The 56294-nt window shown below is 72.8% G+C and carries 50 protein-coding genes and 1 pseudogene (2 of these 51 running past the window's edge); 22 read left to right on the forward strand and 29 right to left on the reverse strand.

What is annotated here, in order from left to right; translation table 11 throughout:
- A protein-coding gene (locus ACZ6CL_RS19275; protein WP_468937313.1) for an amino acid ABC transporter permease crosses the window boundary here: on the forward strand, nt 1-425 show its final stretch. Its footprint begins 442 nt before the window's first position; 425 of the gene's 867 nt are visible here — the last part of the coding sequence; its start codon lies beyond the left edge, outside the window; its stop codon occupies nt 423-425.
- On the opposite strand, the gene ACZ6CL_RS19280 is transcribed toward ACZ6CL_RS19275, so the two are convergent.
- Both ACZ6CL_RS19280 and ACZ6CL_RS19285 read right to left on the reverse strand, forming a co-directional pair.
- Complete coding sequence (locus ACZ6CL_RS19280) at nt 422-2017, reverse strand: alpha/beta fold hydrolase (RefSeq protein ID WP_468937314.1); 1596 nt, start codon at nt 2015-2017, stop codon at nt 422-424. The genes ACZ6CL_RS19275 and ACZ6CL_RS19280 overlap by 4 nt on opposite strands.
- Nucleotides 2018-2218: 201 nt before the next feature.
- Entirely contained in the window at nt 2219-2971 is a 753-nt protein-coding gene (locus ACZ6CL_RS19285; protein WP_468937315.1) for a hypothetical protein, read from the reverse strand.
- A 203-nt stretch (nt 2972-3174) separates the two neighbouring features.
- On the opposite strand from ACZ6CL_RS19285, the gene ggt reads away from it, so the two are divergent.
- From ggt to ACZ6CL_RS19320, 7 genes are all read left to right on the forward strand, one after another.
- Nucleotides 3175-5043, forward strand: coding sequence for a gamma-glutamyltransferase (gene ggt, locus ACZ6CL_RS19290; protein ID WP_468937316.1), 1869 nt, complete (start codon nt 3175-3177; stop codon nt 5041-5043).
- 166 nt (nt 5044-5209) lie between these two features.
- Nucleotides 5210-7102 carry a hypothetical protein gene (locus tag ACZ6CL_RS19295; protein WP_468937317.1) on the forward strand — a complete coding sequence of 631 codons (1893 nt, stop codon included), beginning with the start codon at nt 5210-5212 and terminating at the stop codon, nt 7100-7102.
- 179 nt (nt 7103-7281) lie between these two features.
- Complete coding sequence (locus ACZ6CL_RS19300; protein WP_468937318.1) at nt 7282-8124, forward strand: nitrilase-related carbon-nitrogen hydrolase; 843 nt, start codon at nt 7282-7284, stop codon at nt 8122-8124.
- Nucleotides 8121-9467 (forward strand): aspartate aminotransferase family protein, encoded by a 1347-nt coding sequence (locus tag ACZ6CL_RS19305; RefSeq protein ID WP_468937319.1) that lies wholly within the window; start codon nt 8121-8123, stop codon nt 9465-9467. Before ACZ6CL_RS19300 ends, ACZ6CL_RS19305 begins: the two co-directional genes overlap by 4 nt.
- Nucleotides 9467-10864 carry a dihydropyrimidinase gene (gene hydA, locus ACZ6CL_RS19310; protein ID WP_468937320.1) on the forward strand — a complete coding sequence of 466 codons (1398 nt, stop codon included), beginning with the start codon at nt 9467-9469 and terminating at the stop codon, nt 10862-10864. Before ACZ6CL_RS19305 ends, hydA begins: the two co-directional genes overlap by 1 nt.
- Nucleotides 10865-10875: 11 nt before the next feature.
- Complete coding sequence (locus ACZ6CL_RS19315; protein WP_468937321.1) at nt 10876-11877, forward strand: TIGR03842 family LLM class F420-dependent oxidoreductase; 1002 nt, start codon at nt 10876-10878, stop codon at nt 11875-11877.
- Nucleotides 11878-11932: 55 nt separating this feature from the next.
- Nucleotides 11933-12796 (forward strand): putative RNA methyltransferase, encoded by an 864-nt coding sequence (locus ACZ6CL_RS19320; RefSeq protein WP_468937322.1) that lies wholly within the window; start codon nt 11933-11935, stop codon nt 12794-12796.
- Nucleotides 12797-12809: 13 nt separating this feature from the next.
- Here the strand turns inward: ACZ6CL_RS19320 and ACZ6CL_RS19325 are convergent, their stop codons facing one another.
- From ACZ6CL_RS19325 to ACZ6CL_RS19335, 3 genes are all read right to left on the reverse strand, one after another.
- Nucleotides 12810-14162 (reverse strand): MFS transporter, encoded by a 1353-nt coding sequence (locus tag ACZ6CL_RS19325; protein ID WP_468937323.1) that lies wholly within the window; start codon nt 14160-14162, stop codon nt 12810-12812.
- 54 nt (nt 14163-14216) lie between these two features.
- Nucleotides 14217-15344, reverse strand: coding sequence for a Gfo/Idh/MocA family protein (locus ACZ6CL_RS19330; protein WP_468937324.1), 1128 nt, complete (start codon nt 15342-15344; stop codon nt 14217-14219).
- Nucleotides 15345-15507: 163 nt separating this feature from the next.
- On the reverse strand, nt 15508-16779 hold the full coding sequence (locus ACZ6CL_RS19335) for an ROK family protein (RefSeq protein WP_468937325.1): 1272 nt from the start codon (nt 16777-16779) through the stop codon (nt 15508-15510).
- Nucleotides 16780-16961: 182 nt separating this feature from the next.
- Between ACZ6CL_RS19335 and ACZ6CL_RS19340 the strand changes: the two genes are divergently transcribed.
- Genes ACZ6CL_RS19340 through ACZ6CL_RS19350 form a run of 3 tightly spaced genes read left to right on the forward strand, consistent with a single transcriptional unit; the run spans nt 16962 to nt 19850 of the window.
- The gene (locus ACZ6CL_RS19340) at nt 16962-18077 is read left to right on the forward strand and encodes a Gfo/Idh/MocA family protein (RefSeq protein ID WP_468937394.1); all 1116 of its coding nucleotides are present in this window, start codon (nt 16962-16964) and stop codon (nt 18075-18077) included.
- Between the two features lie 4 nt (nt 18078-18081).
- Nucleotides 18082-19002, forward strand: coding sequence for a sugar phosphate isomerase/epimerase family protein (locus ACZ6CL_RS19345; RefSeq protein WP_468937326.1), 921 nt, complete (start codon nt 18082-18084; stop codon nt 19000-19002).
- Nucleotides 19003-19046: 44 nt separating this feature from the next.
- Nucleotides 19047-19850, forward strand: coding sequence for a sugar phosphate isomerase/epimerase family protein (locus ACZ6CL_RS19350; protein ID WP_468937327.1), 804 nt, complete (start codon nt 19047-19049; stop codon nt 19848-19850).
- Between the two features lie 157 nt (nt 19851-20007).
- On the opposite strand, the gene ACZ6CL_RS19355 is transcribed toward ACZ6CL_RS19350, so the two are convergent.
- The 11 genes from ACZ6CL_RS19355 to ACZ6CL_RS19405 form a co-directional block, all read right to left on the reverse strand.
- Nucleotides 20008-20268, reverse strand: coding sequence for a hypothetical protein (locus tag ACZ6CL_RS19355; protein WP_468937328.1), 261 nt, complete (start codon nt 20266-20268; stop codon nt 20008-20010).
- 264 nt (nt 20269-20532) lie between these two features.
- On the reverse strand, nt 20533-20703 hold the full coding sequence (locus tag ACZ6CL_RS19360) for a hypothetical protein (RefSeq protein ID WP_468937329.1): 171 nt from the start codon (nt 20701-20703) through the stop codon (nt 20533-20535).
- A complete protein-coding gene (locus tag ACZ6CL_RS19365) occupies nt 20663-21430 on the reverse strand; it encodes an SDR family oxidoreductase (RefSeq protein ID WP_468937330.1) in 768 nt (255 codons plus the stop codon). The genes ACZ6CL_RS19360 and ACZ6CL_RS19365 overlap by 41 nt, the downstream gene beginning before the upstream one ends.
- Nucleotides 21431-21465: 35 nt before the next feature.
- Nucleotides 21466-22467, reverse strand: coding sequence for a sugar-binding transcriptional regulator (locus tag ACZ6CL_RS19370; RefSeq protein ID WP_468937331.1), 1002 nt, complete (start codon nt 22465-22467; stop codon nt 21466-21468).
- A 37-nt stretch (nt 22468-22504) separates the two neighbouring features.
- Nucleotides 22505-24010 carry a sugar ABC transporter ATP-binding protein gene (locus ACZ6CL_RS19375; RefSeq protein WP_468937332.1) on the reverse strand — a complete coding sequence of 502 codons (1506 nt, stop codon included), beginning with the start codon at nt 24008-24010 and terminating at the stop codon, nt 22505-22507.
- A 43-nt stretch (nt 24011-24053) separates the two neighbouring features.
- Nucleotides 24054-25031 carry a substrate-binding domain-containing protein gene (locus ACZ6CL_RS19380; RefSeq protein WP_468937333.1) on the reverse strand — a complete coding sequence of 326 codons (978 nt, stop codon included), beginning with the start codon at nt 25029-25031 and terminating at the stop codon, nt 24054-24056.
- 81 nt (nt 25032-25112) lie between these two features.
- On the reverse strand, nt 25113-26138 hold the full coding sequence (locus ACZ6CL_RS19385) for an ABC transporter permease (protein ID WP_468937334.1): 1026 nt from the start codon (nt 26136-26138) through the stop codon (nt 25113-25115).
- A gap of 34 nt (nt 26139-26172) precedes the next feature.
- Nucleotides 26173-26961: an SDR family oxidoreductase gene (locus ACZ6CL_RS19390; protein WP_468937335.1), complete on the reverse strand. Its 789-nt coding sequence runs from the start codon at nt 26959-26961 to the stop codon at nt 26173-26175.
- Nucleotides 26958-28553 carry an FGGY family carbohydrate kinase gene (locus ACZ6CL_RS19395; RefSeq protein WP_468937336.1) on the reverse strand — a complete coding sequence of 532 codons (1596 nt, stop codon included), beginning with the start codon at nt 28551-28553 and terminating at the stop codon, nt 26958-26960. The genes ACZ6CL_RS19390 and ACZ6CL_RS19395 overlap by 4 nt, the downstream gene beginning before the upstream one ends.
- Nucleotides 28540-29511 carry a transketolase family protein gene (locus tag ACZ6CL_RS19400; RefSeq protein ID WP_468937337.1) on the reverse strand — a complete coding sequence of 324 codons (972 nt, stop codon included), beginning with the start codon at nt 29509-29511 and terminating at the stop codon, nt 28540-28542. Before ACZ6CL_RS19400 ends, ACZ6CL_RS19395 begins: the two co-directional genes overlap by 14 nt.
- Nucleotides 29508-30389, reverse strand: a complete 882-nt coding sequence (locus ACZ6CL_RS19405; RefSeq protein ID WP_468937338.1) for a transketolase — start codon at nt 30387-30389, stop codon at nt 29508-29510. The genes ACZ6CL_RS19400 and ACZ6CL_RS19405 overlap by 4 nt, the downstream gene beginning before the upstream one ends.
- 176 nt (nt 30390-30565) lie before the next feature.
- Here ACZ6CL_RS19405 and ACZ6CL_RS19410 point away from each other — a divergent pair, with 176 nt between their 5' ends.
- A complete protein-coding gene (locus tag ACZ6CL_RS19410; protein WP_468937339.1) occupies nt 30566-31393 on the forward strand; it encodes an inositol monophosphatase family protein in 828 nt (275 codons plus the stop codon).
- A 79-nt stretch (nt 31394-31472) separates the two neighbouring features.
- Nucleotides 31473-32879, forward strand: coding sequence for a phytoene desaturase family protein (locus ACZ6CL_RS19415; RefSeq protein ID WP_468937395.1), 1407 nt, complete (start codon nt 31473-31475; stop codon nt 32877-32879).
- Nucleotides 32880-32927: 48 nt separating this feature from the next.
- On the opposite strand, the gene ACZ6CL_RS19420 is transcribed toward ACZ6CL_RS19415, so the two are convergent.
- The 6 genes from ACZ6CL_RS19420 to ACZ6CL_RS19445 form a co-directional block, all read right to left on the reverse strand.
- Nucleotides 32928-33428, reverse strand: coding sequence for a hypothetical protein (locus ACZ6CL_RS19420; RefSeq protein ID WP_468937340.1), 501 nt, complete (start codon nt 33426-33428; stop codon nt 32928-32930).
- Nucleotides 33429-33602: 174 nt separating this feature from the next.
- Nucleotides 33603-34538, reverse strand: a complete 936-nt coding sequence (hemC, locus tag ACZ6CL_RS19425; protein WP_468937341.1) for a hydroxymethylbilane synthase — start codon at nt 34536-34538, stop codon at nt 33603-33605.
- Nucleotides 34539-34568: 30 nt separating this feature from the next.
- Nucleotides 34569-38795: an SAV_2336 N-terminal domain-related protein gene (locus ACZ6CL_RS19430; RefSeq protein ID WP_468937342.1), complete on the reverse strand. Its 4227-nt coding sequence runs from the start codon at nt 38793-38795 to the stop codon at nt 34569-34571.
- Nucleotides 38796-38798: 3 nt separating this feature from the next.
- Entirely contained in the window at nt 38799-39782 is a 984-nt protein-coding gene (locus tag ACZ6CL_RS19435) for an AAA family ATPase (RefSeq protein ID WP_468937343.1), read from the reverse strand.
- 41 nt (nt 39783-39823) lie between these two features.
- Nucleotides 39824-42019 carry a VMAP-C domain-containing protein gene (locus ACZ6CL_RS19440; RefSeq protein WP_468937344.1) on the reverse strand — a complete coding sequence of 732 codons (2196 nt, stop codon included), beginning with the start codon at nt 42017-42019 and terminating at the stop codon, nt 39824-39826.
- 46 nt (nt 42020-42065) lie between these two features.
- Nucleotides 42066-42518, reverse strand: coding sequence for a CU044_2847 family protein (locus tag ACZ6CL_RS19445; protein ID WP_468937345.1), 453 nt, complete (start codon nt 42516-42518; stop codon nt 42066-42068).
- Between the two features lie 151 nt (nt 42519-42669).
- On the opposite strand from ACZ6CL_RS19445, the gene ACZ6CL_RS19450 reads away from it, so the two are divergent.
- Together ACZ6CL_RS19450 and ACZ6CL_RS19455 are read left to right on the forward strand one after the other, a co-directional pair.
- The gene (locus ACZ6CL_RS19450; protein ID WP_468937346.1) at nt 42670-44142 is read left to right on the forward strand and encodes an AlkA N-terminal domain-containing protein; all 1473 of its coding nucleotides are present in this window, start codon (nt 42670-42672) and stop codon (nt 44140-44142) included.
- Between the two features lie 41 nt (nt 44143-44183).
- A complete protein-coding gene (locus ACZ6CL_RS19455; RefSeq protein WP_468937347.1) occupies nt 44184-44690 on the forward strand; it encodes a methylated-DNA--[protein]-cysteine S-methyltransferase in 507 nt (168 codons plus the stop codon).
- Nucleotides 44691-44867: 177 nt separating this feature from the next.
- Here the strand turns inward: ACZ6CL_RS19455 and ACZ6CL_RS19460 are convergent, their stop codons facing one another.
- Both ACZ6CL_RS19460 and ACZ6CL_RS19465 read right to left on the reverse strand, forming a co-directional pair.
- Nucleotides 44868-45617 carry an SIR2 family NAD-dependent protein deacylase gene (locus ACZ6CL_RS19460; protein ID WP_468937348.1) on the reverse strand — a complete coding sequence of 250 codons (750 nt, stop codon included), beginning with the start codon at nt 45615-45617 and terminating at the stop codon, nt 44868-44870.
- Nucleotides 45618-45626: 9 nt separating this feature from the next.
- On the reverse strand, nt 45627-46154 hold the full coding sequence (locus ACZ6CL_RS19465; RefSeq protein WP_468937349.1) for an amidohydrolase family protein: 528 nt from the start codon (nt 46152-46154) through the stop codon (nt 45627-45629).
- Between ACZ6CL_RS19465 and ACZ6CL_RS19470 the strand changes: the two genes are divergently transcribed.
- The 4 genes from ACZ6CL_RS19470 (at nt 46153) to ACZ6CL_RS19485 (ending at nt 49376) form a co-directional block, all read left to right on the forward strand.
- Entirely contained in the window at nt 46153-46557 is a 405-nt protein-coding gene (locus ACZ6CL_RS19470; protein WP_468937396.1) for a GntT/GntP/DsdX family permease, read from the forward strand. The genes ACZ6CL_RS19465 and ACZ6CL_RS19470 overlap by 2 nt on opposite strands.
- Nucleotides 46558-46638: 81 nt before the next feature.
- Nucleotides 46639-47343, forward strand: coding sequence for a hypothetical protein (locus ACZ6CL_RS19475; RefSeq protein WP_468937350.1), 705 nt, complete (start codon nt 46639-46641; stop codon nt 47341-47343).
- Between the two features lie 123 nt (nt 47344-47466).
- Nucleotides 47467-48174, forward strand: coding sequence for a hypothetical protein (locus ACZ6CL_RS19480; protein WP_468937351.1), 708 nt, complete (start codon nt 47467-47469; stop codon nt 48172-48174).
- A 464-nt stretch (nt 48175-48638) separates the two neighbouring features.
- Nucleotides 48639-49376, forward strand: a complete 738-nt coding sequence (locus tag ACZ6CL_RS19485; RefSeq protein ID WP_468937352.1) for an SAM-dependent methyltransferase — start codon at nt 48639-48641, stop codon at nt 49374-49376.
- Here ACZ6CL_RS19485 and ACZ6CL_RS19490 read toward each other — a convergent pair.
- Nucleotides 49322-50353, reverse strand: coding sequence for an SDR family NAD(P)-dependent oxidoreductase (locus tag ACZ6CL_RS19490; RefSeq protein WP_468937353.1), 1032 nt, complete (start codon nt 50351-50353; stop codon nt 49322-49324). The genes ACZ6CL_RS19485 and ACZ6CL_RS19490 overlap by 55 nt on opposite strands.
- A 104-nt stretch (nt 50354-50457) precedes the next feature.
- Between ACZ6CL_RS19490 and ACZ6CL_RS19495 the strand changes: the two genes are divergently transcribed.
- Nucleotides 50458-51360, forward strand: a complete 903-nt coding sequence (locus ACZ6CL_RS19495) for a helix-turn-helix transcriptional regulator (protein WP_468937354.1) — start codon at nt 50458-50460, stop codon at nt 51358-51360.
- A gap of 145 nt (nt 51361-51505) precedes the next feature.
- Here the strand turns inward: ACZ6CL_RS19495 and ACZ6CL_RS19500 are convergent, their stop codons facing one another.
- Nucleotides 51506-51778 (reverse strand): hypothetical protein, encoded by a 273-nt coding sequence (locus ACZ6CL_RS19500; protein ID WP_468937355.1) that lies wholly within the window; start codon nt 51776-51778, stop codon nt 51506-51508.
- An 11-nt stretch (nt 51779-51789) separates the two neighbouring features.
- Between ACZ6CL_RS19500 and ACZ6CL_RS19505 the strand changes: the two are divergent.
- Nucleotides 51790-52251, forward strand: a pseudogene (locus tag ACZ6CL_RS19505) (helix-turn-helix transcriptional regulator); the annotation flags it as partial.
- A 45-nt stretch (nt 52252-52296) separates the two neighbouring features.
- Here ACZ6CL_RS19505 and ACZ6CL_RS19510 read toward each other — a convergent pair.
- Nucleotides 52297-53397, reverse strand: coding sequence for an ADP-ribosylglycohydrolase family protein (locus tag ACZ6CL_RS19510; RefSeq protein WP_468937356.1), 1101 nt, complete (start codon nt 53395-53397; stop codon nt 52297-52299).
- 180 nt (nt 53398-53577) lie between these two features.
- Here ACZ6CL_RS19510 and ACZ6CL_RS19515 point away from each other — a divergent pair, with 180 nt between their 5' ends.
- Nucleotides 53578-54711 (forward strand): glycerate kinase, encoded by a 1134-nt coding sequence (locus ACZ6CL_RS19515; protein WP_468937397.1) that lies wholly within the window; start codon nt 53578-53580, stop codon nt 54709-54711.
- Between the two features lie 609 nt (nt 54712-55320).
- On the opposite strand, the gene pssA is transcribed toward ACZ6CL_RS19515, so the two are convergent.
- Nucleotides 55321-56175: a CDP-diacylglycerol--serine O-phosphatidyltransferase gene (gene pssA, locus ACZ6CL_RS19520; protein WP_385448828.1), complete on the reverse strand. Its 855-nt coding sequence runs from the start codon at nt 56173-56175 to the stop codon at nt 55321-55323.
- Nucleotides 56162-56294, reverse strand: the 3' end of a protein-coding gene (locus tag ACZ6CL_RS19525; protein ID WP_468937357.1) for a phosphatidylserine decarboxylase. It continues 515 nt past the right edge of the window; 133 of the gene's 648 nt are visible here — the last part of the coding sequence; the start codon falls outside the window, past its right edge; it ends in the stop codon at nt 56162-56164. Before ACZ6CL_RS19525 ends, pssA begins: the two co-directional genes overlap by 14 nt.

The following is a 56294-nucleotide window of genomic DNA, read 5'->3' on the forward strand; positions in this document are numbered from 1 at the left end:
CCGAGGTGTTCCGCGCGGGCGTGGCGGCGGTGGACCGCGGGCAGCGGGAGGCGGCGTACTCGCTGGGCCTGCTCAAGACGCAGGTCATGGCGTACGTCCTGGTGCCACAGGGGGTCCGGGCGATGCTGCCCGCGATCATCAGCCAGCTGGTGGTGGCCCTGAAGGACACCTCGCTCGGCTTCCTCATCACCTACGAGGAGTTCCTGCACGCGGGCAAGCTCATCGCGTCCAACCTCGACTACGACCTGCCGTTCATCCCCGTCGTGATGGTCATCTCGCCGGTCTACATCGGGATGTGCATGCTGCTGTCGTGGTGCGCGAACTGGGTGGCGAAGCGGCAGCGGCGCAGCGTGAAGACGGAGAAGGTGCGCGTGGCGCCGCCCGGCCCGGCCGCGCCGCTGCCGGGCGACACCCGCGGTGCCTAGTCGCGCACCGGAACCGACAGGTACGAGGGGTCGGCCGGCGGGGAGGAGAAGGTGAGGTGGGCGCCGTCCGGGTTGTGCTCGATGTAGAGCGGGTCGACGGTGTCGACCACCAGCGCGAGCCGGTGCCCGGCCGGGACGTCGTACGCCGTCGAGAACAGGTCCAGGTCGACCGGGAACGGCTTGCCGGGGGTGCGGTCGTGGAAGGTGACGGGCGCGTTGGTGATGAGCTTGCCGACGCCGAGCGGGCCCACGTCGTAGAGGTAGGCGACCGCGGTGCCGTCGGCCTTGTCGCTGGTGAGGGTGGTGTGCAGGGACACCGTGCCGCGGACGCGCTGCTCGGTGGCGTACGCCCCGGTCTGCCAGACGGCGGCGTACGAGCGCGGCAGCAGTGGGATCGAGGCGAGCGGCGGGAGCTTCAGGAACTGGTCCAGCGCGCCGCTCAGCATGACGGTCCCGGCGTTGGCGCCCGAGTCGTGGTTCGCGATGACGCTCTCGGTCCGCTGGAGCGCGACCCGGCGCCGCTCCGAGGGCACGGCGGACCAGCTGGAGTAGCCCTCGTAGCCGCCGCCGGTGCGGGACATGAGCTGCACCGGCTTCTCGCCGTCGATGCCGTTGCGCTCGCCCTTGAGGTAGCGGTCCAGCCAGCGCTTGCTGTGCTCCCAGGTGTCGTTCGGCAGCCCGAAGAGCCCGCCGAACTCGGCGGTCGCGTGGTCGCCCGGCCGGAACTCCAGCCGCTTGGGGCCGGTGAGCTTGTCGTAGAAGTCGGCGTAGCTGTTGGGCGGGAAGATGGAGTCGCCCCAGGCGTTGCCCAGCATGACGGCCGCGCCATTGGCGTTGATCTTGTCGAGGTAGGTGGCCGCCGAGCGCTTGCGGCCCCACTCGATCATGTCCGGTTCCTTGGCCAGGTTGGAGCCGAGGAAGTCCTTCATGATCTGCTGGAATTCGTCGCTGGGACGGCCGGTGAGCGCCCCGGCGCCGCCGAGCAGCCCGGCGGCCTGGGCGTGCTGGGTGCGGCCGCTGTAGATGGACGCGATCAGATCCGCCCAGCCGCTCATCGAGACGACCGCCTTGACGCGCTTGTCGAAACCGGCGGCGAGCAGGCTGATCCCGGCGCCGTACGACACGCCCGCCATGCCGATGTGGTCGGGGTCGGCGGCGGTGTTGGCCAGCGCCCAGTCGATGACTTTCGAGGCGTCGGCGACGTCGGGCGGCCCGGCCGTCTCGATCCGGCCGCCGGACTGCCAGAAGCCGCGGGTGTTGTAACTGACCACGACATAGCCGGAGTCGGCGAGCTTCTTGGCCTGCGCGAGGTATTCGATCTGCGGCATGGACCAGCTGGTGGGCAGCACGACGAGGGGGTGGCGGCGCGAGGTGTCCGCCGGGGCGACGACGTTGGCGGCCAGCGTGACGCCGCCGTCGCCCGGGATGTCGACGAACCGTACGGAGGTGTCGGCGGCCGTGGCGGTCGTGGACGCGGGGGCGGCGGGGGCGGCCGTGGCGGCGGGGGCGAGGACGAAGGTCGCACCGGCCAGGACGGTCGCCGAAAGGGAGGCGGCGGTGGTGGTACGCAGCGCTCGGCGGGCAGAGGTCACTGTCGCTCCAGACGTGGGGGTGCCGTGGGGGCGGAGGGAGCACCGGTGCGGGCCCGTGGGGAGGGCCTAAGTGACCTGACGGTAACCCGGCGCCTTACCGCTGGTAATGGTGCGGTAAGTTACGCCTGGGTAACGATGCGGGTGTAGCGGACCCGTGTGCCCCGTGATGCGATAACTCACGGTGGCTCAGGGGGCCTTGGCTCACCCCTCCTTGAGGGCCGCCTTGGCCGACGCCCGGCCACCCGCCGTGGTGGCCGCCTTGGTGACGTCCGCGACCAGCTCGACCACATCCGGGCCGTACGCCTGCGAGTTGACCACCTTCAGCAGCAGACAGAACGAGCCCTGCGCACCGTATTTGCGGGCCAGCTTGGCACGGTTGCGCACCAGGTGGCGTACGGCGGCGCGGTGGGTGACCGGGCGCTGCCCGGAGGCCAGGAAGACGGGGCGGCCGCCGTCGCCCGCCGTCAGCCGTGCCACCAGGACGTGTTCCAGTGCGCCGGGCTCCGGGCGGTACTCGGTGCCGCCGATGGTGAAGGCGCCCCGGTTCGCGCCGGACTCGTCGCCCGGGTCCACGGTCACGCCCGGCAGCAGGTTCGTCATGTGCGCGGCCAGGCGGCGGTGCGCGATCGGGTCGCCGACGCAGAACTCGGTGCGCGCCCCGAAGCCCTGCAGTCCGGTGTCATGCGGGGCCACCTCGGCGTGCGCCCCGCAGTTTTCCACCACGGAGGCGAGCCCGAGCAGCGCGAGGGCGTCATGGCGCGGGATGGACCAGTGGGCCGAGGTGCTGTCCCGGTGGGTGACCAGCACACATTCCGAGCCGTCCGGCAGGCCGAAGAAGCGCTGCTCGCGGGCGCGCCCCCGGCGCCGGGCCGCCGCGTGCACGGCCCAGCCGAGGGCCAGCCCCACGATCAGGGCCGCTCCGGAAGCGATCAGGTCCTGCACGGTGTCTGTCATGGCCGCGCATCGTAGCTGCCCTACGGGTGGGTGTTCGAGCGATTCCCGAAGGGGCACTCAAGGGGCGCGCAAGGTGCCGCTCCAGGGGCACTCCAGGGGCACCGCAGAAGCACTCCAGGGGCACGACAGAGGCACTCGCCCTCTGTCGTGAGCATGAGCGTCGCCGGTAGGCTCCGCTCTCTGCCGTTCGCCAGGAGGTCCGGATGGGGCACGCCGCACGACCAGCCGCAGCAACCAGCAGCGCCACGGCCCGGGCGGCCGTCCGGCACCGGCTGCCCGCGCTCGCCGCCGCGGCCGGGATGGTCGCCGTGCTCGGCGTCGCCCCGGCCGGTGCGCACGCCGCCCCCCGCGGTGCCGAGACGCCCGCCAAGGCGCCGGTGGCCACCGGCTACGGCGGCGCGGTCTCCAGCGTCGACCCGGACGCCTCGGCGGCCGGGATCGACGTGCTGCGGCGCGGCGGCAACGCGGTCGACGCGGCGGTGGCGACGGCGGCCGCGCTCGGGGTCACCGAGCCGTACTCGGCGGGCGTCGGCGGTGGCGGGTACTTCGTCTACTACAACGCCAAACGGCACACCGTCTCCACGCTCGACGGCCGCGAGACCGCCCCGCTCAGCGCCGACAAGGACCTCTTCCTGGACGGTGACGGCAAGCCGCTGCCGTTCGCCGACGCCGTCACCAGCGGGCTCAGCGTCGGCACCCCCGGTACCCCGGCCACGTGGCGGGACGCGCTCCGCGCCTGGGGCACCGAATCGCTCGCCCAGGTGCTGAAGCCCGCCGAGCGGCTGGCCCGCGACGGCTTCACCGTCGACAAGACCTTCCGCCAGCAGACCGCCGACAACGAGGACCGCTTCAAGGACTTTCCGGCCTCCGCCAAGCTGTTCCTGCCCGGCGGGAAGCTCCCGGCCGTCGGTTCGACGTTCCGTAACCCCGATCTCGCCCGCACCTACGCCCTGCTCGCCAAGAAGGGCGTCGGCGCGATCTACAAGGGTGAGCTGGGCCGCGACATCGTCGGGACGGTGCGCAAGCCCCCCGTCGATCCGAAAGCGCAGCGCACCGTGCACCCCGGCGATCTGCGGGCCGAGGACCTGCGGCAGTACGACACGAAGCGGCAGGCCCCGACCCGTACGTCCTACCGGGGCCTGGACGTGTACGGCATGGCGCCCTCGTCCTCCGGCGGTACCAGCGTCGCCGAGGCGCTGAACATCCTGGAGCGCACGGACCTCTCCAAGCTCGGCGAGCGCGACTATCTGCACCGCTTCATCGAGGCCTCCCGCATAGCGTTCGCCGACCGCGGCCGCTGGGTCGGTGACCCGGCCGCCGAGGACGTACCGACCAAGGCGCTCACCTCCCAGCGGTACGCCGACTCCCGGGCCTGCCTCATCAAGCCCGACGCGGTGCTGAAGAGCCCGCTCGCCCCCGGCGACCCGACCGACCCGGGCGCCCCCGGCTCCTGCGACACGCGTGGCCACGCCGCCCCGACGACGTACGAGGGCGAGAGCACCACGCATCTGACGACCGCCGACAAGTGGGGCAACGTCGTCGCGTACACCCTCACCATCGAGCAGACCGGCGGCAGCGGCATCACCGTGCCCGGCCGGGGCTTCCTGCTCAACAACGAGCTGACCGACTTCTCCTTCGCGCCCGCCGACCCCGCCGTCCACGACCCGAACCTGCCGGGTCCGGGCAAGCGGCCGCGCTCGTCCATGTCGCCGACCATCGTCCTCGACGGCCACAAGCCGGTGCTGGCGCTCGGCTCGCCCGGCGGCGCCACGATCATCACCACCGTGCTGCAGACCCTGCTGAACCACGTCGACCGGGGCATGCCGCTGGTCGACGCGATCGCCGCACCGCGCGCCAGCCAGCGCAACGCCGCCCAGACCGAGCTGGAGCCCGGGCTGTGGAACAGCCCGGAGCGGGCTCGCCTGGAGAAGCTGGGCCATGCCTTCAAGCAGAACCCCGAGATCGGGGCCGCGACCGGCGTCCAGCGGCTCGGCGGCGGCCGGTGGCTGGCCGCGGCCGAGACGGAGCGGCGGGGCGGCGGCGCGGCGATGGTGGTGAGGCCCGCGCGCTGACCGCCGACCGCCGACCGCCGGCCGCCGACCCGCTGATCGTGCCCCTCGCCACCCCTCCCACAGGAACCTCACAAGGTTGCCTGTCGTGTACGAATCCGGAAATCTACTCGTAGCTCATCAGTATCCAGGTCCGTAACATGCGGGGCGTCGAATGCGGGGGGTGGCGATGGCGGGTAGGCAACTCCCGGCGGCGATCGAGGAGTTCGCGAGCTATCTGCGTGCGCTGACACGGCGGATCGACCCGGACAAGGGCTGGTACGCCGTCTTCGCGCAACGCGACCCCGACGGGCTGCGCGCCTGTCTGGACGGCGAGGAGATCCCGCCGTGGGACGTCGTCCAGGCCCTCCTCCAGGACCTCTCGGCCCAGCGTGGCGCCCAGACGGCCAACGTGGCGGCGGCCCGCGCGGCCACCCTGTACCGCGCCTCGATCACCGTCCACGACGCGGCCCCCGGCACCCGCGAGGCGCTCCGCGCCCGCCTGGCCGCGATGCACCGCGAACGGACCGCCGCGGCCGACCGCGAACGCGAGCTGCAGGCGGCCCAGCGCGCCGGAGCCGACACCACCCCGGACGGCGACCCCCTGGACGCGGCCCTGGCCTGGGCCCAGGACGACCACCACCGCGCGACGGCCCGCTGCGAAGAACTCACCGCCCGCCTGGAAGCCCTCCCCGCGGGCCCAGCTGCGGCGCCCGCGGGCGCCCCCTCCGGCCCGGCACCGTGGCCGGTAGTGGGTGCGGACCCCGCCGCGAGGCCCGCGGCCACCCCGTCTGGACCGGGGCCCGCTGGCACCCCGCCCGGCGCATGGCCCGGCCCGGAGCCGGGACCGGCGCCTGGCCAGGATCGGTGGCCGGTGGCGGGGGCGGATCCGGCCGGAGGGCCTGCGGGCGCCGAGTCCGGACAGGTGCCGGACCCGGCGCGGCAGCGGGTGGACGGCGCGGGGCCTGTGGGTGCTCCGTCTGGAGCGTGGCCCGGGGCGGCGACCGGGCCGGGGCGTCCGGTGGCGGATGGGGTTCCGGCCGGAGGGCCCGTGGGCACCCCGTCCGGGTCGTGGTCCGGGCCGGATGCGGGAGCGGCGCGTGGCCCGGATCGGTGGCCGGTGGTGGGTGCGGATCCCGCCGTGGGGGCTGTGGATGCCCCGTCTGGATCGGCGCCCGGGGCCGAGCCGGGCAGGGCGCCTGGTGCTGGGCGGGGGTCTTGGGCGGCGGGTGGGTTGCGGGATCCGTCGATCGCGGGCCTGGCCGGGCGGGGCCAGTCGGGCGCCCCGCACGCGGCACCGGCCGACAGGGCACCCTCTGACCCGCCGTCCGGGCGGCCCCGGCCGCGGGGGGCTCGGTTCGCCGCGGCGTACGACGAGGCCCCGGACGCGGGCCCGGCCGCCGAGGCGAAATCGCCGCCCGCGCGGCCGCGCGGGGCGCGGTTCGCGGGGGCGGAGTCCGCGCCCGGGAAGGGGCGCTGGGGCGGAGGGCGTAAGCGGGGGCGGGACGCGGAGCTGCGGGCTCGGGCCAATGAGCAGCAGGAGCTGGCCGAGGCCCGGCGGGCGGCCGCCGGGGCCGTCACGCGGCTGGGGCGGCTGCGGGCGGAGGGGCGCAGCGGGGAGGCGCACGCCGTGCTGTGCGAGACGGCCGTCTGGCCCGCCGGGCGGCTGCCGGTGCTGGCGGCCGAGCTGGAGCGCGCGGGGCTCGGCGCCGACGTGGCCACGCTGCTGTGGGAGATGGCCTGCCTGCCGCCCGAGCCGCTCGCCGCCGCCGCCGAGGCGCTGATCGCGGCGGGCCGCGAGCCCGACGGGGAGCGGCTGCTGCGGCAGAGCGTTGCGCGGCCCCTGCCCGAGGTGGCGCAGACCGCGCTGGCGCTGCTGGGGAACGCCGCGCACAGCGAGGTGGCGTTGCTGCTGACGGCGTTCATACGGGCCCGTACGCCCGCCGAGGTGGCCGAGGCGGCGGCCGAGGACCCGGCGGCGCTGGTGCCCCTGCTCCTGGACGCGGCGGGCGCGGTGTCCCCGGGCAGTCAGCACGATCTCGCCCATGCCTTCCGCGTGGCAGGCATACAGCACACCGGCTGAAGGTCCCTATTAAGCGCGACATCACACGAAATGTGATCGTCTTCGTTGAGTAACGGCGGCGGTATTGCCAGAGTGGTGAGTGCGCTTCTACGTTCTTCACCACAGCGAGACTCTACGTGCGTAGACACAGGCTGACGACGGGGGCGAGCCCCCTGAGCACTGCTGTGAAGGAGCTGATCATGGCCAATCTCGTCCGTGCCGCGCTCGTCCAGTGCACCTGGACCGGCGACACCGAATCAATGATCGCGAAGCATGAGGAGTACGCCCGGCAGGCAGCCGCCCAGGGCGCCAAGGTGATCGGCTTCCAGGAGGTGTTCAACGCCCCGTACTTCTGCCAGGTGCAGGAGCCGGAGCACTACCGGTGGGCGGAGCCGGTCCCGGACGGGCCCACGGTGCGGCGGATGCGGGAGCTGGCCCGGGAGACCGGGATGGTGATCGTCGTGCCGGTCTACGAGGTCGAGGGCTCCGGGTTCTACTACAACACCGCCGCCGTGATCGACGCCGACGGCAGCTACCTCGGCAAGTACCGCAAGCACCACATCCCCCAGCTCAAGGGGTTCTGGGAGAAGTACTACTTCAAGCCGGGCAACCTCGGCTGGCCGGTGTTCGACACCGCCGTCGGCAAGGTCGGCGTCTACATCTGCTACGACCGCCACTTCCCGGAGGGCTGGCGCGCCCTGGGGCTGGCCGGTGCGCAGCTCGTCTACAACCCGTCCGCCACCTCCCGCGGACTCTCGTCGCACCTGTGGCAGCTGGAGCAGCCCGCGTCGGCGGTGGCGAACGCGTACTACATCGCGGCGATCAACCGTGTCGGCACCGAGGAGTACGGCGACAACGACTTCTACGGCACCAGCTACTTCGTCGATCCGCGCGGCCAGTTCGTCGGGGACGTGGCCAGCGACAAGGCGGAGGAGCTGATCGTCCGCGACCTCGACTTCGACGTCATCGACGAGGTGCGCCAGCAGTGGGCCTTCTACCGGGACCGCCGCCCCGACGCGTACGACGAGCTGGTGCGGCCATGACCACCGGCGAGCACACGACCGGCGAGCAGCTGTACGCACGCCACCGGGCCGTCCTCCCGGACTGGCTGGCGCTGTACTACCGGCGCCCCATCGAGATCACCCACGGCGAGGGACGCCACGTCTGGGACGCGGACGGCAACCGCTACCTCGACTTCTTCGGCGGCATCCTCACCACCATGACCGCCCACGCGCTGCCCGAGGTCACCAAGGCGATCACCGAGCAGGCGGGCCGCATCCTGCACAGCTCCACGCTCTACCTCGACCGCCCGATGGTCGACCTCGCCGAGCGCGTCGCGCGGCTGTCCGGCATCCCCGACGCGCGGGTCTTCTTCACCACATCGGGCACGGAGGCCAACGACACGGCGCTGCTGCTCGCCACCACGTACCGCCGCTCCAACCAGATCCTGGCGATGCGCAACAGCTACCACGGCCGGTCGTTCTCGGCGGTCGGCATCACCGGCAACCGCGCCTGGTCGCCGACCAGCATCTCCCCGCTGCAGACGCTGTACGTGCACGGCGGGGTACGGAGCCGGGGGCCGTTCGCGGAGCTGTCGGACGGCGAGTTCACCGCGGCGTGCGTGGCCGACCTCGAGGACATCCTCGGCCAGGCGCACGGCAACGTGGCCGCGCTGATCGCAGAACCCATCCAGGGCGTGGGCGGCTTCACCTCCCCGCCGGACGGGCTGTTCGCCGCCTTCCGCGAGGTGCTGGACCGGCACGGCATCCTGTGGATCACCGACGAGGTGCAGACCGGCTGGGGCCGCACCGGCGACCACTTCTGGGGCTGGCAGGCCCACGACGCCGCGGGCCCGCCGGACGTCCTCACCTTCGCCAAGGGCATCGGCAACGGCATGTCGATCGGCGGCGTCGTGGCCCGCGCGGAGGTCATGAACTGCCTCGGCGCCAACTCCATCTCCACCTTCGGCGGCAGCCCGGTCACCATGGCCGCCGGTCTCGCCAACCTCAACCACCTCGTCGAGCACGACCTCCAGGGCAACGCCCGCCGCGTCGGCGGACTGCTCATCGAGCGGCTGCGCGCGGCGTGCGCCGGGCTCGACGGCGTACGCGAAGTACGCGGCCGGGGGCTGATGATCGGCATCGAGCTGGTCGAGCCGGGCACCGGCGAGCCGTCCCCCGAAGCCGCCTCGGCCGTCCTGGAGGCCGCCCGCGAGCGCGGGCTGCTCCTCGGCAAGGGCGGCGCCCACAACAGCAGCGTCCTGCGCGTCGCCCCGCCGCTCAGCCTCACCGTGGCGGAGGCGGAGGAGGGCGCGGACATCCTCGAAGCCGCCCTGCGAGCCACCCAAGGTCAGTCGGGCACCCGATGGGGAAGGAGTGCGGGCTGATGCCTCGTACCGTGATCCGTGGCGGGCTCGTCATCACCGCCGCCGATGAGACCCACGCCGACGTCCTGATCGAGGACGAGCGGGTGGTGGCGCTGGCCGCGTCCGACAGCGACATCGCGCGCGGCTGGACCGCCGACCGTACGATCGACGCGACCGGCAAGTACGTCATCCCGGGCGGTGTCGATCCGCACACCCACATGGAGATGCCGTTCGGCGGCACCTTCGCCGCCGACACCTTCGAGACCGGCACCCGGGCCGCGGCCTGGGGCGGCACGACCACCATCGTGGACTTCGCCATCCAGACCAAGGGGCACGCCCTGCGGGAGGGGCTGGACGCCTGGCATCTGAAGGCGGGCGGCAACTGCGCGATCGACTACGGCTTCCACATGATCCTCTCCGACGTCGACGAGAGTTCCCTGAAGGAGATGGACCTCCTCGTCGACGAGGGCGTGACCTCGTTCAAACTGTTCATGGCCTACCCCGGCGTCTTCTACAGCGACGACGGGCAGATCCTGCGCGCCATGCAGCGCGGCGCCGCCAACGGCGGGCTCATCATGATGCACGCCGAGAACGGCATCGCCATCGACGTCCTGGTCGAACAGGCCCTCGCCGAGGGCAAGACCGACCCCCGCTACCACGGCGAGGTCCGCAAGGCGCTGCTGGAGTCCGAGGCCACCCACCGCGCGATCCAGCTGGCGAGGGTGGCCGGGGCGCCGCTGTACGTCGTCCACGTGTCGGCCGAGGAGGCCGTCGCGGAGCTGGCGCGGGCGCGGGACAAGGGGCTGCCGGTCTTCGGCGAGACCTGCCCGCAGTATCTGTTCCTGTCCACCGACAACCTCGCAGAGCCGGACTTCGAGGGCGCCAAGTACGTGTGCTCGACACCGCTGCGGCCCCGCGAACACCAGGCCGCGCTGTGGCGGGGGCTGCGCACCAACGACCTCCAGGTCGTCTCCACCGACCACTGCCCCTTCTGCTTCACCGGGCAGAAGGAGATGGGCCGCGGCGACTTCTCCAAGATCCCCAACGGGATGCCGGGCGTCGAGAACCGCATGGACCTGCTCCACCAGGCCGTCGTGGACGGCCATCTCACCCGCCGCCGCTGGATCGAGATCGCCTGCGCCACCCCGGCCCGGATGTTCGGCCTCTACCCAAGGAAGGGCACCATCGCGCCCGGCTCGGACGCCGACATCGTCGTCTACGACCCGGCCGCCGAGCAGACCATCTCCGCCGAGACCCACCACATGAACGTCGACTACTCGGCCTACGAGGGCAAGCAGATCACCGGGCAGGTCGAGACCGTGCTCTCGCGCGGCCTCCCGGTCATCGACGGCCGCGCCTACACCGGGCGCGCCGGGCACGGCCAGTTCGTCCGCCGCTCGACCTGTCAGTACCTCTAGGGGGCTCGCCCATGGACTTCGGACTCGTACTGCAGACCGATCCGCCCGCGTCGGACGTCGTCGAGCTGATGCGCCGCGCCGAGCGCAACGGCTTCGGCTACGGCTGGACGTTCGACTCCGCCGTGCTCTGGCAGGAACCGTTCGTCATCTACAGCCGCATCCTGGAACACACCGAGCGGATGACCGTCGGCCCCATGGTCACCAACCCCGGCACCCGCACCTGGGAGGTGACCGCCTCCACCTTCGCCACCCTCAACGACATGTACGGCAACCGCACCGTGTGCGGCATCGGCCGCGGCGACTCCGCCCTGCGGGTCGCGGGCCGCAGACCGAACACCCTCGCCCGGGTCGGCGAGGCCATCGACGCCATCCGCGACCTGGCGGAGGGCCGGGAGGCCGAGGTGGACGGCGCCCGGATGCGCATCCCCTGGATCAAGGACGGCCGGTTGCCGGTGTGGATGGCCGCGTACGGGCCCAAGGCGCTCGCCCTCGCGGGCCGCAAGGCCGACGGCTTCATCCTCCAGCTCGCCGACCCGTTCCTGACGGAGTGGATGGTCCACGCGGTCCGCACCGCCGCGTCCGACGCGGGCCGCGACCCGGACGCGATCACCATCTGCGTCGCCGCGCCCGCGTACGTGGGGAACGACCTGGCCCACGCCCGGGAGCAGTGCCGCTGGTTCGGCGGCATGGTCGGCAACCACGTCGCCGACCTGGTCTCCCGCTACGGCGACCACTCCGGCGCCATCCCCGAGTCCCTGACCGCGTACATCGCCCAGCGCCAGGGCTACGACTACAGCCACCACGGCCGCGCCGGAAACCCGGACACGGCCTTCGTCCCGGACGACATCGTCGACCGCTTCTGCCTGCTGGGCCCGGCGGAGGCCCACGTGGAGAAGCTGCGCGCGCTGCGGGGTCTCGGCGTGGACCAGTTCGCGGTGTACGCGATGCACGACGCGAAGGAGGCGACGATCGACGCGTACGGGAGGGACGTCATTCCCGCGGTCAACGGGTGAACGGGCGAACGGGTGGACGAGTGAGCAGGTGACCGGTCAGCGATAGGCTTGATCCATGCTGAACAGGGTCGTGCGCGTACTCGCCTGCCCCCACTGCGGTGCCGCGCTCACCCAGCGGGAGGGTGCCCTGCTCTGCTCCGCGGGGCACACCTTCGACCTCGCGAAGCAGGGCTATGTGAACCTGCTGTCGGGTGCGACGAAGCACAGCGCGGACACCCGGGACATGGTCGACGCGCGCGCCGGATTCCTGGCGGCCGGGCACTACGCGCCCATCGCCGACGCGCTGGTCGCGCTGGCGCGCCGTACGGCCGGTCCGGCGGTGTCCGGTTGCGTCGTCGACATCGGCGGTGGCACCGGCTACTACCACGCGCGGGTCATGGACGCGTTTCCGGACGCCGAGGGAGTCCTGCTCGACATCTCTAAGTTCGCCGCCCGGCGCGCGGCCAAGGCGCATCCGAGGATCGGCGCGGCGGTGGCCGACGCCTGGCAGGAGCTGCCCCTCCAGGACGGCGCCGCCTCCCTGGTGCTGAACACGTTCGCCCCGCGCAACGGCCCGGAGCTGCGGCGGATTCTGGCGCCGGGCGGCGTCCTGCTGGTCGTCACCGCCCGACCCGGCCACCTCCAGGAGCTGATCGACGCGCTCGGCCTGCTGAGCGTGGACGACCGCAAGGAGTCGCGGCTGAGCGACCAGCTCGCCCCGTACTTCACGGTCGCCGAGACCGAGCGGCTGACCGGCACGATGACGCTCGATCACCAGGCGCTGACGCAGCTGGTCGCCATGGGCCCCAACGCCTGGCACCACGACGCCGAGGACGTCCAGGACCGAGTCCGCAAGCTCCCGGACCCGTGCCCCGTCACCCTGTCCGTCACGCTGACCGCGTACCGGCCGCTCACCGCCGCGACGGCTTGCGCCAGATGATGCTGTAACCGGGTCACCGTGCGCCGCGTATGAGGCGGATGGCGAACGCGCCCGCGACGCAGAGGGCCGCCGCGGCGGCGTACAGGGCGCTGTAGTTTCCGTCGCCTCCGATGGCGAGGAAGAGCGGGGCGAGGACGGGGGAGATGGTCTGGGGGATCGTGGTGGACAGGTTGAACACGCCCATGCCCTTGGCGGCCTCGGTGTCCTTGTTGGGCAGCACCGAGGCCACGAGGGCGTAGTCGACGCCCATGTACATGCCCTGGCCGAGACCGGAGATCCCCACGCCCACCAGGAACATCTCGGTCGACTGGGCGGTGGCCACCACGACCATGGCGCACGCGAAGACGATGGACGCCGCGGCGACGAAGACCTTGCGGCGCCGTATCCGGTCGGAGAGCCAGCCGGCGGTGGAGCTGCTGACCGCGGTGGCGGTGGCCAGGATCAGCATCGACCAGAACAGCACGGGGCTGGCGTCCTCGGCGGTGTAGCCGAGCCGGTCCATCAGGAAGTACGCCTTGTAGGTGGTCAGGAAGCTCAGGCCGGTCCAGGTCAGGAACCGCCCGCACCATGCCCAGGCGAAGTCGGGGTGGCGCACCGGGTTGATCCACATGCTGTTGGGGACGTCGGCCCACCTGAGCCGCGGGAGTTCGGCGCGGGAGCGCGGCAACTCCTTGAGGTAGCAGACGAAGATCCCGACCATGACCAGACCGAGCAGGCCCGGCGCGACGAACATCCACAGGTTGTCCGTCCCGGTGAACTGGACGAGGAACGCGCCGCTGACGATGCCGATCTGGCTGGTCATGCCCATCAGGCCGGAGACCCGCCCCCGGTACCGGTCCGTCACCCGTTCCGGGAGGAGCGCGGTCGCGGCGGCGAGGGCCGCGTTGAACAGCATCTGCGCCAGACACCAGCCGAGGCCCAGGACGACCAGGTTGGGCGCCGCGCCCATCACGAGCAGGGCCCCGAAGCCCAGGACCATGCCGCCGAGGATGTACGGCCTGCGCTGCCCCCAGCGAGACCTGGACAGGTCGCTGAGCCTGCCGAAGACGGGGTTGGCCACCAGCGCGCAGAAAGCGCCCGCGCCCGCGATGGTCGACAGGCTCTCCGCCTTGCCCTCCGGGTCGAGGTCGGCGACCCGGAGGGCAAGGGTGACGGAGGCGGGGGTGCACAGGGCGATCCACAGGCCGATGTAGGCGAGGATGAACAGGGTGATGAACACCCCGTTCACCTCTTGGCCGGTGGCCTTCGCGATCCGTTCCGGTCCATGCGCCGGCAAGGCGGCTTCGGAGGTCTCGGGGGTCTCGGGGGTCTCGGGGCTTTCGGGGGTGTGGGGGGTGGCGGCGCCGAGCTTCCGGGCAGACAGCATCGTCCGCTCCTTTGCGGATGAGGTCCCGTGGGCGTGGGAGTGCGGAGTGGGGGGCTAGAGGGCCGGGCGCACGGCGTCGATGCCGAGGAGGGGGGCCGGACGCTTCACCGTGCTGGTGATCTCGACGGCGCCGTCCTCCGGTGAGATGCCGTCCAGCCGCTCCAGCACCTCCAGGACGTGGAACGCGAAGTCGGCGGAGGCCCGGTGGACGTCTCCGCCGAGGTGGCCCACGAGGTCCAGCACCCCGGGCCCGCGGATGGTCCGGGCGCCCACGGGGGTGAGCGGGTCCATCACGGCGGGCAGTTCGCTCCACTCCTCGTCACCGCGCCGCTTGAGCAGTACGGGGTCGTCGAAGCCGTTGGGGTTGGGCACCTGAAGGGTGCCCTCGGTGCCGTAGATCTCCAGGTGCGGAAGAGCGGTGTCCCATACGTCGAAGCTGTACATGGCCGTGGCCAGGGCGCCGGAGGCGAACTGCAGGATCGCGGTCGCGTGGGTGTCGACGGTGACACCGACGCGCTCGACGCGGCGCTCGGGGGCCGTCACGGTCAGCTCGTCGGCGGCGCGGGTGGTCGCCCCGACCACCCGGCTGACCGGCCCGAGCAGGTTGACCAGCGCGGCGATGTGGTACGGGCCCCAGTCCAGGACCGGGCCGCCGCCCTCGGTGAACAGGAACGTGGGGTCCGGGTGCCAGGTCTCGGCGCGCGAGGAGCGGACGAAGGAGGTCGCGGCGAACGGACGTCCGATCAGCCCGGCGTCGACGGCGGCGCGGGCCGTCTGCCCGGAGGGGCCGAGGAACGTGTCGGGCGCGCCGCCGAGCAGCTTGCCGGTCTCCCGGGCAACCTCGATGTTCCGCCGGGCCTCCGCGACCGTGGCGGCGAGCGGCTTCTCGACGTATACGTGCTTCCCGGCGCGCAACGCCGCCTCGGTCAGCGCCGCATGGGCCTTGGGCGGGGTGATGTTGACGACGACCTGCACCTCGGGGTCGGCGAGCAGCTCCTCGGTCGTGCCCCACGCCGGGATGTTCCACTCCTCGGCGGCGGCGCGGGCACGCTCACTGTCGAGGTCGGCGACGCGCACGATGGGCAGCTGCGGAATGGTCGAGAGTCCGAGCGCGTAGACGTTGAAGATCGAGCCGGTGCCGATGATGCCGACGGGGACGCGCCGCGTCGTGGTTTCGTCCATGGTTCTCTCCCGGTTTCGGGCGGCGTCGACCGCTTCGGCGGCGCATGGGCCGCGGCGGAAAGACGCCTCGGGCAACGGAGTTGGACGAAACCGCTGTCGTCGAAGCGGATCACATGCAAGCACCGGCTTGCCGGCCCGGTCAAGGGTTCGTTCAGAGGGACCGTCAGGCGGAACGCGCCAGTACGTCGCCGATCCCCTCGGGGGAGAGGACGTGTTCCACGCCGACCACGGTCCCGCCGACGACACCGGCGGACATCCCCAGCACGCTCTGGGTCAGCGACAGCCGGCGGGTGGCCAGGGGCAGCGCCCGCCGGTAGACGACACCACGGATCCTGGCCAGCACGTCGTCGCTGGCGGCGGCGATCGCCCCGCCGATGACGATCCGCGCCGGGTTGTAGACGTGCACGAGCAGTGCCACCACCTCGCCGATCGTCACCGCGGCCTCGCGGACGACGCGGACGGCCTCGGGATGGCCGTCACGGACGAGCCGCGCCAGGTCCGCGGCGCCGCGCGGCCTGTCCTGCTCGGCGAGACCGGAGTCCCCGCGGCTGAGCCGGGCCACCATCGCGGCGGCCGACGCGACGGCCTCCACGCAGCCGATGTTCCCGCAGCTGCACACGGTGTCGTCGGCGCCGGGCACCCGCAGATGCCCGATGTCGCCCGCGGCACCCTCCGCGCCGCGGTGCAGTTCCCCGGAGGCCGAGATGAGGCCACCGCCGATACCGGTGCCGATCTTGATGAAGAGCAGCGGCGCCTCGCTCTCCGGCAGGGCGCGGGCCTCGCCGAGGGCCATGAGGTTCACATCGTTGTCGACGAACGTCCGGCAGCCGAGTCGCTCGGTCAGGGTCCGGCCGACCGGGAAGCCGTCCCAGCCGGGCATGATGGGCGGCCGTACGGGCGTGCCAGCGCGCGCGTCGACGGGCCCCGGGAGGCCGACGACGAGGGCGGACGGCCGATCGCCCGCCGCGGACTCGGCCAGCATGCCGCGCAGCCGTTCGGTCAGCAGGTCGAGCGTCGCCTCGGGGCCCTGTGCCACGTCCAGCGCGATCTTCTCCTGCGCGACGAGGTTCTGCGACAGGTCGGCGAGGGCCAGGCGGGCGCTGTGGGCGCCGACGTCGGCCACCGCGATCACCCCGGCCCTGGGGTTGAGCGCCAGCCGGAGCGGCGGGCGGCCACGGCCGGACCGGGTGACGGTTCCGCCCTCGATGACGACCCCGGCGTCGATCATGGTGTCGAGGTGCCGGGTCACCGTGGACCGGGCCAGACCGGTGGCCTTGACCAGGTCGGTACGGCTGTCGGCGAGGCCCGACGCGATGAGCCGGGCCAGCGAGCTGTGGACGGGGCCGCCGGTGTTCTGCGCCCGCAGCCCGGCGACCGACAGCCGGGGTATCGGGCGGGGGTCCGTCGACGTCTGCGCTCCCATGACCGTTCCCATGGCCGGTCACCGTACAGCAATTCTGGCGGTTTTTAAGACTCACAAGATGCAAAATTCAATGTCTTGTGAGGCGCTAATCGCTGTCTTAGGCTCACCGCCGGACGAAACCGAGGTCGGGCCCACCCAGGAGGGCTGTCATCACATCACCACCGCGGGGCCGCTCCAGGCCCCTCAACACCGCCATCGTCGGCGCCGGGATGATCGGCGCGATCCACCGCAGGGCCGCAGGCGTAGCCGGTGCCCGGATCACCGGCGTCCTGGCCTCCACACCCGAGCGGTCCGAGCGGGTGGCCGCGGAGTGGGAGGTCCCCGCCTACCCGTCCCTGGACGCGCTCCTCGACGACACGTCCGTGGACGTGGTCCACATCTGCTCACCCAACGCCACCCACGCGCCCTACGCGCTGCGCGCGCTCGCCGCCGGGAAGCATGTGGTGTGCGAGAAACCGCTGGCCACCTCCGTCGCGGAGGCGGAGCACATGGCGGAGACGGCGCGCAGCGCCGGGCTGGTGGCCGCCGTCCCGTTCGTCTACCGCTACCACCCCCTGGTCCGGGAGATCCGGGCGCGTCGGATCGACGGCGAGTTCGGCGGCTGGCATCTGATCCACGGCAGCTACCTGCAGGACTGGATGCTCTCGCCGCAGGCGTCGGGCTGGCGCGTGGACCCGGTGGCCGGAGGCCCGTCCCGCGCCTTCGCGGACATCGGCTCCCACTGGTGCGATCTGGTCGAGTGGGTGTCGGGCGAACGGTTCGCCGAGGTCGTCGCCTCGACGTCGATCGCCGTGGACAAGCGGCCCGCCGCCGGTTCGCGCACCTTCGCGGCGGGGGCCCCGTCGCCGGACTCCCCGGACCCGTCGCCGGAGTACATGGACGTGACGACCGAGGACAGCGCCGCGCTGTTGCTGCGCACCGCCTCCGGTGTGCTGGCGTCCACCACCGTCTCCCAGGTCTCCGCCGGGCGGAAGAACCGGCTGTGGTTCGAGCTGGACGGCGCGCGGGCCAGCGCGGTCTTCGACCAGGAGAACCCGGAGACCATCTGGCTGGGCGGCGAGGACGGCGCCCGGGTCATCAGCCGCGACCCCGGCCACGGCTCGGCCGAACAGCGGCGTCTTTCGGTGCTGCCCCCGGGCCACGCCCAGGGGTACGCGGAATGCTTCGAGGCGTTCGTCGCCGACACGTACGCCGCGATCGGAGGCGACCGGCCGGAGGGCCTGCCGACCTTCGACGACGGGCTGCGCGCGGCCCGCATCACCGAGGCGGTTCTCCGATCCTCCCGTAACAGCTCGTGGACAGAGGTGTGAACGCATGAAACTCGGCTTCCTGACGGCCTGTCTCCCCGGCTGGTCCCTCCCGCGCATCGCGGAGTGGGCGAGCGGCAACGGCTACGAGGCGCTGGAGGTCGCCGTCTGGCCGAGGACCGGCGGCCGCGACTTCGAGGCGAGCCATCTGCCGGTCGCCGACTTCTCGGCGGAGCGCGCGGAGGAGACGCTCGCGCTGTTCGCGAAGCACGGTCTCGACCTGTCCGCGCTCGCCTACTACGAGAACCAGCTGCACCCCGACCCGGAGCGCCGGGCAGAGATCCGTACCCACTTCAAGCACGCGGTGGACGCGGCCGCGGCACTCGGCGTGCCCTACGTCGGCACGTTCATCGGCCGGGACTGGACCAAGCCCGTCTCGGACAATCTCAGGGAAGCCGAGCGCGTCTTCCCCGAACTGGTCGACTACGCGGGCGAACGCGGCGTGAAGATCATCATCGAGAACTGCGTCATGGAGGGCTGGCACCCCGACGGCTATCCGGGCAACCTGGCCTACTCCCCGGAGCTGTGGGAGTGGATGTTCTCGCTGGACCTCTACCTCAACTGGGACCCCTCGCACCTCACCTGGATCGGCATCGACCCGGTGAAGACCATCGCGCCCTACGTCGACCGCATCGTGCACGCCCAGGCCAAGGACGTCGAGCTGGGTAGCGGCGACATCGACCGGTACGGCTTCTTCGGCAAGGCGGTGGACCGCCCCGACCCGTGGGACAACGGCTGGTGGCGCTACCGGGTGCCGGGGCTCGGTCAGGTCGACTGGGCGCGCGTCGTCGACCGCCTCTACGAGCACGGCTTCAGCGGAACGCTCTCCGTCGAGCACGAGGACCCGGTCTGGGGCGGAACCGACGAGAAGGTCGTCCAGGGTCTGCGGATCGCCCACCGCACCCTGCGCCCGCTGGTCATCGGCTGAGCACGCCACACGAGTCGCACGAGCTACACGAGAGGGGAAACACCATGGACCAGCGAGGTCTGCTGTCCGTGCAGTTGTACAGCGTCCGTGACGCGCTCGCCGAGGACCAGGACCGCACCCTGGCCCGGCTGGCGGAGATCGGCTTCCGCCATGTCGAGCCCTTCGGTCTCGGGTCCGCGGCCAAGAGCGCCGCGGAACGCCTGGTGGCCGCCAAGGCCCTGCGGCGCGGCCTGGACGCCGCGGGGCTGCGCGTCTCGGCCACCCACGCCGGACTGCCCGACAACATCGGCTCACTGGCCGAGGAGTGCGCGGAGATCGGCGCGGACACGGTGTTCGTGCCGCACCCCCGACTCGTGAGCGGCTTCGACGCGGACGTCTTCGGCGACCCCGGCCGGCTGGCGGCGTTCGCGGACGCCGTCAATGCGGCCGGGGAGGCCCTGGCCGGCGCCGGGCTGCGGCTGGGCTACCACAACCACGACTTCGAATGGGTGACGCTGCCCGACGGACGCAGCGGCTACGACGCCTTCTGGGCGCGGGCGGACGACGCGATCCTCGCCGAACTCGACGTCTACTGGGCGACCGTGGCCGGAGCCGACCCCGCCGAGGTGCTGACCGGGCTCGGCGCCCGCGCCGTGTCCGTCCACCTCAAGGACGGCCCCGCGCGACGCGGCGAGCCGCAGACCCCGATCGGCACCGGCGACGTCGACACCCCGGCGGCCGTCCGGGCCGCGGGCCCCGGCCTGGCCTGGCACGTGACGGAGATCGACATCACCGACCACGACCCGTTCGAACTGCTGGCGGGCAACGCCGCCCGGCTGGCCGAGTCGGGCCTGTCGCGCTGGTCCTGAATCCCCGAGGCGGCCTGCGGGCCATTACGCCGGGGTTTTGGGCCGCGCGCCATTGAAGGCCTCTTCGGGCCTTCGGAATGGGGAGATCGAGTTCAGGGAACAGTATCCCTTGGTTCGAAGGTCCCCGATCTCGCCGGAGAGGTTGGGGCCTTCCGATTCAGCTCGCGCTCGGCGAGGCCTGGGCCGCCTTCTTCGCGGGGCGGCCACGCTTCTTGGCGGTGGGCGACTCCGCCGGCCTGGACACCGTCGTGAAGGGCTGAAGTGCCTCCTGAAGGGCCTTCAGGGAATCCGGGCCCAGGTCCACGATCCGGCGCTCCGCCTTCAGGGCCGGCCGTACGGCGATGGTGTTGCTGCCGTCCTCGTTCTGCTCCCCGGTCTCGTACTCCTCGTCGGCCCAGGTGGGAACCAGAATTTCCACCGAATGCACATCCGACATGACATCGGGTTCGAGGTCGCAGTGAATTACCGTACGGCCGTAGATTCGTGTTTCCACCGTCTGTCCGTTGACGACGACCGACGTGATGGTTTCCTGAACGCCCTCCTCGTTCTTCTCGGTTTCCGGTACCTGTACAAAGCGAACTGCCACTGCTTCCCCTTTTCTTGGAGTCGCCCAAATTCTAGCGGGGCAGCCGCTGTTGGCGCCAATCCGGAAATGCCGAAAGCCCCTTCCGGGTGGAGGGGGCTATTTCGGCGCGCACGGCCGGAAATGCGTGCGTGTCAGCTCAGGTGCACCGTTGCGGGCGGTGCCCACGGCCACGTCGTCGTACCAGAGGGTGTCGTCGCCCTCGCCGTAGCTCTCCCGGCCCAGCCTGCTACCAGCAGGTGACCCCGCCGTCCACCAGCAGGTCCGCACCGGTGACGAAGCTTGCCGCGTCGCTCAGCAGGAACACGGTCGGGCCCACCATCTCGTCCACCGTCGCCATGCGGCCGAGCGGGGTGTCCGCCTCGAACTGGGCGACACGTTCGGCCACTTCGGGGCGCAGGTTCATCGGCGTGGCCGTATAGCCGGGGCTCACGCTGTTGACCCGGACGCCGCGGCCGCACCATTCCGTGGCCAGGCTCTTCGTCAGGTGCATCACGGCCGCCTTGGACGCGTTGTAGTGGGCCTGGGTCAGTCCCCGGTTGGCGATGGTGCCCGACATCGAGGCGATGTTCACGATGGCACCGCCACCGTTGCGCAGCAGCGCCCGGCCTTCGGCCTGGCAGGAGAGGAACACACCGGTGAGGTTCACGTCCACGACCCGGCTCCACTGCTCCAGCGGCATGTCCTCGGCCGGGGCGGCGTTGGCGATGCCCGCGGCGTTGACCGCGAGCCGGAGGGGGCCCAGGGCGCGTTCGGCCACGGTCACCGCTTCCGTCAGGTCCTCCGCCCGGGTCACGTCGGCGGGGAGGGCGACCGCGCGCCGCCCCACGTCCTCGATCGCCGTGACCGTACCGGCCAGATCGCTGCCCGGCAGGTCCAGGCATCCGACGTCGGCTCCCGTCTCGGCGAGCCCGATGGCGAGCCGCCGGCCGATGCCGCTGCCGGCTCCGGTCACCAGGGCCACGCTGTCGTCGAGGCGGAAGGAGGGGACGGGCATGAGGACTCCTCGATGGGTCGGTGCGGCCGCCGCCGCTACGGCGCTTGTCGTTCCGTTCGGTCGGGGCGGCCCGCCAGCCGGCGGGCCACGCCCAGGTCGGTGATCAGGACATCGACCCAGCCGCCCAGCACCGCGGCCCGTATCGCCGCGTACTTGCGGTCGCCGCCGGCCACCGCGACGCGGCGCGGCACGGCGCGGTAGACGTCGGGGGTGATGCCGATGACGCGGTCGTTCAGCTCGGTGTCGAGCAAGGTGCCGTCCTCGTCGAAGAAGTGCAGGCAGATGTCGCCCACCGCGCCGAGCCCGCGCAGCTGTTGCTGGTCGTCGTCGGAGAAGATGTTGCCGCTGCGGCGCAGCAGCGGTGAGGGTTCGAGGCTGCCGATGCCCACGATGGCGATGGTGAGGTTCTTCCACGCCGCGGCCACGCTGCTCACCTTCGGGTCGGCGAGTATGGCGTCCCGGACGGTGGCGTCGGCAACCAGCCCCGGGGCCGACATGAAGACCGGTTCCGCACCGGTCAGCTCGGCGAGTCGCCCCATCAGCCGGGTCGCCTGGACCTGAACCTGCGGATCGCCCACCCCGCCCATCAGCTGGACGACCTCCTCCAGGAACCGCCCGCCCGGCCGGGACCGCATGGCCTCGACCGCCGCGAGCAGGGTGGCGCTCCACGACGAGATGCCCAGCCGGTCGCCCTCCATGAGCGTGGTCTCCAGATAGACCGCGGCCGCCGCGCCGAGCGCCGGGATGACGGAGTCGGCCTCGCCCTCGACATCGACGACCACCACGTCACGCAGCCCGTACCGCGCCGCGATCTCCTCCTCCAGCTCGGCGAAGACCCCCTCGGGCGGCACCACGATGGTGCGCACGATCCCGAGTTTGGCGGCCTGGGTGAGCAGCCTGGAAACGCGCGCCTGGGAGATGTGCAGTTCCTCGGCGATACGCGGCTGCCGCATCCCCTGCTCGTGGTAGAGCCGGGCGATCCGGGTCATCAGCCGCAACTGCTCGTCGCTGGTCGCCATGCGCGTGGTGCGGGTCATGGGGGTGCCGGTCCTGTGGCGGTGATTCATAACGGCATCATGCCGTGGCCAGGCGCATGACCGCGGCGTCGGTCGCCTCGGCCGCCGGAAGGACGCCCCGCTGCCGCCCCCGGCTGAGGACGAGCACCCGGTGGGACAGGCCCAGGACCTCGTCGAGGTCGGAGCTGACCACCACGACGGCCATGCCGGACCGGGCCAGGTCCGCGATCACCTCGTAGATCGCGGCGCGCGCACCGACGTCGATGCCGCGGGTCGGCTCGTCCAGGATGACGACCTTGGGCTTGCGCTCCAGCCACTTGGCGATGACGACCTTCTGCTGGTTGCCGCCGGAGAGCGTCCGCACCGGCTGCCCGGCCCGCCCCTTGACGGTCATCAGGCTGATCGCCTCACCCGCGACCGCCGCCACCCGGCGCGGGCTCAGCCAGCCGCGGCGGGAGATGCGGTCGAGGTTGGGCAGGGCCACGTTGTCGCCGATCGACAGGTCCAGGACGGCGCCCTGGCCCTTGCGGTCCTCGGGCACCAGCACCACACCCGCCGCGATGGCGTCCTTGGGCCCGCGCAGCCTCAAGGCCCGGCCCTCGACGGCCACCGTGCCCCCGGTCACCGGATCGACGCCCGCGACGGCCCGCACCAGTTCGGTACGGCCCGCCCCCACGATGCCGGCGATGCCGAGGACCTCGCCTTCGTGGACGCTGAACGACACGTCCTGGAACGAGGGGCCGGTCAGGTTCCGCACCTGGAGCACTTCCCGGGGGCGGGCGGTTCCGGTGTCGGGGAAGATGCGCTCGATGCTGCGCCCGACCATCTCCTCCACCAGCTGGACCACCGGCACCTGCGCGGTGTCGTGGGTGGCGACGAGCTGTCCGTCGCGCATCACCACGACGCGGTCACAGATGCGGGCGATCTCCTCCAGCCGGTGGCTCACATAGACGAACGACATGCCCTCGCCGCGGAGGGCGTCGATCCGCTCGAAGAGGTGATCGGTCTCCTCACCGCCGAGGGCGGCCGTGGGCTCGTCGAGGATCAGCAGGCGCGCGTTCAGGGTCAGCGCCTTGGCGATCTCGACCTGCTGCTGCTCGGCCACCCGCAGGGTGCGCACCAGGCGGGTGGGGGAGATGTCGAGGCCCAGCCGCCGCAGCTGTTCCCGGGCCCGCCGGTTCATCTCGCCGCGGTCGATCCGCCCGCCCCGGCGCAACAGCCGGCCCAGGAACACGTTCTCGGCCACGGACAGGTCCGGCAGCAGGCGCATCTCCTGGTGGATGAGGCCGATGCCGTGGTTGATGGCGTCTCCGGGGGACTTGGGATCGTACGGCCGCCCCTGCCAGGTCATCTCGCCGGTGTCGGAGGGGAAGGTGCCCGCGATGACGTTGGACACGGTGGACTTGCCCGCGCCGTTCTCGCCGAGCAGCGCCACCACTTCACCGGGGCGCACCTCCAGGTCGAACCGGTCGAGTGCCTGGGTGACCCCGAACCGCTTGGATATCCCCTGTACGACCAGGCCCGGGGTGGGCTCCGCCGCCGGGTGCCGACTGACGTTCGTCATCGTCGCGTCTCCGCCCTGCCGTCCATGCGTCGTCTGCCGTCGTTTACGGGTGGGTGTTGATGAACTGGGTGGCCTTCTTCTTGTCCTTGCTGGTCAGGAGGAAAGCGGGCTGAAGCTGTTCGGCCGGGACCTTCTTGCCCTTGATGATGTCCACGGCGGTGTTCACCGACATCCGGCCCATCTTGCGCGTCTGCTGCACCATGGTGGCGTCGATGGTGCCCCGGCGGACCGCCTTGAGCCCGGCGACGTCACCGTCGAAGCCGACGATCAGGTGCTTCTTGTGCGAGCCGGACGCCTTGACGGCCTGGGCGGCGCCGAGCGCCATCGCGTCGGCCTGGCCCCACAGGATGTCGATGCCGGGGTGGGCCTGAAGCATGTCCTGGGCGACGGAGTACGCCTTGTCCTGTGCCCAGTCGGCGGGCTGCTGGGACACCACCTTGATGCCGGGTGCCTTCTTGAGCGCCTGACCGAAGCCCTTCTGCCGGTCCACCTGCGGGGTGGTGCCGATCTGGCCCTGGAGGATGGCGAGCTGTCCCTTGCCACCGGACTCCTTGGCCACGTAGTCGCCCAGTGTCCGTGCGGCCGCGACGCTGTCGCTGGCGATGAACGACTTGCCGGGCTCGCCGGGTGGGTTGCGGTCCACGGTGACCACCGGGATCTTGGCGCGGTTGGCCGCCTTCACGGGGACACCGGCCGCTGTCGCGCCCGCCGGGATGTAGACGATGGCGCTCACCTGACGGCTGATGAAGTCCTGGATCTGGTTGACCTGGGTGGCCGCGTCGCCATGTGCGTCGGAGACGATGACCTTGATGCCCTTCTTCTTCGCCTCGGCGGTCACGGACTGCTTGATCTGGTTGAAGAAGTCGGCCTGGAGGTTGGCCACGGCCAGCCCGATGGTGATCTGCTTGCCGTCGGCGGTCTTCGCACCGTTGCCGCCGCGTCCGCAGGCGGTGGCGCCGGCCACCATCGTGACCGCGATCCCGGTGGCGATGACGGCGCGTGTCGTCACTCGTGTCTTCATGGGAACCAACTCCTTGGCTTGTGCCCGGGGGAAAGAGGAGGAGAAGAGGAGGAGGGGAGAAGGGGGTACCGCGGGGTGCGGTCAGCGCGTCTCGCGACGGCGGAGCACATCGAGCATGACGGCCAGCGCGATCACCAGTCCGATGACGATCTGCTGGATGAACGGCGAGACCCCCAGCAGGTTGAGGCCGTTGCGCAGGACCCCGATGATCAGCACGCCGAACAGGGTCCCGGTGATCGAACCGACCCCGCCGCTGAGGCTGGCCCCGCCGATCACCACGGCGGCGATGGTGTCGAGTTCGTAGCCGGTGCCCGCGCTCGGCTGGGAGGAGTCCAGGCGCATGGTCAGGAAGATCCCGGCCACGCCCGCCAGCAGACCGGTCACGGTGTAGACCAGCACGGTCCGCTTCTTGACGTCGATTCCGGCGAGCCGGGCGACCTCGGCGCTGCCGCCGATCGCGTACAGGGCACGGCCCCCGCTCCGGTAGCGCATGTACGCCCACCCCGCCACGTACAGCGCGGCGAGCACGGCGGTGCACGCGGTGAAGATGCCGACGTACCGCGTGGTGGACAGGTTGTCGAACCAGTCGGGGAACCCGACGATCTGCTGGCCGTCGGTGATGACGTTGGCCAGGCCGCGGGCGATCGACATCATGGCCAGCGTGGCGATGAACGGCGGCAGCTTGGTGTAGGTGATGCCCAGGCCGTTGGCGAGCCCGCACCCGCCCGCGACACCGACCGCGACCACCGCGCTCAGCCACAGCGGCCAGCCCTGGTCGTGCGAGAGCCAGCCGACCACCATGGTCGCGAGGGCCAGCACGGCGCCGACGGACAGGTCGATGCCGCCCATCACGATGACCGCGGTCATGCCGAGCGCGAGCAGACCGAGGACGGCGGTCTGGTCGACGATGTTGAGCAGATTGCTCTGGGTGAGGAAGTACGGCGTCGCGATGAAGAAGACGACGCACATGGCGAGCAGGCCGAGGGCGGGACCGCGCGATCCGGTGAGGATGCCCGTCGCCCAGGACGGCAGCCGGGGGCGGCGGGCGTCCGGGGAAGGTGGTGGTGTGTCAACGGCCGTTGCGGCGGCGTTGCCGGTCGTGCTCATCGAAACCTCCGAGTGGTCTCCGACGTCGTCGGAGCTAGTTCATGAACATCCCGCCGTCGACGTTGATCGTCTGGCCGGTGATGTACTCCGCCTCCGACGAGGCGAGGAAGAGCAGCAGGTTGGCGATGTCGTCATGGGTGCCGGCGCGCCCGAGCGGGATGCCCGCGATCCACTCGGCCATCAGTTCCCCGGGCGCGTAGTCGCCGAGCAGCCGGCCCCACGCGCGGTCGTTGTAGTCCCACATCTCGCTGCCGACGATCCCGGGGCAGTAGGCGTTGACCGTGATCCGGTCCCCGGCGAGCTCCTTGGCCAGGGACTGGGTGAGGCCGACCACCCCGAACTTGCTGGCCGCGTAGTGCGGTGTGTAGACGAACCCCTGCCGCGCCTGTCCCGAGGCCGCGTTGAGGATGCGCCCGCCGCGTCCGTGCCGCCGCATGGCGGCCGCGGCGGCCTGGGCGCACAGGAAGGTTCCGGTGGTGTTGACGGCGAGGACCTTGTTCCAGTCGTCGTGGGTCAGGTCCTCGAGCCTGCTGATGGTGATGACGCCCGCGTTGTTGACCAGGACGTCGAGCCGCCCCCAGGTGGACTCGGCGAGGGCGAAGGCACCGGCCACGTCCTCGGGGGAGGTGACGTCCGCCCGGACGCCGAGGGTATGGGTACCGCTGTCGGCGGCCAGCTCCCGGGCCGTGTCCTCGACGGAGTCGGCCGCGTCCACCAGCAGCACATTCGCGCCCTCGCCCGCGAACCGGGCGGCGATGCCCAGGCCGATGCCGCGCGCGGCCCCGGTGACCAGGACGCCCTGTCCCGCGTATCGCGCTGTCATGACGCTCCTTTGACGGCCGAGGGTTCGGGGGTGCGGTGCGGTGCGGCGGTGGTCCGCGGCGGGGGTGGTGGGGTGTGGCCGTCCTCGCCGCCGGACCGGTTGCCCTCATCGGTGGCGGCATCGATGGCGGCCTGGAGGCGGGCGCGCCGTACCGCCGTGTGCCAGTGCGCGACCCTCCGGGCCCGGGTGGCCTCGTCGCCGTGGGGCGCGTAGCTCTCTCGGGGACGGTCCAGCCGTTCCAGGGCGGCCCGGTCCCACACGCCGCGGGTCAGCCCCGCGAGGTGGGCGGCGCCCAGCGCCGACAGGTCGCGTGCCAGGGCGCGTTCGACGACCCGCCCGCTGGTGTCGGCCTGGAGCCGCATCAGCACCGGGTTGCCGGTCGGCCCGCCGTCCGCGAGCAGCCGGGTGACGGGGCCGGTCTCCCGCTCGACCGCCGCCACCACGTCCTCGACTTGGAACGCGATCGACTCCAGCGCGGCCCGCGCGAGATGCCCGGCGTGGGTGCCCAGGGTGAGACCGCTGATCAGCCCCACCGCGTTCTCGTCCCACCAGGGAGCGCCCAGCCCGCCGAAGGCGGGGACGACGACCACGCCTTCGGCGCTGTCGGCGGCCAGCTCCGCCAGCTCGGCGGGGCCGCGGCCGAGCACGCCTGCCAGCCAGTTCACCGTGGCGCCGGTGGAGCGTACGTTCCCCTCCACCGCCCAGGTCGGGTTGCCGCCGGTCTGCCAGGCGACGGTCAGGCACAGCCCGGAGGAGACCCGGGCCGCGGAGGGGACCACGGCCATCACCGACGACCCGGTCCCGTATGTCGCCTTGACCGTCCCTGGCGCCCAGCCCGCGTGGGCGAACAGCGCCGCGTGGGAGTCACCGAGCACCGCGGTGACCGGCACCCCGTCGGCCAGCGGAGCCAGTCCGCGGGTGCTGGGGAAAGGGCCCTGCGACGGTACGACCTCGGGCAGGACCTCCGGCGGTACGTCGAAGATCCGGGTCAGCCGCCGGTCCCAGGCGCATCGGCGCACATCGAGCAGCTGGGTGCGCGCCGCGTTGCCGACCTCGATGAGGTGCGCGCCGCCGAGCTTGAACAACAGCCAGGAGTCGACCGTGCCCAGGCACAATTCGCCCGCGCGACTGCGGCGGCGGTCGGGGTCGTAACGGTCCAGCAGCCAGGCGGCCTTGGGGGCCGAGAACATCGGGTCCAGCGGCAGCCCGCTGACCTCGCGGACCAACTCGGCGCTGGGTACGGCCCGCAGCAGCGCCGGATCGCCCGCGGTGCGCTTGTCCAGCCAGCTCACCAGCGGACTCAGCGGTTCCCCGGTCGCCCGGTCCCACAGCAGCAGCGATTCGCGCTGGGTGCTCAGGCCGATGGCGGCGACGCGCGAGGCGTCCTGGCCGTCGAGGCAAGCGGCGACGGCCCGCCCGCAGCCCGCCCAGATCTCCTTCGCCGACTGTTCGACCCAGCCCGGGGCGGGGGTGGACAGGTCCAGCGGGACGGAGCCGCGGGCGACGATGTCTCCGCGCCGGTCGACCAGGATCGCCTTGGTCGCGCTGGTGCCCTGGTCGATGGCGAGGACGAGCGGTTCAGCGGTACTCATGGGACAGCAGCTCCCGGACGGCGACGGCGATGCCGTCGGCGGTCAGGCCGAAGTGTTCCAGCAGGAAGGAGGCGCTGCCGGTGGGGGCGAACCTCCGGGGCACCCCCAGGATCCGCATGGGCACCGGGCGGTTCTGGGCGACGAGGCTGGCCACGGCCGCGCCGAGCCCGCCCGTGGTGGTCGCCTCCTCGGCGGTGACGATGCCGCGGGTCTCGCGGGCGGCGCGCAGTACCGCGTCGACGTCCATCGGCTCGACGAAGGTCATGTTCAGCACCCGGAGGCCGATGCCCTCGGTGCGCAGCGCCTCGGCGGCGGTGAGCGCCCGGGAGACCATCGTGCCGACGGCCATCACCGTGATGTCGTCCCCGTCGGTCAGCTGGAGCGAGCGCCCGGGGCGGAACGGCGCGTCCTCCGGGGTGACGGCGGGGATCTTGAACCGTGGGATGCGCAGATAGACCGGACCGTCGTGGGCGGCAGCCCAGCGTACGGCGGCGCGCGTCTGGGCCGGGTCGGCCGGGACCGCGACGGCGAGGTCCGCGATGGCCCGCATCCACGACAGGTCCTCGATCGAGTGGTGCGTCGGCCCCAGTTCCCCGTACGCCATGCCGGGGCTCTGGCCGCACAGGATGACGGGCAGCCCGTTGTAGGCGGCGTCGGTCTTGATCTGCTCGGTGGCCCGGCCGGTGAGGAATGGGCCCGCCGCGCTCACGAAGGGGATGAGCCCGCCGTTGGCCAGCCCGGCCCCGACGCCGACGAGGTCCTGCTCGGCGATGCCGACGTTGATCAGGCGGTCGGGGTACAGCTCCCGGAAGCGCACCAGGTTGCTCGATCCCACCGAGTCGTTGCAGACGGCGACGACGCGCGGGTCCTCGGCGGCCAGGGCGATCAGTTCCTCGGCGAAGGCCTTGCGGCAGTCGTAGGTCTGGGCGGCGTTGTCGGGTATGAGTCCGGCGGTCATCGGTTCAGCTCCTCAAGCGCGGTGCGCACCTGTCCGGTGTCGGGCACCTTGTGGTGCCACTCGACCCGGTCCTCGATGAACGACACGCCCTTTCCCTTGACGGTCCGCGCGATGACCGCGACCGGCCGGCCGGTGGGGGAGGGGCGCAGCGCGGACAGCAGCTCCGCATGGTCATGCCCGTCCACCTCACGCGCCTCCCAGCCGAAGCTGGTCCACTTCTCCGCCAGCGGCTCCAGGCGCTTGGTCTCCTCGGTGCGGGCGCCCTGCTGGAGGCGGTTGCGGTCGACGATCGCGGTGAGGGAGCCGAGGTCGTAGTGGGCGGCGGTCATGGCCGCCTCCCAGTTGCTGCCCTCCTGCAACTCGCCGTCACCGAGGACGACGTACGTGCGGTACGAGCGGCCCGAGAGCCTGGCGGCCAGGGCGCAGCCGACCGCGACGGGGAAGCCGTGGCCCAGCGGTCCGGTGTTCGTCTCGACCCCCGGGACCTTGGTCCGGTTCGGGTGGCCGTTGAGCGCGGAGAGCGGTGCCATGAACGTGGACAGCTCGGATATCGGGAAGTAGCCGCAGTGGGCGAGCGTGGCGTACAGGGAGGCGGCGCAGTGCCCCTTGCTGAGGATGAACCGGTCGCGGTCGGGTCCGTGGGGCCGAGCGGGGTCCACATCGAGCACCCGCCCGAAGAGGGTGACGAGGATGTCGGTCACCGACAGATCGCCGCCGATATGGCCGAGTTGTGCCTTGTCGATCATGTGCACCACGGTCCGGCGCACTTCGGCGGCCAGCTGCTGGAGCTCGTTTACCTGGGTGTCCGGGTCTTCGGTGGCGATGCGGTGACGGCGCGCCCGGAACCGTTCGGCGCCGGCTGGGTCTGTGCTGAGCATCTGAACGTCCTTGGAAGTGAATATCTATTCACTAGTGAATTGTGGTGCTGGAAAAGTAGGTCGCGTTTCAGCCATGTGTCAATGGGTTGCGCAGCGGCCGTAGGCGTTCACGCCGATGCCATCGTCCGGCCGCCGCCCGGTCACCGGTTGTCGGCGGCGCGTGATTCGATGTGCGAATGTTCGATGACTTTCTCGCCAGTGATCTCTCCGAGGTGGAGCAGGCGGTGCGGTCGGCGGCCGCTGTGGAGATCATGCCGCGCTACCGGCAGCTCGCCGCCCACGAGATCGTGGAGAAAAAGGGCCCGCACGACCTGGTGACCACCGCCGACCGGCAGGCCGAGGAGCACCTCACCGCCTCGCTCACGGCACTGCTGCCCGGTTCGGTCGTGGTGGGGGAGGAGGGCGTGCACGCCGATCCCGGCCTCCTGAAGCACCTCGGCGGCGACGCGCCCGTATGGATCGTCGACCCGGTGGACGGCACCCGCCAGTTCGTCCACGGCGAGCCGGGCTTCTCGACCCTCGTCGCCCTCGCCCACCACGGCGAACTCCTCGCCTCCTGGACCTACGCCCCCGCCCAGGACCTGATGGCCATCGCGCGCCGGGACCGGGGTGCCGTGCTCAACGGCGAACCGCTCCGGGCTGGTGCCCCGGAGCCCGGCAAGACGCTCGAAGTCGCCATCTCCCACTACGACTTCACGACCGACGGCGAGAAGCGCGCCCTGTCCGGGCTGCTGACCGACGGCGTGGAGCCGCGCCCGTGCGGCTCGGCCGGTCTGGAGTATCTGAACATCGCCCGCGGCCATCTCGACGCGATCGCCTTCACCTGGGAGAACGCCTGGGATCACGCCGCCGGGCTGCTGCTCGTCGCCGAGGCGGGCGGGGCGAGCGCGACGCTCGCGGGCGAGCCGTTCCGTATCGCCGGAGGCAACGCGCTTCCCTTCACGGCGGCGCGGGATGAGGCGACCGTACGGCATATCCTGGGCCTGCTGGCCGCCGCCGGCTGACCGATTTACGGATCTTCGAGGACACCGGTCCTCAAGGACGCTGTTCCTCAACGACGAGGAGGAGGCCGACGTGCCGTCGATGCTCGACGCGGTAGTGGTGGGTGCCGGGCCGAACGGGCTGACGGCCGCGGTCGAACTCGCCCGCCGCGGCTGCGCGGTGGAGATCTTCGAGGCCGCCGACGCGATCGGCGGCGGCTCCCGCACCGAAGAGCTGACCCTGCCCGGCTTCCGGCACGATCCCTGCTCCGCCGTGCACCCCCTGGCCATCGGCTCCCCGGCGTTCGACCGGATGCCGCTCGGGCGGCACGGCCTGGAGTGGCTGCACCCCGAGCTGCCGCTCGCCCACCCCTTCCCGGACGGCAGCGCGGCGGTGCTGGCCCGCTCGGTCGGCGAGACCGCCCGGTCGCTCGGCCCGCGCGACGCGGGCGCGTACCGCAGGCTCGTCGCGCCCTACCTCGGCAAATGGTCCACGTTCGCCCCCGACGTCCTGCGCGCCCAGTGGGACGGGGTGCCGCGCGACCCGCTGACCTGGGCGCGCTTCGGGCTGAACGCCGTCCTGCCGGTCTCGCTCCTCAGCCGCCGCTTCCGCGGCGAGAAGGCGCGGGCCATACTCGCCGGGCTCGCCGGGCACGCCATCGCGCCCACCAGCGCCCCGGCCACCGGCGGTCTCGCCCTCATCTTCGCGATCGCGGCCCATGAGGTCGGCTGGCCGGTCCCGCGCGGCGGCTCGCAGTCGATCGCGGACGCGCTCGGCTCGTATCTGCGCGAGCACGGCGGTGTCATCCACACCGGGGCGCCGGTCAAGCGGCTCGACGAGCTGCCCCCGGCGCGCGCGTACGTCTTCGACACCTCACCGCGCGCCCTGGCCCGGATCGCCGGCCTGGGCAACGCGTACCGCCGCTACCACTACGGGCCCGGCGCCTTCAAGATCGATTACGCGCTGGACGGGCCGATGCCCTGGACCGCGCCGGAGGCCCGCCGCGCCGGGACCGTCCACATCGGCCCGACCGCGGGCGAGATCGGCACCGCCCTGCGCTCCGCGTTCGAGGGCCGCCCCCCGGCCACCCCCTTCCTGATCTCCGCCCAGCCCAGCCTGCTCGACCCGACCCGCGCCCCCGAGGGCAAGCACACCTTCTGGGTCTACGGCCACGCCCCCAGCGGTTGGACGGGCGACCTCACCGACGCCATCGAGCGCCAGCTCGACCGCTTCGCCCCCGGCTTCCGCGACCTGGTGCTGGCCCGCGCGACGGCCGGTCCCCCCGAACTCGCCGCCCGCAACGCCAACTACGTCGACGGCGACATCGCCTGCGGCGCCTTCGAGGGCCTGCAGGCCGTCATCCGCCCCCGGCTCGCCCGCGTCCCCTACGCGACGCCCCACCCCGCCGTCTTCCTCTGCTCCTCCGCCACCCCGCCCGGCCCCGGCGTCCACGGCATGTCGGGCCACCACGCGGCGCGGGCGGTGTGGCGGCGGCTGCGGGGGCGGTAGCGGGGACCCGCCGAGGGGGCGGGTCCACCGACGCTCACCGGACGGGGCTCAGTACCAGGCGGTCGAGGCCAGGGTCTGGTTGTCGCAGATCAAGACGGCCCGGGACTTCCGGCCGTCGAGGTTGTTGACCACCTTGGTGTCGGCGTGGTCGACGCCCGGGGCCACCGTCTCCGCCACCCACACGATCTTGGAGCCGTCGAGCCGGTTGCTGTGCGCCGCGCAGCCCTGCGGGGCGTTCTCGATGCGGGCGAACGAGCCGCAGCCGGAGTTGTGGAAGTACTTCAGGGTGATGGTGCGGCCCTGGTGCACCGCCTTCTTCGTCGCCCCACCGGGGATCTTCGGCTGGGTGTAGCGGCCCGAGCACGCCGTCTGCTCGGGGTAGCGGCCCTCGTTGGGCAGACTGCCGTAGCTCGCGCTCTGCTCGGGCGCGGCCTCGGCCGTGAGCGGGGTGAGGGCCGCCAGGCCGAACGCCAGGGCGGCGCCGCAGAGCGTGCGTCGCAGTCCGCGTCGGCGGGGTCCCTGCTCGGCCCGGTTCGTCGTCGAGGTCATGTCCGTCTTCCTCCCGGAGGTCGGATGGGTGCGAATGCGCTGAAAACGCCTCCAAGGCTGCCCAGTCGCGACCCGGTCCGCCATGACCTACGGTGCGTGCCGAAATAAGCACGCCAGATCGTAAAATGAGGAAATTCGATCGATCAGATGACTCTCCGGGCGTGTGGCCGGAAATCAGTGGGGGATGTTGTCGATGACCTCGCGCGCACCCTGCCGCAGAAGCGCCACCGCGACCGACGTCCCCAGGGTGGCCGGGTCCAGCGGGCCCGCCCACTCGTGCGCGTCGAGCACCGTCTTGCCGTCCGGGCTGAAGACCCGGGCGCGCAGCGACAGCCGCCCGTCCCGCTCGGCCTTGGCGTAGCCCGCGATGGGGGAGTTGCAGTGCCCCTGGAGCACGTGCAGCAGCATCCGCTCGGCCGTGATCTCCTTCCACACGTCGGAGTCACCGAGCCCGGCGACCGCCTCGATCGTGGTGGTGTCGTCCTCCCGGCACTGCAGGCCCAGCACCCCGGCCCCGATGGGCGGGCACATCGTCTCCACGGGCAGGATCTCGCTGATCACGTCCGTACGGTCGATCCGCTCCAGCCCCGAGACGGCCAGCATCAGCGCGTCGCAGTCGCCCGCCGCCATCTTCTCCAGCCGCCGGTTGGCGTTGCCGCGCATCGGGACGCACTCCACATGCGGGTGGGTGACGGCCAGTTGGGCGACGCGCCGCACCGACGAGGTGCCGATCCGGGTCCCCTCCGGCATCTGGTCGAGCGTCAGCCCGTCGGGGTGGATCACCGCGTCCCGGATGTCGTCCCGCTTGAGGTAGGCCGCGAAGACGGTGCCCGCGGGCAGCGGCCGGTCGGCGGGCACGTCCTTGATGCAGTGCACCGCGAGATCCGCCTCACCCGCCAGCAGCGCGGCGTCCACCTCCTTGGTGAACGCGCCCTTCCCGCCCAGCTTCGACAGATCCCCCATCCACCGGTCGCCGGACGTCGTGACCGGCACGACCTCCGTACGGATACCGGGCCGCAGCGCGGCCAGCTCGGTGCGGACCCGCTCGACCTGGGCCAGGGCCATGGGGGAGGAACGGGAGACGATGCGGATGAGTTCGGCGGACGACATGGCGTAGAGGATAGGCCCTTTGCGAGGGCGCTAATGTCCGGCCCCGGCGAACCCCTCCGCGACCAGCGCGGCAAGGTCGACGTACGCGTCGAGGGTCTTGGGGGCGAGCCGGTTGAGGTCGATGTCGCCCAGGGCGGCCACGTGGTCGTCGTACGGTACGACCACCACGCCACGGCAGCGGGCCCGGAACCCCTCGACCAGGTCGTCGCTCGGCCCGGCCCCGGTCGCGTGCGACGTGCTGACCACGGTGATGGCGTGCCGTACCAGGTCCGCGTGGCCCTCCTCGGCCAGCCTGTTCAGGGTCGGGTGCGCGCTGCTCATGCGTTCCACGGACGGGGAGGTGACGATGATCAGCTGGTCGGCGAGGTCGAGCACGTTCCGCATGCTGGTGTGGACGGCATCGGTGTCCGCGTCGCTGAGGATGATCGAGTAGCGGCTGCTCAGCGCCTCGATGACACGGCGGTACTCCCCGTCGGTGACCGGGGCTGCCGGTGTCGACAGGCTCCGGTTGTAGTCCCCCGCGAGGATCTCCAGCCCGGACGGCTTCCGCGTGGTGAATTGCTCGGGACGGTGGTCGAGCAGCGGATTCTGTGCCAGATCACGGATGGTGAGCGCGGTCTCGTGCTGGACGCGACGGGTGAGACCGTAACCGCCGGGGATCGTGTCGACCGCGATCACGCCGTCCTGGCGCTCGCCCGCGAAGATCGCACCGAGCGCGAGGGTCGTGGCGGTGCGTCCCACCCCGAGGGGGCGGCTGATCACCGCGATCCGGTGGCTGGTCGTCAGCGGTGTACGGATGAGGTCGAGTTTGCGCTGCCGCTGGGCCTTTCCGCCGAAGCGGAAGCGGGACGTCAGGCGGCGGGGCCGGGACTGGGGGGTGGGGGCGGGGGCGTCCGATGCCTCGGCTGGGATCTGGGCGTCCGTGGACTCCACGTCGAACGGCGCGATGTCGGGATACGTCTGCGTGGACGGCAGGCACCGCACGATGACGTCCGCCACATGACCGGCCGTCGGGCGGCGGCCCGGGCGGTCGCTGAGGCAGGCACCGATGATCGAGAGTAGTTGGGGGTCGCGCCACAGTTGTTCGTCCGCGAAGATCGAAGGGGTTGGCTGCCCGAAGGCTATGGCACGGAGAATCACCCCCAGGGCGTAGACGTTGTCCGCGTGGGCGCTGTTGACGTCGTCGATGGCCGCGTCCGTCCAGCCGGTCAGCTTCACCGTACGGCCGAGGACGAGCACGCTGTCCGCCGTCAGCTTCCGGAGCGTAATGCCCTTGAGCGCGCACATGTTCACCGCCTCGGCGAGGCGCAGGCCGATGGTGGCGGCGTGCACGGGGTCCAGCCGGGGTGCATCCTCGGTGAGGAACGAGGACAGCGGCGGGGCCGGGGAGCCGTCGGGGAGGCTGACGAACTCCGTCGCGATCCAGGGCGGGTCGAGATTGCACGCGCTGGCGACGAGCCGTGGCGCGTAGTGCCCGGACATCCGCCGCAGCGCCTCCACCTCGGCCCGCAGTTCCCGGTGGGCACCCGGGGCGGTACGGATCACCACATCGCGGGACCTGCGCGCCGAGCGGGCCAGATAGACGTCGTACCCCCCGCTGCCGCCGAGCCTGCGGTAGCCGTCGAACTCCTCGAACGACGGCAGGCCGCCGTCCGGTTCGGAAGCATCGTCCCTCGCGGGGGGCCGGGGGCGCGTCCTGGGTGACTCGGTATCCGGTTGGAAGCGCGTGAGGAATTCCCAGACCTGGCGCACGGAGAGGCGGGGCTCGGCCGGTTTCCGGCACGACATCACCAGGGCGCGCAGCGGCTCCCACTTGGCGCCGCTCCAGCGCGGCATGAAATAGAGCCCCGGCTCGGGGTGACGTGTCTGCGCCCCGCCACCGAGGCACAGCAGGATGTCGCCCAGGGCGCCCTGGACGTCACCGTGGGTCGGCGGGTGGCCATCGGCGGACGCGGGGGACGGCACCCCGTCGATGCGGGCCGACGACCAGTCGGTCAGGAGGACGTCCTCACCTGCGATGTGAACGGTGCTCAGGGTGAGGTCGCCGTGCACTATGCGTGCGTCCACGCTCAGGCGCACCGCGTCCGCGACCTTGCGGGCGAGCGCGAGGGCGGCGTGCCCGTCCCACCGCGCGGGGGCGGTGGGGTCGGTACGGAGGGCGTCGTCCGGCCGGTCTCCCCATCGCTCGGCATCGCCGCGCAGGGCGTAATCCAGCCGTTCCCCGATGAAGGCCTCCTCCGCGATCCACGGAACCTCGTCCTCCAGCCCCTCGCGCAGCAGACGGCGGGCGTAGTGGCCGTCCATCCGGCGCAGCGCCTCCGCCTCCACGGCCAGCAGCGCGGCGGCCTCCGGCCCGCGCGCATGGTGGGCGATCTGGAGGACGGCCTCCGCGCCGTACGCGTCCTGGCCCAGGTAGGGCGTGAGCCGCGCGCCCGGCGGTCCGGCCATCGTCAGCCGGTACGGACCGATCGAGTGCGGATCACCGGGCCCCAGGCGGCGCCACTGCTGCGCCGCCCTGCTGGTCGCGAAAGCCGAGGACTGCGACGGCGCCCCCAGGCGGGCCGCGAGCCGTCGCTCTACCGTGCTGAACGGGTGGGCGCCGGGCGGGAGGCGGTCGGGGCCTGCCGGGTGGGCCAGCCAGGCGGGGAAGTCGGGGGAGCGGCCCGCCAGTTCCTCTAGGCGGCGGCCGATCGTGCGGCTGGTCGCGACCAGTTCGGCCAGCGGTACCGCGCCCAGCAGCGCCCGCTGGGCGGCGTCGGTGAAGGCGAAGGGCCGGTGTTCGGGGGGCAGCGGGTCGGGGCCCGCCGACGCGGGCGGCTCGACCGGGCGCATCAGCCCGCCGAGGAACACCTCGGCCAGCCGACCGGTGTCGGACCGCCCGTCCACCGCCTTCTGCACCATCCGCATCACCGGCACCGGCAGCGGGGCCACCGCCGACAGATGGGCCGCCAGCCGGTACGCCTCCGGGGACGCCGCGTCCCGGAAGAGCTGGACCCGGCCCAGCTCATCGGCCGCGGAAGGGGCTGGGGCCGGGCGGGCGGCGGCGGGGGCGCCGCGGGGCGGGGCGAGCAGCGGGAGGACGGCCGTGCCGCTCGCGGAGGCGATCAGCCGGGCCCAGTCGGCCAGCGGCCCGGCCTCCGGTTCCAGGACGGGCACGGGCACCCCGTCGAACCGGGCCAGGGCGGCGGGCAGCACCGGGTCGGCGACCGCCCAGTCCGCGTTGGCCGAGCCGGGCCTGCGGGTCCGTACCTGCCAGCGCCGCGACCGGATGCCGGAGCTGTCCCACAGCCGGGGCGGCAGGGCGTGCACCACCGCGGTGGGCCCCACGCCCGCCCAGCGCGTCAGCACCCGCGCCATCCGCCCGTCGCGCCACGCGGACCCCACGCCGTCGCTCACCACCAGCACCAGCGTGTGCCCGGACGGGTCCGAGAGCGCCGTCGTGGGGAGGTGGGGCGCGTCCGGGTCGTAGGGCCGGGTGCGCAGCGCGGGGGCGCCGCCGCCGCGGGTGTGCAGGCCGAGCACCCGTACGACGCGGAAGGCGCCCGAGCGCTGGAGCACCGTACGCAGTTCGACGGCCAGCCGCCGCCACAGCAGCATCGATGTGCCGTCGTCGACGACGAGCGCGAGGTCGAGCCAGCGCTCGCGGGCGGGGCGGGTGACCACGTCCGGCAGACCGGTCTCGGCGAGCGCCGCCGCGGTGGCGACCTCGTCGAACTCCCGCTTCAGCGGGTTGGGGCGGTGCTGTTTGAGCGGGCGCAGGGCGCGGCCGATGGAGAGTTCCTGGTGCAGCGCCTTGTCCTCGGGCACGCGCAGCGGCAGCCCGCGGCGCGCGTCGGGGGATTCCGTGTCGGGGGTATGGCCACCGCCGTAGAGGCCGTGCGGCGCGCGGTCGGCGGGGCGACGGTTCGGGGCCGGGCGCGCGGGGGCGGGGCGCGGACGTGCCTCCTGCTTCTGCGGTGGGGGCGGGGCCGTCGGCTGGGCGTCCTGCCTGGGAGCGGGCTGTTCGGCGGGGGCTACGGCGGGTGCGGTCGCTGCGGCGGGGCGCGCGGGCCCGGGGCGCACGCCGGGCAGGGGCGCGCCGTCGCACGCCGTCGCACGCTCCAGGGGCGCCCCCGCCGCGTCGCGCTCGGGCAGCCGCCCGGCCAGCCAGAGGGCGTCGAGCAGCTCTTCCCGCGACAGGTACACGCCCCCGGACGCGAGGACCGTGATGGCCTCGTCCAGCCGCGCCAACCGCCCGGCGTCACCCCCTCCGGCCATGGGTCACACCGCCCCGCCCAGCCGGTGCAGCACCGCTTCCAGCAGCCCCTGCGCCGTCACGTCCACCCCGCCGGACCGCAGGAACACGGCGTTCAGCAGCTGATCGGTGGCCAGCTCGCGCGCCGCGCGCCGCCGCAGGAAGACCTCCAGCAGCTGGTCGACCTCTTCCAGCGCTTCCTCCCCCAGGTGCGCGGTGACGATCGCCCGCAGCCGCTCCTCGTCGGGGGTGGGCAGTTCCAGCCGTACGCAGCGGCGCAGGAAGGCGGGCGGGAAGTCGCGCTCGCCGTTGCTGGTGATCACGACGACGGGGAACTCCTCGCAGGCCAGACGGCCGCGCCGCACCGTGGCCCGTTCGCCCGCGCGCTCGGTGAGCACCTCCACCACCGACTGCTCCTCCGGCAGCCGGGCGAGTTCGGGGATCTCGAACTCGCCCTCCTCGAACACGGTCAGCAGGTCGTTCGGCAGGTCGACATCGCCCTTGTCGAGTTCGTCGACGAGCAGCGCCCGGGGCCGTTCGCCCGGCACCAGCGCGGTGCCCAGCGGGCCGAGCCGTACGAAGGTGCCGATGTCGGGCTCGGCCTCACCGCGCTCCCGCATGAGGTTGGTCTCGCGGAGCCGCCCGATCGCGTCGTAGCGGTAGAGCGCGTCCTGCACGGTGGACCGGCTGTTGACCGGCCAGCGCAGCACCTCGCCCAGCCCCAGTTCGTGCGCGACCGCCCGGGCGAGGGACGACTTGCCGGTCCCCGGGCTGCCGGTGACGAGCAGCGGGCGGCGCAGATGCAGGGCCGCGTTGACCACGTCCGCGTGCTCGGGCGAGATCAGATACGGCGACGGCTGGGCGGACCCGGAAGCGGCCCGGTCCGGGTCACCCGCACCGCTGCCGAAGCGGCGCCACGGCGGGGCGGGCGGCATCTCCACCCGCCGGGGTACGCCGTCCCCCCGGAACAGCCGCCAGCCCTGCTGTTCGTGCTGCTCCCGTGCGTTCATCGGGGAACCTCCCTCTCGGTCCGCGTCAGCGGACATCGCCGTCATTCCGTGGGGTCCACGAGGTCCAGCCGGGGCAGCGCCCGCCCGGCGTCGGCCCACGCCAGGACGGGACGCCCGGGGTACTCGGCCGGTTTCTGCAGGGTCTTCGTGCGGTATCGCCGTATCTCCTCGGGCAGTTCACGCGCCCTCACCCCGGTCGCGTGCCGCACCGCCGGTGAGCCCGGCTGCCCGCTGCGGTCCCACAGGACCACCGGAACGCCCGCCGCCAGACACATCTGGACGACCCCCGCCCGCCGGTGGGCCGCGACGTCGACCGTGACATGGGCGGTGAGCCGCTCCATGAGCAGCCCGCACACCGCCTCCGGGTCGGGGGCCGAGGCGTCGTCGATGTGCACGGGCTCCTCGGCGTCCAGCCGGGCCCAGCGCTCCCGCCACTGGTCCAGCATCGCCTCGCCGTTCAGCTCCCGCAGCTCCGGGCAGTTGACGACCAGCGGATACGGCGCGCCGAGCGGGAGGGGCAGCAGCGCCCCGGCCCCGGCCGGTTTCCAGGAGTCGGCGGGCACCTCCAAGGTGTCCCGGTCCACGATCAGTTCGATGACGAAGCGCGGGCCCGCCGGGTCCGGGCGGCGCAGCGAGCCGACCGCGTCCAGGATCTCCCGGGCCGCCTCCTCCGCGGTGCGCGGCCGCTCGCTGTCGTCCGACACCTGGCGCAGGCCGTCACCGTCGTCGCACCACAGCCGCAGCCGGTAGCGCTCCGGCTCGTCCGGGTCCGCCACCGCCGCGCCGCCCGGCCCCGCCCCGCAGGACGACAGCGACGACAGCTTGGCCACGACCCGGGGCGGCGCGGAGCCGTCGGACGCGCCCCGGGCCCACCGCCGCGCGTCGTGGCGGCGGTCCTTCAACGCCGCGTCGTGGACGCCGAGGCGGCGGGCCACGGCCGCGTTCCAGTGCCACAGCTCGGCGCGCCGCGCCGCCGCCTGGCGGCAGCCCGCGGCCACGAACTCCACGGCGCGCAGCAGCGCCGGGACGGCCATGCCGCCGCCCTCGGCCGGTGAGCCGGGGCCGTACAGCCCCTCCAGGTCCTCGGTCGGCGAGCCGTCGCCGTACAGCCCCTCCAGATGGGCGATCAGCGCTTCGAAGCGCCCGGTGCCACCGCTCTCGTGGACGCCGTCACCGCAGGTCTCGCCGCCGAATCCGGCCAGCAGCGCGCTGGGCAGGGCCGCCAGCGACAGCGCCGCCCGCACGGCCCCGGGGACACCGGCGGCCGAGGCCGGGGGCAGGGCGCGCAACTGCCGCAGCAGCCCCTCGTACTCGCCCGGTGTGAGCAGCTTCGGCAGACCGTGCCGACGCCCGAGGACGAGGAGGGCGTCGGCGGTCTGCCCCGACGTCGGGCGCACCGCCTCGACCAGCGCCGGGAGGGCGCGCCCCCGGGAGAGCAGCAGCCGGGCGAACTCGTCGGCGGACGGGGCGCCGTCCGCGCGGTGGTCCAGGCCGCACTGGCGGGCGACCGCGCGGCAGCACCGCACCCAGCCCTCGGACAGCGACAGCGGTCCGTCCAGCAGGGCCGTCAGCTCCGCGTAGACCGGGTGGTCGCGTACGTCCTCGTCGGGGCGCGGCAGGAGGTGGTCCACCCCGGCGTGCCGCAACTCCCGTGCCACGCGCTGCCAGGGGATGCCCCAGGCGCGCCGCAGCTCGCCCCGCACGTGCAGCTTCGCCGTCACGAGCCCGACGACGGCGCTCTCCTCGTTCGACCACAGCGGGCCGCCGCTGTAGGCGGGTTCGACGTCGAGGGTGCGCTCGGCTCCGTCGAAGTAGCCGAACCGCTCGTCGCAGGCGCTCACTTCGGCGTCCGCGAAGACCCCGGGTTCGCCGCTGCCGTGCCAGGCGCGGACGAACTGCCGCCGGGCCATGGGGTGCCAGCGCGGCGGCTCGAACGCGGGCGGCAGCGCTCCGGGCGCCAGCCGCAGTACGGCCAGGTCGCCGCTCCATTCGAAAGCGCCCAGGCCGCCGTCGTCCCGCCGGGGCGGGATCCAGGCCGTCAGCTCGGCGTCGGCCTCGACGGTGTGCTCCGGTCCGCGCACGCGGACCGAGACGGTGACCGCTCCCGGGTGGTCCGGGGCCAGCATGTCCTTGCCGAGGGCGCTGTTGACCACATGAGCGCAGGTCAGCAGGTGGTGCTGGGGCAGCAAGACCCCGGCGCCCGCCGGTCTTCCGTCATCCTTGGCCAGGATGGACACGGCAGGTCGCGGCGCGGACCCGCGGGGGTGGAACCAGCCCATCGCGTCAGACCGCGGGGTCGGGGCTGGGCGGCTGGTGCGGTGGCTGTTGCGGGGGTGTCGGCTCGCCCGGCGGGGGCTGCTCCGGGGGCGTTTGCTCGGTCGGCCGCCAGGTGGCCGAAATGGTGAGGCTGGCGTTCCCGTTCGCCCCCACGATGCCGAGCTTGAGGTCCTGGCCGACCTGCACGCCGAACTGGACGGTGAACTCCTGCGGCGGCTGAGGCGCGGAGCGGACGGCGTCGTGCACGTCCTGGAGCACCGAGCCCAGCCCCTGGAGCACGACGCCGAGACCGGCGTCGGCGAGCGCGGCCGCGGCCCGCGTCGCGCGCCCCACCGGGGTCACGCCCCCCACGCCGCCTACGCTGCCGTGGGGGTCCGCGAGTACGGCGTCCCCCACGGGGGCGAGTTCCAGCCGTACGGAGGTGCCGTCTGCCAGAGGTATCTCTCGGTGTTCCGTCACGTCTTCATCATGCCGATCACCAGGCCTCCGGTCTGCTCTTTCGTCGCGAAATCCCCCTACGGGACTGTCATTGCGAGGCGGCGGGCCGCGCTCGGACGTCGATGTCGGATTCCCGCGAGCCCGGCGGCGCGCGGTGGCCGATGCTGGAGCCATGTACACCGATACCGACCGGTGCCTCAGGGCCGCACGGGCCAAGGACGCCCGCTTCGACGGATGGTTCTTCATCGCCGTCGTCACCACCCGCATCTACTGCCGTCCGAGCTGCCCGGTCGTCGGTCCGAAGCCCGAGAACATGCGCTTCTACCCGAGCGCGGCGGCCGCCCAGCAGGCCGGGTTCCGGGCCTGCAAGCGGTGCCGCCCCGACGCCAGCCCCGGGTCGCCGCAGTGGAACGAGCGGGCCGACCTCACGGCCCGCGCCATGCGGCTGATCGCCGACGGGGTCGTCGACCGGGAGGGCGTACCGGGGCTGGCCGCCCGGCTCGGCTACAGCACCCGCCAGATCGAGCGGCAGCTGCTGGCCGAACTGGGCGCCGGACCGCTCGCGCTGGCCCGCGCGCAGCGGGCGCAGACCGCGCGGCTGCTGATCGAGACCAGCGGACTGCCGATGGCGGACGTCGCCTTCGCGGCCGGGTTCGCCAGCATCCGGGCGTTCAACGAGACCGTACGGGAGGTCTTCGCGCTCTCCCCGTCCGAGCTGCGCGTGCGCGCCCGCAGGCAGCCCGGGCCCGCCGTGCCGGGGGCGCTGACGCTGCGGCTGCCGTTCCGGGCGCCGCTGTGCCCGGACAACCTCTTCGGCCACCTCGCCGCCACCGCCGTACCCGGTGTGGAGGAGTGGCGCGACGGCGCGTACCGGCGGACCCTGCGGCTGCCGTACGGGCCCGGGGTCGTCGCCCTCGCCCCGCGCCCCGACCACATCGCCTGCCAGCTGTCCCTGGCCGACCTGCGCGACCTGTCCGGGGCGATCAGCCGCTGCCGTCGGCTGCTCGACCTGGACGCCGACCCGGCCGCCGTGGACGACCTGCTGCGCACCGACGACCAACTGGCCCCGCTGGTCGACAAGGCGCCGGGGCGGCGGGTGCCGCGGTCGGTCGACCCGGAGGAGTTCGCGGTGCGCGCGGTCCTCGGCCAGCAGGTCTCCACGGCCGCCGCCCGCACCCTCGCCGCCCGGCTGGTCACCGCGCACGGCGACCCGGTCACCGATTCCGGCGGCGGCCTGACCCACCTCTTCCCGACCGCGCGGGCCCTCGCCGGGCTGGACCCGGAGGCCCTGGCCATGCCGCGCACCCGTCGCGCCACCCTCACCGGGCTGATCGGCGCGCTCGCCGAGGAGCGGGTCGCGCTCGGCGTCGGCAGCGACTGGGACGAGGCCCGGGCGGGCCTCGCCGCCCTGCCCGGACTCGGCCCCTGGACCGTCGAACTCATCGCGATGCGCGGCCTGGGCGACCCGGACGCGTTCCTTGCCACCGACCTGGGCGTCCGGAAGGCCGCCGCCGACCTGTCCCTCCCCACCACGCCCGGCGCCCTCACCCGCCGCTCCGCCCGCTGGCGCCCCTGGCGCGCGTACGCGGTGCAGTACCTCTGGGCCAACGACGGCGCCCACGCCATCAACCGCCTCCCCGCCTGAACCGCCTGCGCCGGGCTCGCACGAACCAGGAGAATCCACCCGTGACCCGCACCCACACCACCGTCGACAGCCCGTACGGCCCGCTCACCCTGGTGGCCACCGGCGCCGAACTGTCCGGCCTCTACATGACCGACCAGCGCCACCGCCCGCCCGAGGAGACCTTCGGCGCCCCCGGCGACCCCGACGACGCCCCCTTCGCCACCACCGTCCGCCAGCTCGGCGCCTACTTCGCGGGCGAGCTGACCGAGTTCGACCTGCCGCTCCAGCTCGACGGCACGCCCTTCCAGCGCCGTGTCTGGGACGAGCTGCGCCGCATCCCGTACGGCGAGACCTGGACGTACGGACAGCTCGCCGACCGCATCGGACAGCCCGCCGCCTCCCGCGCCGTGGGCCTGGCCAACGGCAAGAACCCGGTCGGCATCATCGTCCCCTGCCACCGCGTCGTCGGCTCCACCGGCAGCCTCACCGGCTACGGCGGCGGCCTCGACCGCAAGCGGCGGCTGCTGGCCTTCGAGGCGCGGCGGCGGCAGCTCCCGGCCCTCTTCTGAGCATTCCTCCGAACTTTCTTCCGCGACCTGGCATAGCGGGGCGGACCGCACACGTCCAAGGGGGTGCTGACCGACCCGGAGGGCGGTAGCACCGTCCCGCTCACCGGCTGGCGGGCGTACGAGGGGCGCGGGATGTGGGAGCCGGTGATCGCGCGCCGCTGACGCCCACCGCCGGAATCAGCCGCCCCCGGCGGCGAGCCGCTCCAGCAGCGCGGGCAGCGCCGTACCGATGGGCTCGCGGACGACCTCGTCCGCGAGCGCGTCGTACGGCGTCGGCTCGGCGTTGACGATGATCAGCCGGGCGCCGCTCTCGGCGGCCATCCCGGCGAGCGACGCCGCGGGCTGCACCTGGAGGCTGGTGCCGACCGCGATGAACACCTGGCACGCCCGCGCCACCGCGACCGCCTCGGTCAGCACCTCCGGGTCGAGACCCTGCCCGAACATCACCGTCGCCGACTTCAGGATCCCGCCGCACTCCCGGCACATCGGGTCCGCCTCACCCGCCGCGACCCGCTCCAGCGCCTCGTCCATCCCGGAGCGCTCCTCGCAGTGGGTGCACTGCACGACGCGCGCGGTGCCGTGCAGTTCGAGCACCTTGCGGTCGGGCATTCCGGCCAGCTGGTGCAGCCCGTCCACGTTCTGCGTGATCACGCGCACCGGCACCCCCGACCGCTCCAGCCGCGCCACGGCCTCGTGCGCGCCGTTCGGCCGGGCGTGCAGCGCCTTGCTCTCCCGGCGCATCTGCCAGGAGCGGCGCCGGATGTCCGGGTCGGTCATGTAGTAGTCGTACGTCACGAGCTTCTCGGCCTCGGGATCGCGCCGCCACAGCCCCTGCGGGCCGCGGTAGTCCGGAATCCCGGAGTCAGTCGAGATGCCCGCCCCGCTGAGGATCGCGACGAGGGGCCGCCGCGTCGTCTCGCTGCTCATGCGGTGAGCCTACGCTCGCCGTGCGGTCGTGGGTTCCGCTGCCGTGGGTGAGCGGTCGACGGTCGTGACGGAAGGCGTCCAGCCGAACAGCCGGGCCGGGTTGGCGCACAGAATCCGCTGGGTTCCGGCCGCGCTCAGCTCTGCCGTGAGCCAGGTCAGGGTGGCGTGGTAGACCCGGCCTTCCTCATGGCGGGTCCAGGGCCAGTCGCTTCCCCACACCATCCGTTCGACGCTTCCGGTGCACAGCAGGCTCCGCAGCATCGCCGTGGCCGCCCGCGGCGCCGAGCGGTACGGTGCGGCCGCCTTCACCCACACATGCTGGGCGGCGAGAAGACGGAAGAGCGCGTCGGAACCGGGATACGAGAGCGACGAGTGCGCCGGCAGCCCCAGATGGTCGATGACCACCGCGCCGGGCCAGCGGAGAAGCCATGGTTCCAGCTCCTCCCACTGCCGCTGTCGCGCCTGCACTTCCACATGGAGCCCGCGCAGGGCGAGTTCACGGGCCAGCCAGTCCATCGCCTCCATCCTGCTCGTCATCGGCGGCGGCGGCGCGTTCAATCAGGTCCTGAAGGACTCCGGCATCGGTGACGCCATCGCGTCGGCGGCCGAGGGAGCCCACATGAACCTGATCGTCCTGGGCTGGCTGATAGCCCTGCTCCTGTCCCTCACCACCGGTTCGGCCACGGTCGGCATCGTCTCCGCCACCGGCATCATCGCCCCGCGGATCGGCACCGGCGGCGGCCTCGAGGCGTCCCTCCTCGTGATCGCCATCGGTTCGGGCTCGCTCGTCCTGAACTACGTCAACCACGCCGGATTCTGGCTGGTCAAGGAGTCCTTCGGGATGAACCTGACGCAGGCCGCGAAGCCCCGGACCGCGGTGCAGACGCTGGTGAGCGTGCTCGGCCTCGGCATGGCTCTCCTGCTGTCCGTCTTCGCCTGACGGCCGACGGCGAGCGCGTTCAACCGGACCGATAGGGTCCGGATCGGCGCAAGATCATCACTGCGGACGGGGAGAACACGGATGGGGCGGTTCCTGTGGCTGGGCGGGTCGACGCCGGAGGACGGTGGACCGGACGGGTGCGTGGCCCACACGATACGAACCTCCGGCGAGCGTGCCGGGCGCGACCGCACCGTGACGCCGCTGGCCTTCCCCGAGCGGCAGGACCCGCCCGGCGGCGGCATGGACGAATACCGCGCCGCCCGCGAGGACGGCACCCGTGCCTTCACCCTCTGGGCCGATCCCCGTCGCGAGCAGGTGTTCGCGCGGGTGGTCACCACCTCGGCACGGAAGGGCGGTCCGGCAACGTACGAGGTGCTGGGCGCCGCGGGTGAGTCCTTGGCCGTCATCACCCGCCGCCCGGCCATGAAGGGCGGACTCCGTACCCGCTGGACCGTCCAGCAGACCGGCGCCCGGGCCGCCGCCGGTGTGAAGGGCCGCCTTTTCTGGTGGCTCGTGTGGTGGCTGACCCTGCCCCTCCAAGCCGTCATCGTGGTCATCAGCGCCCTCCAGGACGGCATGAGCGACGAAGCCGCCCGCTCCCCGCGCCGCACCAAGTGGCGCGCGGACTGGCGGGTGGTCCTCGACTACCGCCGCGGCTACTCGAGCAGCTTCGAACTCGAGGCCCGCGCGGACTGGTGGGACGACCGCGCCCTTGCCGCCCTCGTCGCCCTCCTGCGCAGCCACGACGGCTGGATGGGCGTCGACTGGGATCTGGCGCGGGGCTGACCGGCGTCGGGACCCGGAGTCGCCGCTGCGCACGGCGTGCGGTCGGCGGCGAACGCGTTATCCCGGACCGGTAGAGTCCGCTCCGCACCAGGTCGGACATGGCATGACGGGGAGAGTGCGAGGATGGGCCGTTTTCTCTGGCTGAGCGGACAGACGCTGAGCAAGAACGAACAACCGCCGAACGACGGGCGCGTCACCTGGCAGATACGGATCTCCGATGGCGCCCCCGAACCCGACCGCACCATCCATCCCCTCGCGTTCCCTGAGCGCCGCGACCCGCCCGGCGGCGACCTGAAGGCCTACCGCGCCGCCCGCAAGGACGGCACCCGCGCCTTCACCCTCTGGGCCGATCAGTACCGGCAGCAGGTGTTCGCGCACGTCGTGACCAAGTCGGCGGCCAAGGGCGCGTCCTGCACGTACGAGGTGCTGGGCGCCGCCGGTGAACCCCTCGCCCTCATCACCCGCCAACCCGCCATGAAGGGCGGCACGGTCCGCACCCGCTGGACCGTCCAGCAGGCGGGCGCGCCGACCGCGGTCGGGCTGAAGGGCCGCCCCTTCTGGTGGTTCGTGTGGTGGCTGATCTCGCCCATTCAGCTGGCCATCGCGATCGGCAGCATCATCGGCGGCGGCGACGTCGCCCGCACCCCGCGCCGCACGAAGTGGCGCGTCGACCGCCGGGTCGTCCTCGACTTCCAGAGCGGCGCCGGCGACGCCTTCGAGCTGGAGGTGCTGGAGGACTGGTGGGACGACCGCGTCACCGCCGCCCTCGTCGCCCTCCTCGGCAGCCACGAGGGCTGGCTGGGCAGCCAGTGGGATGTGGCGGGGGACTGACGCTCGTATCGCCCGTTTGTACGGTCGCCTCAGGTTGAACGGAGGGTCGAGTTGTACGCGGCGATCCGCCGGGAACACCGGATGGGCCTGGCGTTGCGCGCGCCAGGCCGGGGTGGGCCCCGATGCGAGGCGGTGCACCGGGTCTTCGCCTCCTGCGGTCAGGAGGCGTTCTGCGAGGGGCGCGTGCACGCGTTCCCCGCGAGGTGTTCGAGACCGGACGCTGGTTCACTCCGCGGGTTAACCGTTCCGGCCGGATCACTGTCCGCTGCACACCTGGAGGCGCTCCTGCGCAAGCCGGGTGCCTTTCCCGGAGCGACCGCCCGCACCGCTCTGCCTGATCGGCGACTCCGGTACCGGCACGTCGCACCTGCTGATTGCGCAGGGCACCGAGGGCGCGTGAGTGACAGGCAGTTCACCGCGAAATGGAGGTGCGCGCAGACTTCCGGCGGTGTCAGGCTGCGCTGATGAACCGTGAACAAATGTCCAGGATTGCTCACGCCAATCATCCGATAAAATCTCCCCTCGACGACGATTCGGTGCGCGAACTGCTCGCGCGCGGGATCCTCCAACCTGACGCGCGTGTGCTCGATCTCGGCTGCGGAGGAGGAGAGTGGCTCCTTCGCGCCCTGTCCACCAGCCCTCGCTTGCGTGCCGAGGGCGTCGACATCTCCAAAGACGCGCTGACACAAGCCCATGAAGCCGCAGGCAGCCTCGGCGTCCAGGAACGCTTGGTCCTCCACCACCAGGCAGCCGCCGACTTCGTCTCCGTGCGCCCGTTCGACTTGGTGCTCAGCGTCGGGGCCGCCCACGCCTTCGGCGGTCTGCTCCCCACTCTCGCGGCGGCACGCAAGCATCTGGCTCCGGGCGGACACGTCCTGGTCGGTGACGGATTCTGGGAGAGAGAGCCTTCCCCGGAAGCGGTCGAGATGCTCGGCGACTTCACCGACCTGGCGACCACCTTGGATCGTGTGACCGCTGACGGGTGGACGCCCGTCCACGGCCACGTCAGCACCCGCCGGGAGCTGGACGACTACGAGTGGGCATGCTGGGGGTCGATGGCTGCATGGGCCCTGGACCATCCTGATGATCCGGACAGTTCCCAAGTTCTCTCGACAGCCAGTACCCGCCGCTCCGAATGGCTGCGTTCCTACCGGGACAGCTTTGGCTTCCTCTGCCTGGTCTTGCGCCAGCCCTCCAGCTGACCTGGACCAGTCCCACTGCTGCGTGACACAGCCAGGAGGGACTCCTCCCACAGCCGGTCGGCGGCCGTGCGGTCGAGGGCGAAGGGGGCGACGCCGTTCATGAACTCGGCGGTGACCGGTGTCATGGACGGCCGCCGGGGGACCGGCAGTGCCTCGGCGCAGTCGGCGAAATACCGTCCGGTGACCCCCTCCAGCAGGGGCGAGACCGCCAGCAGGACCGTGGTGGCCGCGCCCTGCTCCAGCGTCTTGCGCAGCCCCTCCTCAAGGGTGACGCCCGAGGGCCCGCCCATGTGACGGGTCAGGTTGGTCGGGACGGAGCCCGGGGAGAGGGCGTTGACGGCGATGCCGTCGTCGGCCCACCGGCTTGCGGCGCCGACGGCGAAGAGGATGTTGGCGGTCTTGGACTGGCCGTACGCGAGCCACGGGTCGTAGGGCCGGAAGGCGAAGTGGATGTCGTCGAAGACGACCGGCGAGAGCAGGTGCGCGGAGGAGCTGACCGCGACGACCCGGGCGCCGTCGGCCGCCGCCAGGGCCCGCCGCAGGCCCACCGTGAGGGCGAAGTGCCCCAGGTGGTTGACGGCGAATTGGGTCTCCCGGCCGTCGGGTGTGAGCCGCAGTTCCGGCAGGGCCATGACGCCCGCGTTGTCGACCAGCACATGGAGCGGCCCGTCCCAGGCGGCGGTGAAGGCCGCGACCGACGACGGGTCGGCCAGTTCGAGGCGTGCCACGCGCACCTCCTTGTTGCCCGTGGCCTCGGTGATACCGGCGGCGACCGCGGCACCGGCGGTCAGGTCGCGGACCGCGAGGGTGACCTCGGCTCCGGCGGCCGCCAGGACCCGGGCGGTCTCCGCGCCGATTCCGGAGGACGCCCCGGTGACGATGGCCCGCTTCCCGGACAGTCCGGCGTCGGCGGTGACTTCGGCGGCGACCTCGGCGGCGGTCGACCGGGGTCCGAACGGCGTGGTGAGGAGTGTCATGCCGGTAACGGTGCTCCCGAGGCTGCCCGGTACCCAGAGCCCCGCCTGTCCTGGGAGTGACAGGACCAGGCTCACCGCCGCCCGGCGGCCTTAACGTGGACGGCATGGTGAGCGATCATCGGGCGGACACCCCGCTCGGCGCGTATCTGAGGGCCCGCCGTGAGCTGGTCCGCCCGGAGGACGTGGGCCTGCCCGCGGCCGGGCGGCGCCGCGTACCGGGGCTGCGCCGGGAGGAACTGGCGCTGCTGGCCGGGATCAGCGCCGACTACTACCTGCGTCTGGAGCAGGGGCGCGACCGGCACCCCTCCGCCCAGGTCGTCGACGCCCTGGCCCGTGCGCTCCGGCTGGACGACGACGCCACCGCGCATCTGCACCGCCTCGCCACGCCGGTCCGTCCCCGCCGCCGCGCGCCCTCCCGCCGTCCTGAACGCGTTCCGCAGGGCATCCGGCAGCTCATCACGACGTGGCCGCACACGCCCGCGTTCGTCCAGGGGCGCCTGCTGGACGTCCTCGCCGCCAACCCGCTCGCCCAGGCGCTCTCCCCGCTCTTCACACCGGGCACCAACATGCTCCGCGCCCTCTTCCTCGACCCCGCCTCCGGCGCTCCCCACGGCCGCTGGGAGGCCAGCACCGAAAGCTCGGTCGCCGTCCTGCGCGGGCTCGTCGGCCCCGATGTCGACGACCCCGAGCTGATCGAACTCGTCGGCGAGCTGTCCGTACGCAGCGAACGCTTCCGGCGGCTCTGGGCCCGGCACGACGTCCGTCCCAAGCGCGGCGGCATCGGCACGATCATGAACCCGCAGGTCGGCGAGCTGGAACTGCGGCATGAGAAGCTGCCGATCCCGGACACCGACCGCCAGATCCTGGTCATGTACCACGCGGAGCCGGGCACCCCCACCGCCGAACGCCTCGCCCTCCTGGCCTCCCTCGCCGCCGACCCGGCGCAGGGCGATGTGACGGCAGGCCCTGCGGCAGCCGACCCCGCCCGGAACGCCGGGCGCGGCTGACGTCTGTCGTCAGCCGATCCGCTTGCTCAGTCGCCCCACGCCCCAACGGAGGCCTTCACGTAAGCGGTGAAGTCCCGCGCCCGGCGGCTGAGGGCTCGCTGGACTCCGTCGGAGATATGGCTGTCCATGCCGCGCCGGATCGGGCTCACCGCCTCCGCGTAGTCCTCTGCCTCGGAGACCGGCGACCCCCGGCCGACGAGTCCTCGGCATCGACGAAGGAGGCCGCGCCGTCCCCGGCCGGCAGCCTCAGTTCACCGGCGAGGATCGCGTCCCGGAAGATGCCCTCGCTGAAGTTCTGCGCGAACCAGGCGGGGCGCAGGATCGTCCACGCGATACCGCTGTCGCGCACCGCGCTCTCACCGTCCACGTGCGTGGCACCGGCGATGTTGGCCTCGCCGGAGTACCCGGGTACGTCCACGCCGCGCCAAGAAACCCGGGCAGCAGGTGATGAGAGACCGGCTGCTGGACCTCATGCTCCTCTCCACGCTGCGGACCTGGTTCGACCAGTCCGAGACGCACGCGCCGACGTGGTACCGCGCGATGGACGACCCGGCGGTGGGCCACGCTCTGCGGCTGCTCCACGACGATCCGGCCCACCCATGGACCGTGGCGAACCTGGCAGCCCGATCGGGACTGTCCCGCGCCGCGCTCGCCCGCCGCTTCTCCACACGGGTCGGCGAACCACCGATGACCTATCTCGCCTCCTGGCGCACCGATGTGGCGGCCGACCTGCTGCGCGAGACGGACGCCACGGTCGGCTCGATCGCCCGGGAGGTCGGCTATGCCAACGCCTTCGCACTGAGCGTCGCCTTCAAACGCCTCCGCGGCGTCACCCCGACCGAACACCGCACCGCGAAACCTCGCCGGCTCAAGCGCTCACCCGCCGAGTGACGCACTCGGTCCCCCTCAGACCTCTCGCGCGCAGCCGGACCGGCGTTACGTTGACGACGATTCTTCGTAGGGGCGTACCGCCAGGCGGTGCGTACGGGCCGCGAGGTCGCTGACGCGGGCTCCGTCGAAGCCGAAGACGGCGCTGCGGATCCGGTCCTCCAGCGGCTCTGTCCACTGCGGCGGGAGGGCGGCTGCGCCGCACAGGACGCCCGCGACGGAGCCCGCGGTGGCGCCGTTGGAGTCGGTGTCCAGGCCGCCGCGCACGGTGAGGGTGAGGGTGGCGGTGAAGTCGCCCGCGCCGTAGAGGATCCCGGCGGTGAGGACGGCGGCGTTCGGGACGGTGTGGATCCAGGGCAGGCCGCTCGTCTCGCGCTCCAGCTGGTCCAGCGCGTCCGTCCAGGTCACGCCCGCGTCGTACAGGGACGCGGCGCGGCGCACCGTACGGGCCAGGCGGCAGCGCGGCGGGATGCGGTCGAGGGCGGCCTCGACCGCCGCACGGGGGCCGTCGGCCGTGAACGCGGCGGCGATCAGCGCGGCCGCCCACATCGCCCCGTACACCCCGTTGCCGGTGTGGGACAGCACGGCGTCGCGGCGGGCCATGGCGGCGGCGCGGGGCGGGTCGCCGGGGTTGACCCAGCCGTGGATGTCGGCGCGGATCAGGGCGCCGATCCACTCCTGGTAGGGGTTGTCGACGGTCGCGGTGAGCGGGGGCCGCACCCCGGCCGCGAGATTGCGGTACGCGGCCCGCTCGGCGGTGAACGTCTGCAGATACGGCAGCCGCAGCAGCCACATCTCGCCCACCTGCTCGGTGGTGAAGCCGAAGCCGTGGGTCTCCAGGAGGTGCAGGCCGAGGACGGTGTAGTCGATGTCGTCGTCCCGGCAGCTGCCGTGGATCCGGCCGCGGACGCAACTCTGCCACTCGGGGCGCAGCTCGAACTCCACCGGGTCGGGTGGCGGCTCCAGGGCGGGCAGGTAGTCGGTGAGCGGGAGGGCGTCGGCGCGGCGCAGATAGCGGTCGATGCGGTCGCGGGTCCAGACGTCGCCGCGTTCGATGGGCTTGCCGAGCATGTTCCCGGCGACGCGGCCGAGCCAGCCGCCGAGGATCCGGTCCGCGAGTGCTGCGGGCGCGTTGCCGCTGTGGCCCATGTGTCAGGTGTACCCGGATGATGTGGGTGTACCGGGTGGCGGTCCCAGCGGATAGGGTCAGGGCGGCTTCGACCGCCTGAGCGAAAAGCAAGGGGTACCAGGGTGACGGACGCTGCGAAGGCCGAGGCGACGGCAGACGTGAAGACGTGGGCGCAGGGGCAGGCGACGCCCCCGACGCGGGTGCTGATCGCCGCCGACAAGTTCAAGGGCTCCCTCACCGCCGTCGAGGTCGCCGAACGGGTGACGGCGGGGCTGCGGCGCGGCTGGTCCGGCGGTGACGATCTGCTGCACATCGAGGCACTGCCGGTCGCCGACGGCGGGGACGGCACGGTGGACGCGGCGGTCGCGGCCGGGTTCGAGCGGCGCGAGGCGCGGGTGACCGGGCCGCTGGGTGCCCCGGTCACGGCGGCGTACGCGCTGCGCGACGGGACGGCCGTGGTGGAGATGGCCGAGGCGTCCGGGCTGCGGCACCTCCCGGACGGGGTCTTCGCGCCGCTCACCGCCACCACGTACGGCAGCGGTGAGCTGCTGCGGGCGGCGCTCGACGCGGGCGCCGGCACGATCGTCTTCGGCGTCGGCGGCAGCGCCACGACCGATGGTGGCGCCGGAATGCTGAGCGCGCTCGGCGCGCGCTTCCTGCGCGGCGACGGCACGCCCGTCGCGCCGGGCGGCGGCCCGCTGGGCGAACTGACGACGGCGGACCTGTCCGGTCTCGACCCGCGGCTCGGGTCGGCGGAGATCGTGCTGGCCAGCGATGTCGACAATCCGCTGACCGGGCCGAAGGGCGCGGCGGCGGTCTACGGGCCGCAGAAGGGCGCGAGCGAGGCCGATGTCGCGGCCCTGGACGCCGCGCTCGCCACGTACGTACGCGCCCTGGAGCGGGCCGTCGGGCCGCGCGCCGCCGAGTACGCGGCCGCGCCGGGCGCCGGTGCGGCGGGCGGCATCGGCTTCGGCGCGCTGCTGGGCCTCGGCGCGGCGTTCCGCCCCGGCATCGACGTGATGCTGGACGTCCTGGGCTTCGCCGCCGCGCTGGAGGGGACGGACCTGGTGATCACGGGGGAGGGCTCGCTGGACGAGCAGACCCTGCACGGCAAGGCCCCGGCGGGCGTCGCGGCGGCGGCGCGGGCGCGGGGCATCGACGTGGTCGCGGTCTGCGGTCGCCTCGCCCTGACCCCGGCGGCGCTGGGCGGTGCCGGTATTCGCCGGGCGTACCCGCTGACCGACCTGGAACCGGACCCGACCCGCTGCATCGCCCAAGCGGGCCCCCTCCTGGAGCGAGCCGCCGAACGCCTGGCGGCGGACTTCCTCGGCTGACCCCGGGCCTGCCCCCACCCCGCCCCTTCCCGAAACCGGGGGCTGCGCCCCCGGCCCCCCACCGGGGCTTCCGCCCCTGGACCCCGGCGGCGGCGCCGGGCTGGCGGGTCGGGCCATTGCCGTACCGCCGCCCCCTCGCTCCGCCCCCTGGCCCTCGCCAGGGGGCTCCGCAGTCGGCCCACTGGCGGGGAAGGGGGCCTCGGGGCGGCTGGCCGGGCCTGGCCCGCGCCTGCGTCCCACCCGGCCCGGTGCTCGGCCCTGGCTTCCGGCTGCCGGGCACCGTTAGGGCTGTGCCTCGGGGCCCGGCTACCCGGCGGCGGTCCCGGGTTGGCGGGTCGGGCTGTGGTCGCACCGGTGCCCCGGGGCTCCGCCCCCCTTTGGCCCTCGCCCAGGGCGCCGCCCCCCCTGGCCCTCGCCGGGGGCGCGCCTGCGTCCCGGCGCTTTTGGCTGCCGGGCGCCGCTGGGCTGTGCTCCTGGCCCCGCCGCGGGGTCTGGCCTTCGGGCTCGCCGGAACTGCGGCCTTGGCTTCCGGTCGCGGGCCGGGCGCGAAAACGCCGTGGGCCCCGAGCGGGTGCTCGGGGCCCACGGCGGATGTGGCTGCGGCCGTCGCTACGGCAGCTGCGCTGCCCTGGCCTCGCGGCGGTTGTCGCGGAAGGCGTTGACGCGGCGGGCCGTGGCGAAGAGGGGGATCACCGCGCCCATGACGACCTGGAGGGCGCACGCCGACTGGAGGAGCAGCTCGCCGCCGGGGGCCTCGAAGGCCCAGGCGGCCAGCAGCGCCATGCTGGTGACGATCCAGCCGAGCATGGCCACGGCGAGGCGGCCGCGCGGCTTGGGGTATTCGACGCGGCTCACCATCAGCCACGCCACGCCGATGATCGCCAGCAGGGTCGGCACGAAGGGCAGGCCCAGCAGGACGACCGAGACGACGGTGAGCGCGCCGAAGGGGCTCGGCATGCCCTGGAAGACGCCGTCGCGCAGGGTGACGCAGGAGAATCTGGCCAGCCGGAGGACGACCGCCAACAGGACGATGATGGCGCCCACCACCGAGACCCGCTCATAGGGACTGTCGGCGACCATGCCCCAGACGAGGACGAAGTACGCCGGGGCGAGCCCGAAGCTGATCAGGTCGGAGAGGTTGTCCAGCTCCGCGCCCATGGCCGAGCTGCGCAGCTTCCGCGCGACGAGGCCGTCGAAGAGGTCGAAGACGGACGCCAGCAGCATCAGCATGACCGCCGAGGCGGCGCTGTGGCGGGTCATGCCGCCGTCCTCGCTGCCCGTGAGGTGCGGGATGAGGACGCCGGTGGTGGTGAAGTAGACCGCCAGGAAGCCGCAGGTGGCGTTGCCGAGGGTCAGGGTGTCCGCTATCGACAGCCGGGTCGACAGCGGCATGTCGTCCGTCTCGTCGGCGGCGTCCATCTCGGCCTCGGGCACCCAAGGGGTGTCGGGATCAATCACGGTCAAGGCGAGTCACCCCCGCGGTGGTGGCCTGGCCGACCTCGACCGCGACATCGACGCCCTCGGGAAGGTAGACGTCCACGCGCGAGCCGAAGCGGATGAGACCGATCCGCTCACCCTGCTCG

Source organism: Streptomyces sp. NPDC041200 (assembly GCF_055591805.1).

Bases quoted from the DNA above. Each gene is read 5' to 3' on its own strand.
- ACZ6CL_RS19430 (WP_468937342.1), bottom strand. From the start codon at position 38,795: ATGGCCGGAGGGGGTGACGCCGGGCGGTTGGCGCGGCTGGACGAGGCC.
- ACZ6CL_RS19325 (WP_468937323.1), bottom strand. From the start codon at position 14,162: ATGCTGTCTGCCCGGAAGCTCGGCGCCGCCACCCCCCACACCCCCGAA.
- ACZ6CL_RS19345 (WP_468937326.1), top strand. From the start codon at position 18,082: ATGAAACTCGGCTTCCTGACGGCCTGTCTCCCCGGCTGGTCCCTCCCG.
- ACZ6CL_RS19490 (WP_468937353.1), bottom strand. From the start codon at position 50,353: ATGACACTCCTCACCACGCCGTTCGGACCCCGGTCGACCGCCGCCGAG.
- ACZ6CL_RS19460 (WP_468937348.1), bottom strand. From the start codon at position 45,617: ATGAGCAGCGAGACGACGCGGCGGCCCCTCGTCGCGATCCTCAGCGGG.
- ACZ6CL_RS19330 (WP_468937324.1), bottom strand. From the start codon at position 15,344: ATGGACGAAACCACGACGCGGCGCGTCCCCGTCGGCATCATCGGCACC.
- ACZ6CL_RS19495 (WP_468937354.1), top strand. From the start codon at position 50,458: ATGGTGAGCGATCATCGGGCGGACACCCCGCTCGGCGCGTATCTGAGG.
- ACZ6CL_RS19320 (WP_468937322.1), top strand. From the start codon at position 11,933: ATGCTGAACAGGGTCGTGCGCGTACTCGCCTGCCCCCACTGCGGTGCC.
- ACZ6CL_RS19435 (WP_468937343.1), bottom strand. From the start codon at position 39,782: ATGAACGCACGGGAGCAGCACGAACAGCAGGGCTGGCGGCTGTTCCGG.
- ACZ6CL_RS19485 (WP_468937352.1), top strand. From the start codon at position 48,639: ATGAACCGTGAACAAATGTCCAGGATTGCTCACGCCAATCATCCGATA.
- ACZ6CL_RS19375 (WP_468937332.1), bottom strand. From the start codon at position 24,010: ATGACGAACGTCAGTCGGCACCCGGCGGCGGAGCCCACCCCGGGCCTG.
- ACZ6CL_RS19480 (WP_468937351.1), top strand. From the start codon at position 47,467: ATGGGCCGTTTTCTCTGGCTGAGCGGACAGACGCTGAGCAAGAACGAA.
- ACZ6CL_RS19510 (WP_468937356.1), bottom strand. From the start codon at position 53,397: ATGGGCCACAGCGGCAACGCGCCCGCAGCACTCGCGGACCGGATCCTC.
- ACZ6CL_RS19315 (WP_468937321.1), top strand. From the start codon at position 10,876: ATGGACTTCGGACTCGTACTGCAGACCGATCCGCCCGCGTCGGACGTC.
- ACZ6CL_RS19285 (WP_468937315.1), bottom strand. From the start codon at position 2,971: ATGACAGACACCGTGCAGGACCTGATCGCTTCCGGAGCGGCCCTGATC.
- ACZ6CL_RS19405 (WP_468937338.1), bottom strand. From the start codon at position 30,389: ATGCTCAGCACAGACCCAGCCGGCGCCGAACGGTTCCGGGCGCGCCGT.
- ACZ6CL_RS19400 (WP_468937337.1), bottom strand. From the start codon at position 29,511: ATGACCGCCGGACTCATACCCGACAACGCCGCCCAGACCTACGACTGC.
- ACZ6CL_RS19305 (WP_468937319.1), top strand. From the start codon at position 8,121: ATGACCACCGGCGAGCACACGACCGGCGAGCAGCTGTACGCACGCCAC.
- ACZ6CL_RS19420 (WP_468937340.1), bottom strand. From the start codon at position 33,428: ATGACCTCGACGACGAACCGGGCCGAGCAGGGACCCCGCCGACGCGGA.
- ACZ6CL_RS19380 (WP_468937333.1), bottom strand. From the start codon at position 25,031: ATGAAGACACGAGTGACGACACGCGCCGTCATCGCCACCGGGATCGCG.
- ACZ6CL_RS19450 (WP_468937346.1), top strand. From the start codon at position 42,670: ATGTACACCGATACCGACCGGTGCCTCAGGGCCGCACGGGCCAAGGAC.
- ACZ6CL_RS19370 (WP_468937331.1), bottom strand. From the start codon at position 22,467: ATGACCCGCACCACGCGCATGGCGACCAGCGACGAGCAGTTGCGGCTG.
- ggt (WP_468937316.1), top strand. From the start codon at position 3,175: ATGGGGCACGCCGCACGACCAGCCGCAGCAACCAGCAGCGCCACGGCC.
- ACZ6CL_RS19365 (WP_468937330.1), bottom strand. From the start codon at position 21,430: ATGCCCGTCCCCTCCTTCCGCCTCGACGACAGCGTGGCCCTGGTGACC.
- ACZ6CL_RS19385 (WP_468937334.1), bottom strand. From the start codon at position 26,138: ATGAGCACGACCGGCAACGCCGCCGCAACGGCCGTTGACACACCACCA.
- ACZ6CL_RS19390 (WP_468937335.1), bottom strand. From the start codon at position 26,961: ATGACAGCGCGATACGCGGGACAGGGCGTCCTGGTCACCGGGGCCGCG.
- ACZ6CL_RS19410 (WP_468937339.1), top strand. From the start codon at position 30,566: ATGTTCGATGACTTTCTCGCCAGTGATCTCTCCGAGGTGGAGCAGGCG.
- ACZ6CL_RS19350 (WP_468937327.1), top strand. From the start codon at position 19,047: ATGGACCAGCGAGGTCTGCTGTCCGTGCAGTTGTACAGCGTCCGTGAC.
- ACZ6CL_RS19335 (WP_468937325.1), bottom strand. From the start codon at position 16,779: ATGGGAACGGTCATGGGAGCGCAGACGTCGACGGACCCCCGCCCGATA.
- hydA (WP_468937320.1), top strand. From the start codon at position 9,467: ATGCCTCGTACCGTGATCCGTGGCGGGCTCGTCATCACCGCCGCCGAT.
- ACZ6CL_RS19415 (WP_468937395.1), top strand. From the start codon at position 31,473: ATGCTCGACGCGGTAGTGGTGGGTGCCGGGCCGAACGGGCTGACGGCC.
- hemC (WP_468937341.1), bottom strand. From the start codon at position 34,538: ATGTCGTCCGCCGAACTCATCCGCATCGTCTCCCGTTCCTCCCCCATG.
- ACZ6CL_RS19295 (WP_468937317.1), top strand. From the start codon at position 5,210: ATGGCGGGTAGGCAACTCCCGGCGGCGATCGAGGAGTTCGCGAGCTAT.
- ACZ6CL_RS19300 (WP_468937318.1), top strand. From the start codon at position 7,282: ATGGCCAATCTCGTCCGTGCCGCGCTCGTCCAGTGCACCTGGACCGGC.
- ACZ6CL_RS19475 (WP_468937350.1), top strand. From the start codon at position 46,639: ATGGGGCGGTTCCTGTGGCTGGGCGGGTCGACGCCGGAGGACGGTGGA.
- ACZ6CL_RS19465 (WP_468937349.1), bottom strand. From the start codon at position 46,154: ATGACGAGCAGGATGGAGGCGATGGACTGGCTGGCCCGTGAACTCGCC.
- ACZ6CL_RS19395 (WP_468937336.1), bottom strand. From the start codon at position 28,553: ATGAGTACCGCTGAACCGCTCGTCCTCGCCATCGACCAGGGCACCAGC.